Origin of the sequence: Nitratireductor alexandrii (assembly GCF_004000215.1) — a bacterium.
In the GTDB taxonomy this organism is placed as follows: Bacteria; Pseudomonadota; Alphaproteobacteria; order Rhizobiales; family Rhizobiaceae; genus Mangrovimarina; species Mangrovimarina alexandrii.
Window position 1 is genome coordinate 57,672 of record NZ_RBVY01000011.1, and the last position, 56,132, is coordinate 113,803.

Genomic DNA, 56,132 nt, shown 5'->3' on the forward strand with positions numbered 1-56,132 from the left:
TGCTCGATTGAGACGACCAGAAGGCCCTCCAGATCACCCGACATGGCAAGGCTCCCGTTTTGTTCGATGTGTCGGGCTTTCTGACACGGCGCGGGCCGAACCGGGATATAGGTTTAAACGGGCGCGACCATCGAAAAAACCTATGCCGTCGCGCGAATGAGAACATGGCCGTGGGCACGACCCGGCCGTCAGGGCGGCGGCTATTTGAGGTGTCTCAGGCGAAGTGGAAGCCGGTTCGCCGTTCAAAGTCGCTTTGGAAGATTGAATCACTGCCGGTCCGCGAATCCGTGAAAAAGCAAAAACGGCGTCCAAAGGCTGCGCGCGCTGCGGGCTCAGCCCGTGTCCCCGACAAGTTCGCCTTCCCAGATATCGCGCCGGACCATCTCGCGGGCGACATCGAGCGTAAGCGCCTCGACGGACGCGCATGCGCGGGTTTGTATCCGGGCCGGATTGCGGACCAGATAGACGGGGCGCGCGATGACGGGTCCCACGATCGGCGCCTTCAGCAGGCGGCCGGCTTCGACGAAGTCTTGACAGGCGGCCGGGGCGAAGATCGAGTAGCCGGAGCCGCGCGCGACCAGTTCCTTGATCTGCGTCATCGCGTCCAGCTCCGTCATGATGCACAGAGAGACGCCGCTTTCGGCCGCCGCGTCCTCGACGACGCTGCGCAGGCCGTGTGGCTCTCCGGGTAGGACGAGCTCGATTCTCTCGAGATCGCGCAAGCGCACCGGTGTTCCGGGCGCCGTCTTGAGCGGCCAGGCATCCGGCGCGGAAAAGAAATAAAGTCGCTCGTCGAGGACGTGCGTGGCGCTGAAATGGTCGACCCCGTTCAAGTCGTAGAGAAAGCCGATATCGACCGTCTCGTCGTCGATCCATGTCTTGATGAAGCCGCTCATCGCCTCGCTGACCCGGAGCCTGACGTCGGGAAGCTCGACGCGTATCGTTTCGGCCAGCGGCACCGACATCACCATCGACACCGAGGACGGCATGCCGAAACGCACATGGCCGCGTATATGGGTGGACAGTTCGCGCATCTCGAAGACGCAGCGCTCGAGCCTGCTGCAGATTTCCGTTGCGTGGCGCAGCAGCACCTCTCCTTCGGGCGTCAAAACGGATCCGCGCGACGAGCGTTCGACCAGCCTGACATCCAGCTCCCGCTCCATGTTGACCAGATGCTGGGACAGCGAGGGTTGCGCGATGCGCAGTCTTTGCGCCGCGGCCGACAGGGACCGGGCCTCGGCGATCGCCATGAAATATCGAAGCTGACGAATGTCCATCATGGCATGTCCGGGCTTGGCCGGGCGCGCGGACCTGCCCGCCCGTCTGCCGCGTCGATCGCAACGGAGAACCTTGCGGCGGGTGACGGCCGTTCAGCCACCGGTCGCGTTCCGGCCGGACCGGGGGGCCGGGCCGAGGCCACGGCATACCTCCCGCAATATTTCGAGGACGAGCTGATGGGATTCCGAATAGCGGCGATCGGCAAGCCATATCAGGCCCAGGCGCAATTGAACGTCGGGAACCGGGATGGGCAGGATGGTGACGACTCCCAGCCGCTCGAAATACTGCCCCAGGGAATTGGAAACGAAACCGATCGAGTCCGTATGCTGGATCGCTCCGACGACCACCATCGTGGAAACGGTCTCCACCCGCCGTGCCTCGATCGTCACGTCCTCGGCGGCGAGAAAGGCGTCGATCGGCAAGCGGGTGGTCGCCGAGGACGGGGGTAGGATTAGGGGAAACTGCGCCACGTCCTCCCACGATAGTCTTTTGACGCGTTCCAGGGGATGTCCCCTGCGGACGGCGACGGCGAGCGGATCCTCGATCAGGAGTTCGCTGCGAAATTCGGCCGACATCGGCGCGTTCGGCAGCAGGCCCAGAACGAAATCAGCATCCCCCGCGCGAAGCGACGGCAACAGGCGGTCCATCGTCCCTTCCGTGATGCGGATATTGGTGGAGGAGGCGATGCTTTCCAGCCGGGCGATGAATTGGGGAATGATCACGACGGAGGCGGTGGGCAGGACGCCGAGGGAGATGCGGCTGACGCGGTTCTCGGCGATCTCGCGGAGTTGGGTCTGCGCTTCGCTCAGTTGCCCGAGAATGTCGCGCGCGTGGCGGATCAGGCTCGCTCCCAGCATCGTCGGTTCCATGCCGCGGTTCGTGCGGTGGAACAGTTTGAGGCCGAGGCCGGCTTCGAGGCCCGACAGTGTCTTCGATACTGCAGGCTGGGTCACGTTGAGATAGGCCGCGACGCGCTTGACGTTGCGATAATCGTCCAGGGCCACGAGGATGCGCATGTGGCGGAAGTTCATGTGATCGCGAAAGAATCGCTCGATTGCCAGCATCTAAGGTCCTCCCAGTCCCCGGCCATACTGATATGAGAGATTCGTAATGTTATTCCGATTTTAATGTCAATTGACTTATCCCTATCGCTGTCGAAAAATCTCTCATCAATAGTGATGAGGGGGAGACGACATATGACTTTATCGATGGCACTTCGCGCAGGCCTGCTTGCTCCGATGATCGCGGTCGCGGGGCCGGCTCTTGCCGAGGCCGACTGGTATCCGCTTGCGGTGGACGCGACCGATCGCGACGGAAATACCGAGCGCGTCGATTATGTGCCGCTCAGCGCCTCCGAGACCGCAAGCCGCCCCTGGCAGCTTTGCGTGTCGGTTCCGCACATGAAGGATGCCTTCTTCGTCGCCGCCAATTACGGCATGGTGGAAGAGGCCAAGCTGCTGGGCGTCAACGTCCAGACGATGGATGCCGGCGGTTATACGCGGCTCGCCAATCAGATCAGCCAGATTGAGAACTGCGTCGCCGGCGGCGCGGATGCGGTGCTGATGGTGGCGATCGCCGCGGAGGGCGTGAACAATCTGCTCGCCACGCTCGAGCAGAAGGGCATTCCCGTCATCGACATCGTGAACGGTGTCGACAGCGACAAGGTCGCGGCGCGGGTGCTGACCAGCCCCTATGCCGAGGGGCTGCGCGCGGGCCAGTATCTGGCCGAAAAACATCCCGCCGGCGGCGAGCCGGCCAAGATCGCCTGGCTGCCCGGTCCGGCTGGCGCGGGTTTCGTCACCGCCTTCGACACCGGTTTCAAGAAGGGAATAGAGGGCAGCGCCGTCGAGATCGTCGAAACCAAGCACGGCGACGTCGGCAAGGAGGTTCAGGCGCGGCTGGTCGAAGACATTCTGCAGACCCATGACGACGTCGACTACATCGTTGGGACGGCTGTCATGGCCGAGGCGGCGGTTCCTCTCTTGAAGGCGAGAGGCATCGCCGACACGGTGAAGCTGGTCTCGGTTTATATGCTGCCCGGCGTGTACGAATATCTCAAGACGGGCGACATCGAGGCGGCCGGCGTGGCGCCGATCACGCTGACGGGCCGCATCATGCTGGACCAGGCCGTTCGCGTGCTGGAAGGCAAGCAGGAACATTTCAACATCGGGACCCTCGGCGCTGTCTACACCAAGGAGAGCGTCGACGAGATGAACCGCGATGAGGTGATGGCGCCGCGCGGCTACCGGCCCGTCTTCAATCTGTCCCAGTAACGGCATCCCGGAAGCGAGATTCGGGAGGCGTGGGAATGAGTATCGCGTTGCAGGAGCCGATTGCCCCGGCCGCCTCGGTTCAGGCGGGTCCCGCGGTGATTGGCGTCCGTGAAATCACGAGACGGTACGGGCGCAACGTCGCGCTCGCTCCGGTCACGCTCGATTTCCGGGCCGGCGAAGCGCATGTTCTGTTCGGCGAGAACGGCGCGGGCAAGTCGACGCTCATCTCGCTGCTGGCGGGCGCGAATGCGCCCAGCGGCGGCGAGATCGTCGTCCGCGGCAAGGTCGCCCGGTTCGGTTCCGTCGCCGAGGCCCGCGCCCACGGCGTGCGTGCGGTGTTCCAGGAGTTTTCGCTCATTCCGCACCAGACGGTGGCCGAGAACATCATCCTGGGGGAGGAGCCGACCAACCGTTTCGGCCTGCTGGCCAAGCAGGCCGCCGTCGAGGAAGCGCAGGCCCTGATCGACAGTCTGGGCTTCGACCTGAACCCCAGGTCGCGCGTCGTTTCGCTGACACGTGGCAAGCAGCAGATGGTGGAGATATGCAAGGCGCTGAGACGGCCGCCCGAACTGCTGATCCTCGATGAACCGACGGCATCGTTGTCGGAGCATGATGCGCAGGCGCTGCTCAAGCTGGTCCTGCGCCTGAAGGCCGAAGGCACCGCCATCATCTACGTCACCCACCGCATCCACGAAATACCGATCGTCGGCGATCGGGTCACGGTCCTGCGCGACGGCAGGCACATCGACACGGTTCCGGCGGATACGTGCGAAGACGACCTCATCGGGCTGATGACCGGCCGACAGATGGCGAAGATCTATCCGACGCCACGAGCCGATCTCGGCGCGGTGCGCCTGAGCCTCGATGCCGTTACCACTGTCCCGAGGCGAGGCCAGGTCCAGGTTCAGGATGCGGGGCTTGAGGTGCGAGCCGGCGAGATCGTGGGCGTTGCCGGGCTGGTGGGGTGCGGCAAGGGGGAGCTTGCACAAGCGTGTTTCGGCCTCCATCGCCTGCGCTCGGGGACGATAACCGTCGATGGCCGGCCCGTGAAACAGGGCGATCCTGCGGATGCGATCCGCAACGGGCTCTGGATGACGCCCTCGGACCGGCGCCATGACGGTTTGTCGATGGGACGCAGCGCCCGCGAGAACATATCGCTGTCATCCTACAGTTTCGGGCCTCTGCGCGGCCGCTGGATCAAGACCGACCAGGAGAACCGTCTCCTGACGGAGATCTCCCGGCTGGTCGATTTCGAACCCGCCAAGCTTGATGACCCCGTCGAGAGCCTGTCGGGCGGCAACCAGCAGAAGGTGCTGCTGGCCAAGGCCATGGTGCAAGACATTTCCGTCTACGTCTTCGACGAACCCACTGTCGGCGTGGACATCGGCGCGTGCCTGTCGATCTACAACGCGCTTTCCAAGCTGAGCGAGCGCGGCGCCGCCATCCTGATCGCGTCGTCGAACCTTCCCGAACTGATGGGCTTGGCGCATCGGATCAAGGTCATGAGCAATGGCCGCTTCGTCGCGGAATTCGCGCGGGACGAATACGACGAACACAAGATTCTGGAACAATTCTTTTGAAGGCGGGGTAGACGTGAACACTTTGGATGTACCGAACGACGCCGGCTCCCGTCCGGCAACAAGCGCTGCACTTGCCTGGCTCGTGCAGAACCGGCAATCCGCCACCTTGCCGGTCATGTTTCTGCTCGTTTTCGTGATCTTTTCGCTGCAGGCGCCGAACTTTCTGACCGTCGACAATCTGACAAACGTGGCGCGACAGTCGGTCTATCTGCTGATCGTGTCGCTCGGACAGTTCATCGTCATCGTCAATGGCGGGCTGGACCTGTCGGTCGGCAGCACCGTGTCTCTGACGTCTGTCGTGGGGGCGCTGGTGATGGCGGCGGTCTATGCCGCCTTTCCCGAATTCCAGCTTTTGGCGTTGCTGGCCGGTGTCGGCACCGCGGTGGCGATCGGCGTGGGGGCCGGCCTTGTCAACGGTCTGGGCATCAGCGTGCTGCGCATTCCTCCCTTCATGATGACGCTCGGCATGGGCTCGGTTTTGTTCGGCGTCACCCTTTTGGTTTCCGGCGGCATGCCGATCTACGGGCTCCCGCCGATGCTTGGAGAGTGGTTCGGGTTCGGCCGTGTGCTGGGATTCCCGATCGCCGCCGTCGTGGCGCTGGTTCTGGTGGCGCTCGTCTACGTGCTGATGGAGTGGACGCGTTTCGGCCGCCAGCTCTACGCGGCCGGGGGCAACGCGAAGGCCGCCGCCTTGTCGGGGGTGAACACGGTTCGCGTCACGATCGCCGCCTTCACGCTGGCAAGTCTGCTGGCGGCCCTGTCGGGGCTGTTGCTGACGGCCCGGCTTGGCACCGGCGAGGCCAATGTGGGCACCTCGCTGCCGCTTGAATCGATCGCGGCCTGCGTGATTTCGGGCGTTGCCCTGGCCGGTGGGCGCGGCCGCACGCTGGCCGTGCTCCTGGGAACGCTGCTTATCATGCTTGTGCAGAACGGGCTGAACCTTATGCAGGTTGGGGCCTATGCCCAAACGATGGCGACGGGCGCCATCCTGATATTCGCCATGGCTATCGCCAGACATTGAGCGAAGACCGCCACGGGCGAACCGGCGGTGCCGAGCAAAAAGATCGAAGGAGGACCGAATGAACGTGCAAGCCAGCCATATCCGAACCGAATTCCTGCCGATGACCGGCAAGGAGTATTTGGAAAGCCTGAATGACGGCCGGGAGGTTTGGATCTACGGCAAGAAGATCAAGAATATCGCCGAGCATCCGGCGTTTCGCAACGCCGCGCGCATGATCGCGCGCTTCTACGATGCCTTGCACGACGACAAGCGCCGGGACATCCTGACCTGTCCGACCGAGTGGGGTGGGCGTACGCATCGCTATTTCCGCGCTCCGAAATCCGTTGGCGAGCAGATTGCGGCGCGCGACGCCGTGGCCGAGACGCAGCGCATCTCCTATGGCTGGATGGGGCGCTCGCCCGACTACAAGGGCTCCTTTCTCGCCACGCTCGGCGCCAATTTCCAGTACTACAAGGGCTATGAAAACAACGCGCTGCGCTGGTACCGCAAGGCGCAGGAGCGCACCTGGTACATCAACCACGCGATCATGAATCCGCCGGTCGACCGCAACGCAAAAAGCGCCGACCAGTCGGATGTGTATGTGCGGGTCGAAAAGGAGACCGACGCGGGCCTGTATGTCAGCGGGGCCAAGGTCGTGGCGACGGCCTCCGCCCTGACCAACTACACTTTCGTGGCGCATGCCGGGCAGATTCCGATCAAGGACGCCGCGTTCACGCCGGTGTTCATCGTTCCTACAGGCGCGCCGGGCGTCAAGATGGTGTCCCGGGCTTCGAACGAACATCGCGCCGCCGTGCTGGGCAGCCCGTTCGACTATCCGCTTTCCAGCCGCATGGACGAGAACGACGCGATCCTCATCCTGGATAACGTCTTCGTGCCCTGGGAAGACGTCTTCATGTACGGCGATCCGGAGCTGTCCAACGACTTTGCCCCGGGTTCCGGTTTCAACTCGCGGGCGGCGATGCACGGCTGCACCCGGCTCGGGGTCAAGCTCGACTTCATCACCGGCGCGCTGAAGAAGGCGCTGGACATCAACGGCACCTCCGCCTTCCACGGGATCCAGTCGCGTCTGGGCGAGGTCATCGCGTGGCGCAACACGATGTGGGGCCTGAGCGATGCCATGGCCAAGTCCAACGTCGAGTGGAACGGGATGGTGCAGCCGGATTCGCGCTTCGGAACCGCGTATCGCACGATCAGCCAGATCGCCTATCCGGCGATCAAGAACATCATCGAGGCGAGCGTGGCGTCGGGCCTGATCTATCTCAACAGCCATGCCGACGACTTCAAGAGCGAGGAGCTCCGGCCGCATCTGGACCGCTATCTGCGCGGTACCGGGGGCGTCGAGGCGATTGAGCGCATCAAGCTCATGAAGCTGTTGTGGGACTGCGTCGGCACCGAATTCGGCGGCCGCAGCGAACTCTACGAGATCAACTATCTCGGGTCGAACGATCTGACGCGCCTGCAGAACTATTGGGAAAGCCTGAGCCTCGGCGAAATGGAGAAGATGACCTCGATGGTCGACGAGTGCATGTCCGAATACGACCTCGACGGCTGGACGGTGCCCGATCTGATCAACAACGACGATGTCAGCGTCCTGAAGTGAGTGCCGGGGGCGAAGCGCCCCGAACCCAAATCAAGAGGAGAGAAGCAATGCCCAGAGCAGTCGATCTGGCCTATGTGCGATACCAGGTCCCCGACCTCGACAAGATGCAGACCTTCATGGAGGATTTCGGTCTGATCACGGCCAAGCGGACGGACGACGTCCTGCTCATGCGTGGCGGCGGTGTGGCCCCGGTCGTGCACATTACCTACAAGGGCGACAAGAAGTTCCTCGGCGGCGCGCTCATCATGAGCAGCAAGGAGGATCTCGAGGAACTGGCCAAGCTCGAGGGCTCCGGACCGGTGGAAGAGATCACCGATCTGCCGGGCGGGGGCTGGCGTGTCCGCATGCAGCACCCCGACGGGCTGGAGATCGACGGCGTGTGGGGTCAGGAGCCGGTCGAACCGATCGAGCATCGTTCCTCCCACCACTTCAACTGGGGCGACCGCAAGGAACGCGTGAACCAGTCGCTGCGGCCGCAGCGCGAGCCCGGGCTTGCGCTGAAGCTGGGCCATTTCGTGCTGAAGGTGCGCGATCACGACCAGACGCTGGCCTGGATGCGGGAGCGTTTCGCGATGTTGGACAGCGACAAGATGATCGTTCCCAGCGTGAACAAGGCCGTCGGCACTTTTATCCGCTTCGATCTCGGCAGCGAACTCGTCGATCACCATTCGATCCTGATCAACGAGGCCTCGGAGGTCGGCTGCCACCACTGCGCCTTCGAAATGCAGGACTTCGACGCCGTCATGGGCGCGCACGACTACCTGGTCAGCAAGGGCTACCACCTCGATATCGGCGTGGGGCGCCATCTGATCGGCAGCCAGATCTTCGATTATTGGACGGACCCGTTCGGCAATCGCATCGAGCACTACACCGACGGCGACGCCAACACCGCCGAATACAAAGGCAAGGACTACTACCTCGACGACGAAGGGCCGACCAAGTCGCAATGGGGCATGGATCCGACGCCCGAATTCTTCCGCTGAACCGCGCGGTCGATCAATCCAGCAAGAAAAGGAGCTGAACATGACGGCACTAAAGGAAATGAAGATGTCGAATGACAACGCCACCCCTTTGAAGAAGCAGCGCTTTATCACCGACAAGGTCGCCGAGTACCCCGAGGGCCACTGGTCGAACACGATCAGCGTCGGCGACCATATCTTCCTGTCGGGGTTCACTTCGCGTGCGAACGATCTCAAGAAGATCCAGGGCGTCGGAAGCGCCTACGAGCAGGCGAAGGTGATTTTCCAGAAGATCAAGGACTGCCTGGAAGGCGCCGGATCGTCGATGGCCGACGTCGTGACCATGACGATCTACGTCACGAACATGGCCGACAACAAAGGCATCTGGGAAGCGCGCAAGGAGTTCTTCGAGGGCGATTTCCCGTGTTCCACGCTGGTGCAGGTCGCGGGACTGGCCGATCCGGACATCCTGCTCGAGATCACCGCGCAGGCCTATCGGGGCAGCGGCAGTGACTGAGGCGTCCGCATCGCGACAGAAGGGCGCCGGTAGCAATACCGGCGACTTCATGCCCTTCACCGGCCAGGAATATCTCGACAGTCTCAAGGACGGTCGCGAGGTCTGGATCTATGGCGAGCGGGTGAAGGACGTCACCACCCATCCGGCGTTCCGCAACGCGGCCCGGATGATCGCGCGGATGTACGACAAGCTGCACAATCCGGAATTTCGCGACGTTCTGACCGTGCCGACCGAATGGGGCGGCAGGACCCATCGCTTTTTCCGCGCGCCCAAGGATGCTGTGGAACAGCTTGCCCAGCGTGATGCGATTGCCGAATGGCAACGCACGTCTTGGGGCTGGATGGGACGTTCGCCCGACTACAAGGGCGCCTTCCTGGGCACGCTCGGCGCCAATGCCGACTTCTACAAAGGCTACGAAGCCAACGCGCTGCGCTGGTACCGCAAGGCGCAGGAACGGACCTGGTACGTAAACCACGCCATCATGCATCCGCCGGTAGATCGCGACCTGCCCACGGCGGACGGCTCCGACGTGTTCGTGAAAGTGGTGAAGGAAGACGATGCCGGCATCTATGTCTCCGGCGCCAAGGTCGTGGCGACGAATTCGGCCCTGACGCATTTCACCTTCGTGGCACATGTCGCCCAGGTGCCGATCGCGGATCCGAAATTCGCGCCGGTCTTCATGGTTCCGACCGGCGCTCCAGGCGTGAAGCTGCTGTGCCGTGTCTCGAACGAATACCGGGCCGCGGCGATGGGCTCGCCCTTCGACTATCCGCTGAGTTCGCGACTGGACGAGAATGACGCCATCCTGGTGCTCGACAATGTCTTCGTGCCCTGGGAGGACGTGTTCATGCATGGCGATCTCGAGGTCGCCAACCGGTTCAATACCGGCTCCGGCTTTCTCGAGCGCGCCTCCTTGCACGGCTGCACGCGGTTCGCCGTCAAGCTGGACTTCATCGTCGGCCTGTTGACCCGCGCGCTCGAAATCACCGGCGCCAAGGGGTTCCACGGGGTGCAGGCGCAACTGGGCGAGGTGATCGCCTGGCGCAACAATTTCTGGGCGCTTTCCGACGCGATGGCCAAGAGTGCGGCGCCCTGGAACGAGATGGTCCGCCCCGACAGCGGCTTTGCCGGCGCCTATCGCGTGCTCAACCAGCACGCCATGCCGAAAATCAAGAACATCATAGAACAGATCGTCGCTTCGGGTCTGATTTACCTGAATTCGCACACCGCCGATTTCAAGGCGCCGGAAATCCGCGGTTATCTGGATCGCTATCTCAGAGGGTCGGGCGGTGCCGACGCCGTCGAGCGTGTCAAGGTGATGAAGATGTTGTGGGACGCCATCGGCACCGAGTTCGGCGCCCGGCACGAGCTCTATGAGATCAACTATATCGGCAGCAACGACATCACCCGGCTGACCAATCTGTGGAACGCCCAGGCCAACCGAGACCTCGATCGGTTCAAGGCCTTCGCGCAGTCGGCGATGGACGAATACGACCTCGATGGATGGACGGTGCCGGATCTGCTCGACCCGCAAGACGTCAACCTGTTCGGCAAACGCTGAGCCCGAGGCATTTCGAAAGCAAGAAGGAGGCTGCTTTGGCCAAGGCGGAACATGTCCCTCAAGCTCCTGAAGCGCAGAACTTCTCGCAGCGCGATTTCCGCGCTGCGATGGGGCAGTTCGCCTCCGGTGTCGTCGTGATCTCGACAGGCCGGGACGCCGAAATCCACGCCATGACGGCCAATGCGTTCATGTCGGGATCGCTGGCGCCCGTTCTCGTCCTGGTCTCGGTCGCCAAGACGGCGCGCATGCACGGCCGGATTGTCAGCACCCGCCAGTATGGCGTCAGCGTCCTGTCGCAGAGCCAGCAATGGGTATCGAACCATTTTGCGGGCAAGGCGGTTCCGGACCGCGTCCCGGCCTTCGATCAACTCGCCGATATTCCGGTCGTGCACGGCGCGATGGTGCGGCTGGCGGCGGATTTGGCGCACGAGTACGACTGCGGCGACCACACGCTGTTCGTTGGCGAGGTGCGGGCGCTGGAACTGCACCACGACCACCAGAAGCCGCTGCTCTACTACGGCGGCAGCTACCGCAACGTGGCCCCCCCGGATTGGAGCGTCGAGTCGGTGCCGGAGATCCTCTGGCAGGATCAGGGCTTTAGCTATTGAGCCCGCGAATAGTGAAGCAGTGAGACGACCAAGCCGGTGCAGGACAGGATGAACAAAATCGTAAACGAGATGCCCGCTGGAACTGTGGTGACGCCGTCGCGACAGTTGAACCATAGCGGCATCGGCGCGCCGGTTCGGCGCCGCGAGGATCCGCGCCTGCTGACGGGAAAGGGGCGTTTCGCCGACAACATCACCATGACGCGGCAGCTGCGCGGCTACGTTCTGCGCTCGCCCGTGGCCCATGCCAAGATCAAGCGGATCGACGTCTCGCCCGCGCTGGACGTGCCCGGCTTGGTCGCCATCTTGACCGGCGAAGACTACGCGGCCGACGGTTGGGGAGACATTCCCTGCGTCAGCATCCCGCCGAACATAACGGGCGGAGGTTACCATGCCACGCCGTTCCCGCCACTGGCCACCGATCGCGTGCTTGCGGTCGGCACGGGGGTTGCCTTCATCGTCGCCGAAACCCTGGCGGCCGCGATCGACGTGGCCGAGCGCATCGAGGTCGAATACGACGAATTGCCGGTGGTGCCGACGCTCGAAGCGGCGCTGGCCGACAACGCGCCGCTCGTGTGGCCGCAGGCCAAGGGCAATCGTTGCTTCACGCACGAACTGGGCGATGCGGCGGCGGCCGATGCGGCGTTCGAGCGCGCCGAGCATGTCGTCCGCGCCAGGATCCGCAATCAGCGCGTGGCCGGCAATCCGATGGAGCCGCGCACCTGTATCGGCGCTTGGGATCCCGGCGACATGCGCTGGCAGCTCACCAGCTCCACCGCCAATCCGCACCGCATCAGGCTGATCCTGGCCGACCAGATCCTCGGCGTTCCCGCCCATCGCGTCCATGTCGTCGCCGGCGACGTCGGCGGCGGTTTCGGCACCAAGGGCGGCATCTATCCCGAGGAAATCCTGGTGCTGTGGGCGGCACAGCGCACCGGGCGTCCGGTCAAGTGGGTCAGCGACCGGTCGGAGGCCTTTCTGTCCGACTTCAACGGACGCGACCAGATCGCCGATGCCGAGTTCGCCTTCAACAAGGACGGCACGGTGCTGGGCGCCCGGATCGTCGTCAATCACAATCTCGGTTGCCAGCTCGGCCCGTCGACCGCGCATCCGCCGCTGGTCGGCACGCGGATGCTGTCGGGCGTCTACGCGATCCCGGCCATGCATGTGACGGTCAACGGCATCTTCACCAACAGCCGAACCCTGACGACCTATCGCGGTGCCGGGCGGCCCGAGGCGACCCTGGTCGTCGAGCGCATGATGGATCTGGCAGCCGAGGAATTGGGGCTGGCTCCCGACGAGATCAGACGCCGCAACTTCATCAGGCCGAACCAGATGCCCTACACGACCTGCATCGGCGAGACCTACGATTGCGGCGAGTTCGAAGCCATCATGGATGAAGCGCTTCGGCTTGCCGACTGGGAGGATTTCGCGGCGCGCCGCGCGGACAGCGAAGCCCGGGGGCGGCTGCGCGGGCGCGGACTGGCGGTATATATCGAGGTCTGCGCCACGATCAGCGAACGCATGGAGGTCCGCTTCGACAGCGCGGGCGGGGTGACCATCCTTGCCGGCACGTTCAGCTACGGCCAGGGCCACGAAACCAGCTTCGTGCAGATGGCGCATGAATGGCTCGGCGTTCCGATCGAAAAGATCCGTCTGCTGCAGGGCGATACCGACAAGATCGCGACGGGCCGCGGCAGTTTCGGCTCGCGCAGCATGACCGTGGGCGGCTCCGCGCTCAAGCAGGCTTGCGAAAGCGTGATCGACAAGGGTACCCGGCTGGCCGCGATCATGCTTGAGGTCGATCCGGCTGAGATCGTGTTCGAGAGTGGCCTTTATCTGTGGAAGGCGGGCGATCAGCGCTCCGTGACGATCGACGAGGTGGCGAAGGCCAGCTTTGCCTGGAAGGGCGTGACCACCTATGCGTCCGGAGCGCTGAAATCGATCCCGGCGGATCTGTGGTCCGGGCTCGAAGGCATCGGCCATTTCTCGGCAAATCCGCAGAACTATCCCAATGGCTGCTACATCGCCGAGGTCGAGGTCGAGCCGGAGACCGGACAGGTTCACCTTGTCGGCGTGACCGCGGTCGACGATGTCGGCAATGTGGTCAATCCCCTTCTTTTGGAAGGGCAGATCATGGGCGCCATCGCGCAGGCTGCGGGCCAGGCCCTGAAGGAGAAGGTGGTGCACGATGAGACCGGCCAGCTTCTGACGGGTGCATACACCGACTACGCCATGCCCCAGGCCGGAGATTTCCCGCGCTTCAAGCTGGGCCTGCGGTCCGTCCCCACGGCGACGAATCCGCTGGGGGTCAAGGGCGGCGCTGAAGCCGGCACCGTCGGCTTGCCGCCCGCCATCGTGTCGGCCGTCGTCGATGCCCTGCGTCCCTACGGGGTGCGCGACCTAAAGATGCCGCTGACGCCGATGTCGGTCTGGGAGGCGATGAACCCCGAAGGAGAAGAGGAATGACGCTTTATTCCGTGTATCGGATCGACCGCAGCGACGGTCGTGCCGCGGAGGTCCGGGCGGCGACGCGGCCGGCGCATCGCGAATACATGAGCCGGTTCGCCGATCGCGTTCGTTGCGGCGGCCCGCTGCTCGACGAAAACGGGGACGCCTGCGGCGGGCTGATGCTGATCGAAGCCGATTCCGAGGCCCAGGTGCGGGAAATCCTCGCAAACGACCCGTTCGAAATCGCCGGATTGTCGGAGCGCATCGAGGTGCTGGCCTTCCGCTGGCAGACCAATCGTCCTTCCGAAATGCCTCCGCTTTGACCCGCGAAACGGCGATGCCCGCGATATCAGAAGATCGGATAGTGACATGCAATTGACTGGAAGCCAGGACATCGAAGCCCCGCGCGAACGCGTATGGGACGGGCTGTTGGACCCCCGATTCTTGAAGGCTGCGATTCCCGGCTGCGAGTCCTTTACCCTCGACGACGACGGCGCCTATTCGGCGGTCGTTCTGGCTTCGCTCGGCCCGGTGCGCGCCCGTTTCCGCGGGCGGCTGTGGCAGGAGGACCTGCATCCGCCGGCACGTTGCACCCTGCGCTTCGAGGGCGAAGGCGGCATTGCCGGCTTTGCCAAGGGCAGTGCGCAGGTCGTGCTTGAAGACATCGACGGCGACACGGCGCGCACCCGTCTCAGCTATAGCGCGGATGTGGCGATGGGCGGCCGGCTGGCGCAGATCGGATCGAGGCTGATCGACGCGACGGCCAAGCGCATGGCGGGGCAGTTTTTCGACAAGTTCGAAGCGCTGCTGAAGGACCCGTCGGCCCTGGCGGAGGGATCGGGGGAGGCCGCGGCCCCTGCTGCTTCCGGTGGCCAGGAGGCGTTCGGGTCTGACCGCGAGCCAGCGGCGGCCGTGCCTGGAAAAGCGGCGCTGGTCGCGGCCGCGCCCGCCGTTTCGCCGGCCGGCCAGTTCACGTTGCAGATGCCTGGCTGGGCCTGGGCCTTCACGGTTGCCGTCCTTGCCGCGGCCGCCGCCTGGCTTGGCACGCACTGAGAGGCGACGGTCATGAACGAAGTCACGATCACCGTTAACGGGGTTCCCGAAACCCATCAGGTCGAGCCGCGCATGTTGCTCGTCCATTTCCTGCGCGAACTCTGCGGGCTGACCGGCACCAATGTCGGGTGCGACACCACGCAATGCGGATGCTGCACCGTTCACCTGGACGGGCGGGCGGTCAAATCCTGCACGCTCCTGGCCGTGCAGGCGGACGGTTCGGAGGTGGCCACGATCGAGGGGCTGGGAACCTCCGACAGGCTGCATCCCATGCAGGAATCGTTCAGGGAGCATCATGCGCTGCAGTGCGGCTACTGCACGTCCGGCATGGTGATGCAGGGGATCGACGTCGTGCGCAGCGGCATCGGCCATGACGAAAGGGCGGTCCGCGAGGCCCTGGAGGGCAATCTGTGCCGCTGCACCGGATATCAGAACATCGTCGATGCGATCATGGACGTTGCCCGCAACGCACCGGACTCATGCGGCGACGGTAGCGTGCGATGAACCTTCCCGATTTCAAATACGAACGCCCGCAAAACCTGGACGCGGCTCTCGAGCTTCTGCGCGGCAACCCGCAAGCGCGCGTGCTGGCGGGAGGCCAGACGCTGATCCCCGCCCTCAAGCAGCGGTTGGACCGGCCGAGCGTGCTGATCGACCTGCGCGCGATCGCGGAGCTGCGCGGGATCGAGGTCTCCTCCACCCATGTGAGCGTGGGCGCGATGACGCGCCATGCCGAAATCGCCGCCCATGCCGATATCGGCATGGCGATCCCCGCGCTGCGGCATCTGGCTTCGGGCATCGCCCATCCGCAGGTGCGCAACATGGGAACCATCGGCGGTTCGATCGCAAACAATGATCCGGCGGCGGACTATCCCGCCGCCGTCGTCGGCCTCGACGCGACGGTTGAGACCACGAAGCGGCGCATCCCCGCCGACGCCTTCTTCACCGGATTGTTCGAGACGGCGCTCGAGCCGGAAGAGCTCGTCTTGCGGGTGCATTTCCGGGTGCCGCGCCGCGCGGGCTATCACAAGATCGCCAACCAGGCATCGGGCTACGTCACGGTGGGGTGTTTCATCGCCGCGTTTGACGGGCAGATCAGGGTTGCCGTCAACGGCGCCGGCCCTTGCGTGTTCCGGCAGGCGGATTTCGAGGCCGCGCTGCGCGCAAACTGGTCACCGGACGCGATCAGGGACCTCAAACAGGATCCCGCGACCATGAACGAGGACATGCATGCCAGCAAGCGCTACCGCGCGCATCTGGTCGCAGTGGCCGCCGCCCGCGCGCTGAACATGGCGGCCGGCGGATTGGAAATGGAGAAAGCCTGATGAAGTTGATGTCTTACGTGACGCCGTCCCGAGCCAGTTTCGGAGTGGCGGACGGCGAGCGGGTGTTCGATCTTGGTTGCCGGCTCGGTGGCGATCTGGTCGCGTTGCTGCGCGACGGGGGGCTGGAACGTGCCGCCGCTGCCGTCAAGGGCGCGAGCGCCGACTTTCATCTGGACGATTTGTGCTTTTTGCCGGTCGTGCCCAATCCGGGCAAGATCGTCTGCGTCGGGCTGAACTACAAGGCCCACCGCGCCGAGGGCAACCACGACACCGAAAAGCCGGCCGCGCCGTCGCTGTTTCTGCGTACCGCGGAATCGCAGACCGGCCATGGGCGCGCGCTCGTGATCCCGCGCGAAAGCGATCAGTTCGACTTCGAGGCGGAGATGGCCGTGGTGATCGGCAGGGCCGGCAGGCGCATCCCCCGGGCCAGGGCGCTGGAGCACGTGGCGGGCATATCCTGCTACAATGACGGGTCGGTCCGCGACTGGCAATTGGCCGTCAACCAGTGGACCGCCGGCAAGAACTTCCCCGCGACCGGCTCGTTCGGCCCATGGATGGTGACCGCCGACGAGATCGCGCCCGATAGCAGCCTGGCCTTGAAATGCCGCCTGAACGGCCAGGTCATGCAGGACACGACCACCGATCTGATGATGTTCGACCTCGCCGAGCAGATCGAACACGTCTCGACCTTCATGACACTCAATCCCGGCGACGTGATCGTCACCGGCACGCCGGGCGGCGTCGGGCTTCGCCGGGATCCGCCAGTCTGGATGAAGCATGGCGACACGGTCGAAGTCGAACTCGAAGGCGTCGGCATCCTGCGCAATACGGTCGTCAAGGAGCCCGCAGCGTGACGCAGACCGCGCCCATTTCCGACGCCCTGCGCCGGACGCTCGAGACATGCGATCCCGCCAGCTTGGCCAATGCGCTCCTGAAACGGGGGCTGCGCAACAGCTTCATGGTCGGCCTGTCGCCGGTGGCGGAGAACCAGCCGCGACTCGTCGGGCCAGCCTTCACCTTGCGCTTCATTCCCGCGCGCGAGGATCTGGACACGATGGCGCTCTACGCCACCGAGGAGAGCCTGCACCGGCGCGCTATCGAAGAATGTCCTCCGGGTGCGGTCCTGGTCATGTCGACCGGGGGCGACCGGCGCGCATCGTGCATGGGCGACATGATGGCGCTCCGCCTCAAGACGCGCGGCGTCGCCGGGGTGGTGACCGATGGCGGCTATCGCGACAGCCCCGGTGTGGCGGAGACCGGCCTGCCGTGTTTTCAGGCGGGGCCGTCGGGACCGGCCACGCCGATCGCGTTGAGTCCGGTGGCGTTCAACGATCCGATCGGCTGCGCGGGCGTGCCGGTCTATGCCGGCGACATCGTCGTCGCCGACAAGAGCGGGGTCGTGGTGCTGCCGCGCCATCTGGCCCAGGAGGTCGCCGACGAGGTCGCCGCCGCCGGCGATTACGAAACGTTCGTCGCCGCGCATATACGGCGCGGCCGCTCGATATTCGGCCTGTTCCCGGCCACGCCCGACAGCCGGAAGGAATACGAAGCCTGGGTGGCCGCCGGCCGCCCCAACCTGGAGGAAGATGCATGAACGCGGAACAAAAGGCTGCGTTGGCGCAGTCGCTCGAAGTGTTGATCGACCGCGACGCGCTGGATGCGGACAAGTGGCTGGACTTCCCCGATTACGGTCTGCGCCAGTATTTTCTTTGGAAGAACCCGGAAACCGGCGCCTCGATCGCGATCCTGGAGTTCGACAAGGGAGGGCATATTCCCGTCAAGCACATCCATGCCTCGAACCAGTTCATGTACTGCCTTGAGGGCGACTACGAATATACCGATGTCGGGCTGCGGCTGAAACCCGGCAGCTTCTACATGAACCCGAAGGACAACCCGCACGGGCCGACGCTGGCGCACGAGAAAAGCGTCCTGATCGAGATCTATGACGGGCCGCATTATTACGAAAAGCCGGTGTTCCACACCGATGAGACCATCGGGGATTTTCTGCACAAGGGCGACTGAACGCCCGCCGCGCCCAGCAAGGGGCGATGAAGTGCCGCGGCGCCGTTTTCCTTGGCGCGAACGGCCTCGCTTCAACCACCGGGGCACCCTGATGAGACTCGTCCGATCCTTTCAAGAACTTGCCGACGGCGACCGGCGCGCCTGCGCCGCGATCGGCAATTTCGATGGCGTGCACTTCGGTCATCGCGCCATCATCGACACGGCACGCAAGCAGGCCCTGCGACACGGCGGCCCGCTGGGAGTGGTGACCTTCGAGCCGCATCCGCGGGCGTTTTTTTCGCCCCATGCTGCGCCGTTTCGGCTTACCGATTGCCGGACCAGGGCCGAGCGCCTTGAAAGGCTCGGTGTCGACTGCCTGTTTGAACTGGCGTTCGACCGCGAGATGGCCGGCCTGTCGCCGGAAGACTTCGCGCGCCTGGTTATCTGCGACGGGCTCGATCTTCGGCATGTGGTGGTCGGTGAAAATTTCCGCTTCGGCAAGGCCCGTGCCGGCACCACGGACACCTTGCTTGAACTGGGTCGCGCGCTCGGCTTTGGCGTCACGGTCTTACCGCTGCTGCGCGCTTCGACACAGCAGATCTCCTCCACCGCGATACGCAACGCGCTGCTGGCCGGCCAGCCGCGCGTCGCCGCGCGCGGCATGGGCGAGTTCCATCGCATCGCCGGAAGGCTGCGCCATGTCCAAAGCAACCGATTCAGGCTGACGGCGATGGAAGGAGGCCGCGTGCGCACCGACCTCATGGAGCCGCGGGCGGGCCTCTACTCCGTCGGAATCCAGCGTGAGGGCGGCGCGCGCCTGGCCGGCACCGCTGCAATCGGCCATCGCCTGCCGCCCTACGACAAGCCGCTGGAAATCGACCTGCGGGTCTTCGGCGGCGATGCCTCGCTTCACGTGGAGGAGGCCTGCGTGGTCCTGCTGGACTATCACGGCTGCCCGGTCTGACGGGGCGGAAACGACGGACCGGCCTGCCGCCTGGCGCAGCCCGGCCACCCAACAATCGGGGAGAGACGAGCGACACCATGACGAACAGCGACGCGACGCAAGCCATCGACGGTGCTCTCACCGGCCTCAGGGTGATCGAGATGGGCAGTTTCATCGCCGGGCCCTTCTGCGGTCAGGTCCTGGCCGACCTCGGCGCCGAGGTCATCAAGATCGAACCGCCGAGGCGTGGCGATGCCATGCGGCAATGGGGCGTGGAAACGCTCAATGGCCGCAGCCTGTGGTGGCCGGTCATCGCCCGCAACAAGAAATCGCTCACTCTCGACCTTCGCGAGAACGCGGGGCGCGAGATCGCGCGCAAGCTGATCGGCCAGGCGGACGTTCTGGTCGAAAACTTCCGTCCGGGCACGCTCGAGAAGTGGGATCTGGCTCCCGCGCGCCTGATGGGGGCCAATCCCAAACTCGTCATCGGCCGGGTGTCGGGTTTCGGCCAGACCGGGCCCTATTCGAACCGCACCGGTTTCGGGGCGATCGCCGAGGCGATGTCGGGCGTCCGCGCTCTGTGCGGCTTTCCCGATCGGCCGCCGCCGCGCATGGGCCTGTCGGTGGGCGACAGCGTGGCCGGGCTTTTCACCTGTATCGGCATCCTCTCGGCGCTTCACGGCCGCGCCCTTACCGGCAAGGGGCAGGTGGTGGATGTCGGCATTACCGATGCAATGCTTGCCATGTGCGAGAGCGTGCTGTCGGAGCATGGCGCGACCGGGGCCGTGCGCGAACGCGCGGGCACCGGCCTGCCGCGGATCGCGCCGTCGAACCTCTATCCGACCGTGGACGGCAAGTGGCTGCTGATCGCCGCCAATGGCGATGCGATTTTCGAACGGCTGACCCAGGCCATGGCACGCCCGGAACTGGCCGGGGACCCGCGCTTTGCCGATCATCGCAGCCGCGGCCAGCATCAGGCCTTGCTCGACGACATCGTCGCGGAATGGACGAAAACCCTGACTAGGGATGCGCTTTTGGCCCGCCTGAACGATTACGGCGTGCCGGCGGGACCGATCAACGACGCGGCCGACGTGTGCGCGGACCCGCATTTTCGTGAGCGCGGCGCCGTCATCGAAGTGGCGAGCGAGACCTATGGGCCGGTTGTGATGCAGGGCGTTGTGCCGCGGCTGTCGGCCAATCCGGGACGCGTGCGCTGGGTGGGGCCCGAGCTTGGCGAGCACAATGTCGAGATACTCACGCAAGCGCTCGGCCTTTCCCCGAACGAGGTCGAGGCTCTGGGCAAGCGCGGCGTGGTTTGAGCCATGGTCATCCATTCAGACGACAACCGGGCCGGTTCGCCCTTGCGCCGCGCGCAGTCCGTGTCGATCACCGAGGTCGGTCCGCGCGACGGCCTGCAGAACGAGACCCGGCTGATGCCGAGCGACGAAAAGACGGAGCTGATCGAGCGGCTGGCGGGTGCCGGCTGCACCGAAATCGAGATCACCTCGTTCACGCATCCCAAATGGATTCCGGCGCTGGCGGATGCCGAGGAGGTGGCGCGGGCTACCGGACGACTGGGCATTACGCGTTTCGGGCTGGTGCCGAACCGCCGCGGCCTCGAACGGGCACTGGCGGCAGGCGTGGAAGGCGTGACGCTGGTGATGTCGGCCAGCGAGGGGCACAATCGCGCCAATCTGAACCGTTCGGTCCAGGCGTCATTGAACGATTTGTCGGCGCTTCACGAGGAGGCCCGGGCTGCGGGGCTCGTGACCAGGGTGTCGCTGTCGGTCGTGTTCGGCTGCCCGTTCGACGGTGCCGCGGATCTCGACAAGGTCGTCCGGCTGGCCACGCGGCTTGCCAAAGCCGGCGCCGACAGGATCGGGCTGTGCGACACGGTGGGCATGGCGAACCCGTTGCAGGTCGAGGCTTTTTGCCGGCGCTTGATGGAGGAGCTGCCCGAGGTCGATTTCGAGCTGCATCTGCATGACACGCGCGGCTTGGCCCTGGCGAACGCCTATGCCGGATGGCGGGTGGGGATTCGGCGGTTCGACGGGGCGGTCGGCGGGCTGGGAGGCTGCCCGTTCGCGCCCGGCGCGAGCGGCAATGTGGCGACCGAAGCCCTGGATGCGATGTTCGCCGCCATGGGCGTCGACACGGGACTGTCTGCGCAGGCGCTAGGCCCTATCGGCGCCGATCTGGTCCGATGGCGCGATTGCGCGCCGCCGCAAGGCCTCGACGCGAGCGCCTGAAGTCCCTGTCGCCCGCGCCGTCACAGCACCCCCTTGTTGGCGGCGCGCAGGGCCGACAGCAAGCCTGGGTCCTGATAGCGGCGCAGGGAAAAGCCGTCCGCATAATCGGGAAGCGCGCTGCCGGCCATCCAGGCGGCGCAGAGTTCGCCGGCCGCGCAGGCCGCCATCGTCCCGAATCCCGACAGAGCGCAGTTCATGAACGCGCCGTCCGGCCCCATCGGGCCGATCAGCGGCCAGTTCTCGCCGGTCATGGTGTACCAGCCGCCATAATGATGCATGCTGCGCGGCAGCCGGCCATAATAGGCCTTGAGCGCCGGGGACAGGCGCGCCGCGCCACGCAGCACGATTTCGGGGAAATTGTCGTGACGCTGCTGTTCCCAGGTGGCCTGGGCCGGGGTCTCGTTATAGGCCCAGCCGAGCTTGACCCATTTGCCGCCGTCGCCGCCGTCGGGGCGGCAATGGATCGCGCCGGGCATGGGGTGTGCCAGCCAGGCAAAATCCGGATCCTCCAGCAGCATCGCCCGTTCTTCTTCGGACCAGTCGATCGTCTGGGCATCGAGATCGATCGAAAACGGGAGCGTGCGCGGCACGGCGCCCAGATGGTCCTCGAATGCGACCTTTTGCTGGAACGTGCTGTGGACGGGCAGGTCCACGCCCAGCATGGCGGCGATCTTGTCGGCGAACGGACCGGCCGCGTTCACGATCCTGTCGGCCTCGAGATGCCGGATCCCGTCCGGCGTCGCGACCTCGACGCGGAATCCGTCTCCGGTCGCGATGTCGCGCACTTCGCCGAGCAGGCGCTCGGCGCCGGCCTCGCGCAAATAGTCGAGCATGTACATGCCGAGCTGCTGGCCGCTGATGTCGCCGCCGCGGCGGATGTGAATGACGGTCTCGACCTGCGGGTCGTAGCTCGGGAAGCGGTCGCGAATGAGCGCGCGGTTTTGCAGGATGTCGACGCCGTCGGGAACGCCTTGCCAGTCGGGCTTGTCGAACGATGCGTAGGTCGGGGCGACGTCCTTGGTGTGATAGCGCACCAGGCGGCCGGCCTCGTCGCCGAGCCCGTCGTGCAACTGCGCGACGATCGCGTCGATGTCGCTGCCGCGCGTGGCCAGGGCGTAGCCGCGCCTGTTCATGTTGATCCGGTTGCCGCTGTCGCGGGCGATGTCTTCCATCAGGTCGATGCTGCGATTGGTGAAGGCCACCATTGCGGGGTGCGGCCACCAGTTGCGATAGTTCTCGCCCGACTGGGCCGATGTGAACGCCATCGGCTGATCCCGGTCCACCAGCACGACCTTCGGCTGGTTCCGGGACCGGGCGAGATAATAGGCCGTCGCAATGCCGATAATGCCGGTTCCGATCACGATCGTTGTGGGCGAGGACATGGCTGACGGCTCCTGCTGTGCAATTCGGGACGCGCGAGACGATCTTTGCGCCGGCGTTCGTATTCTCCATTGACAAAATAGTATACGATTTGCAAGAATCAAATCCGAAATGGCAAACGTAACCCACCCTCAGGCCGGAGCCAAACGCGCGACCAGCGCCTCGGATCCGATTTACGCGGACATCAAGGCGCGGATCCTTTCCGGCCGACTGCCTCCGGCGACGCCGCTGCGCCAGGACGAAATCGCGCGCAGCCATGGCGTCAGCAAAATTCCCGTGCGCGAGGCGTTGCGCCGCCTGGAAGTCGAAAACCTGGTCGTGTTTGAAAAGAACAAGGGGGCCACCGTCCGCTTCTACACCGAAACGGAGATCCTCCAGCTTCTCGACATCCGCATCGCGCTTGAATGCCGGGCGCTGGAACTGGCGGTGCCGAACATGATCGCCGCCGATTTTCGCGAGACGCAGGCGCTGCTGCGGGACTACGCGCAGAAGGTCGAGGTGAGCGAGTGGAGCCGGCTCAACGTGCAGTTCCATCAAATGCTCTACGAGCCATGCGGCAATCGGCAGTTGCTGGCGATGATCGACGATCTCCAGCAGAAGCTGGGCCAGTATTTGCGGCTGCTCGTCACCGAGGCCACCGGCCTCGAGCGGCCGATGCGCGAGCACCAGGACATACTCTCCGCCTGCATGGCGGGCGACGTGGACGCCGCCGTCGCGGCGCTGCGCGCGCATATCGAGGCGACCAAGAAAGAAGTCGCGGCCTTCTTGAGAAGAGGTGCCTGAAAAAAATGCAAACCGGATCAAGCAATCGGCAAGAGGAAGCCAGATGAATATAGTTTTTAAGATCGCACTTGCTGCCGGCGTAGCCGCGCTCACGGCCTCTGGAGCGGCCGCGCAGGAACGCCAGTTCGTCAATATCGGCACGGCTGGTATCGGCGGCGGCTATTATCCCACCGGCGGTTTCATCTGCAATGTGCTCAACAAGAGCCGTGAGGCGCAGGGCCACAATATACGCTGCACGGTCGAATCTACGGGCGGGTCGGTGGCCAATCTGCGTTCGATGGCGGCAGGCGACCTGAATGTCGCCATCGTCCAGTCGGACTGGCAATACCATGCCTTTAACGGCTCCTCCGTCTTCGACGCCAATGGCGCGAACGAGGATCTGCGCTTCTTGTTTTCTCTGCATATCGACACGTCCCATCTCGTCGGACGGGCGGATATGGAGTTGGAAAATTTCTCCGACCTGAAAGACAAGATCGTCAATATCGGCAATGCCGGCTCCGGTCAGGAGGCGAGCATGGTCGCGGCGCTGGCGCGTTACGGCACCGATCCGGATTCCTATTTCGGTCAGGCCACGCGGCTGACGTCGCGCGAACAGGCACAGGCGCTGTGCGACGGCAAGATCGACGCCTTTTTCTACACCACCGGTATAACGGCTTCGTCGATCACCGAGGCGACCAACACCTGCGACACCACGGTCATCAACTGGTACGACGACACGATCGCGGCGATGATCGGGGAACTGCCCTATTTCTCGAAATCCGTGATCCCGGCGGGCACCTATAAGGGCCAGGACAAGGAGGTGACGACCTGGGGGCTTACCGCGACCCTGATTGCGACGGCCGATACCGACGAGGAGGTCGTCTACAATCTGGTCAAGGCGGTGTTCGACAATTTCGAAGACTTCAAGGCCCAGTCGACGCTCTATGCCCATGTGAACCGTGACGGCGCGGTCGCAAATGGCCGCTCGGTCCCCTACCACCCGGGCGCCGAACGATATTTCCGCGAAGTCGGCCTGCTGAAATAACAAGGGCGGCAGATCAGGAAGAAGACGAACGGGTGCTCTCAGTGGCACCCGTTCTCGTCAGCGCGGGAGACATCGGATGAACGCGAAGACCCAGCAGGACGATCTTGACGACCTGATTGCGGAAAACGACACCGGTGCGCGCGCCCCGTCCGGCACTGCGCGCGCGATCCTGTTCGTGGTCGCGCTGTTCTGGCCGCTCTATCAGCTTTACGTGGCCTCTCCTCTGCCCTTCGTCACCGGGATCGGCCTGATCGACGACAGTCAGCAGCGCGCACTGCATCTGGCTTTCGCGCTTTTTCTGGGGTTTCTGACCTTTCCCGCCTTTCGCTATTCGTCGCGGACCAGAATTCCCGCGCATGACTGGCTTTTGGCCGCGCTCGCGGCCGGATGCTGCCTCTACATTTTGCTCTTTTACCGCGACGTGGTCCAAAATGCCGGCGGTGTGCGCACCACCGCCGAAACGACCGTATCGATACTCGGCATTCTCCTGGTGCTGGAGGTTACCCGCCGGGTGCTCGGCCTGTCGCTGGTCATCGTGGCCGCGGTGTTTTCGGTCTATGTTTTCCTGGGGCCGCTGCTTCCCGACCTGATCTCGCATCGCGGGTTTTCCCTGAACCGCTACGTGGATCATATGTGGCTGACGACCGAGGGTGTCTTCGGTCTGCCGCTCGGGGTGTCGAACAGCTTCATCTTTCTGTTCGTCCTGTTCGGCGCCCTGCTCGACAAGGGCGGCGCCGGCAATTTCTTCATCAAGCTGGCCTTCTCGATGCTCGGCCATTTGCGCGGAGGGCCGGCGAAGGCCGCCATCGTCTCGTCCGGCCTCACCGGGCTGATCTCCGGCTCGGCCATCGCCAATGTCGTAACCACCGGCACCTTCACCATTCCCCTTATGAAACGGATCGGCTTTTCGCGCGAAAAGGCCGGCGCGATCGAGGTCTCGGCTTCGATTAACGGGCAAATCATGCCGCCGGTGATGGGGGCGGCCGCGTTTTTGATGACCGAGTTCGTCGGCATCACCTATTACGAGGTCGTCGTGCACGCGTTCGTGCCCGCGATCGTCAGCTATATCGGCCTGTTCTACATCGTGCATCTCGAGGCGGTGAAGGCCAACATGCCGGTGCTGGCCAGGGTCCGCGAAAGCTCGCTGCTGCGCCAGATCTGGAGCTTCCTGTTCGGGTTCGGCCTGGTGGCGCTGGTCGCCGGGCTGGTTTACGTGACCGCCAACGGGATCGAGCTTTTCGCCGGCGACTACGCCACGCCCGTCGCCGGCCTGGTGATGGCCGCGCTTTACCTCTGGCTGCTCAAGGTCGCGTCCGGATATCCGCAGTTGGAGATCGACGATCCGAACGCGCCGCTGGTGACGATCCCCGAGCTGAAACCGACGCTGATGGCGGGGCTGCACTTCGTGCTGCCGATCGGTGTTTTAGTGTGGTGCTTGATGGTCGAACGCCTGTCGCCGGGGCTCGCCGTCTCCTGGGCGATTGTCGTGATGGTGGCGATCATGCTGACGCAAAAGCCGATCACGGCCTATTTCCGCGGCCGGAAAAGCGAGGCGTTGGGCCCGTGCCTGCGGGAAGGCGGGGCGGACCTCGTCGAGGGTCTGATCTCGGGATCGCGCAACATGGTGGGCATCGCGGTGGCGATGGGCGCGGCCGGCATCATCGTCGGGGTCGTCTCGCTGACCGGCCTCGGCCTGTTGATGACGGAAATCATCAACGCGGTTTCCGGCGGCAACGTCATGATCATGCTGCTGTTCACGGCCATAATGTGCGTGGTTCTGGGCATGGGGCTGCCGACGACGGCAAACTATATCGTGGTCGCCAGCGTCATGGCGCAGCCCCTGGTCACGCTCGCGGCCCAGAACGGGGTGGTGATCCCGCTGTTTGCGGTGCATCTGTTCGTCTTCTATTTCGGCCTGATGTCCGGCACCACGCCGCCCGTTGCCGTCGACAGTTTCGCCGGCGCGGCCGTGGCCCGCTCGGACCCGATGAAGACCAGCGTGCAGGCCTTCTACTACAGCCTTCGCACCGCCATCCTGCCATTCATCTTCGTCTTCAACCCGCAATTGCTCTTGATGAATATCGCAAGCTGGTGGGGCGCCGTGCTGGTCATCGTTTCGTCGACGATCGCCATGTGCGCGTTCGGCGCGGCCACCCAGGGTTATTTTCTCGTCAAGAGCCGGCTTTGGGAGAGCGCCGTGTTGCTGGTGGTCGCCTTGTCGCTTCTGCGGCCGGGCTTCTGGCTGGACCTGGTGCAACCGCCCTTCGAGGCGGCCGAGCCGGCCTCGATCCACGAGATCGTCGCCGACGCCGAAGACGACGCCCAGCTGCGTCTGCTGATGGAAGGGGAGAATTTCAGCGGCGACATGATCCAGCGCGTGATCGCGATTCCGCTCGGCCGGGCCGGCGAATCCGGCCAGGATCGCCTGCGTGAGGCGACTGGCATGGAGATGCGCATCGGCGATGACGGGGTTTATGTCGACAATGTCGACTTCAACAGTCCCGCGCAGCAATGGGGCGTCGATTTCGGCTGGAAGGTGCTGGAGGTGGAGCGCCCGTCCGCCCGCGTGGCGAAAGAATGGTTCTACGGCCCCGCCTATGCCGTGCTCGGGCTAATCGTGCTCCTGCAAATGGGGCGGCGGAACAAACGCAAGGCGTTGCCCGATGTTTGACAATATCCTCGTCCCGGTCGACCTCGACCATCCGCGCGTCAACGACAAGGCCATGAAATCGGCTCGGCAGATCGCTCTCGATTACGACGCCGTTCTGCATGTGTTGAACGTCGTTGCGCCGCTGGACAGTTTCGCCTCGACCTTTTTTCCGAAGGATTTTTCGAAAAGGCTGACCGAGGCGGCACGGGCGCGTTTGCACGATTATACCGGGCAGGCCGGCCTTGAAGGCCTGCAGGTGCATCACATCGTGGCCCATGGCGCGATCTACGATCAGATCCGGTCAATGGCCGAGACGGTGAACGCGGATCTGATCGTGATGGCCTCGCACCGTCCCGAGCTCGGCGACTATCTGCTCGGACCCAATGCGGCCAGGGTTGTGCGACACGCGACATGTTCGGTCATGGTCGTGCGCGAGTAGCCGGCCTGGCGCCGCGAAGGGAAGAATTCGAAACTGTCGAGACAAATGTGATGAAAACGAACGTTGCAATCATCGGCGGCGGAGCGATCGGCGCGGCCGCGGCCTATTTTTTGAAGACGCTCTCGCCCGCGCTCGACGTCACGGTGATCGAGCGCGACCCGGGTTATGGACAGGCATCGACGCCGCGTGCTTCGGGAGGTGTGCGGCGGCTGTTTTCCTTGCCTGAAAACATCGCGCTTTCGAACTACTCGATCCCGTTTTACGAAAACTTTCCCGAGACGATGGCGACCGAGAACGGCCCGGCCGAGATCGGCTTCAAGAAGCAGGGATATATCTTCATCGTGCCGCCGGCCGAAATCGACGTGCTCAAGGCCAATTACGATACCGAGCTCGGCCTCGGCTGCAATGTGGTCTGGCTGGAGCCCGGCGAGATCAAGGCGCGCTTTCCATCGATGTATGTGGGGGATCTGGGCGCGGCGGTGCTGTCGCCCGACGACGGCTGGCTCGATCCGTATGCGGTGCTCATGGGCTTGCGCAAGAAGGCGCAGGCGCTGGGCGCGGTTTTTCTGGCCGAGACCGTGACGGGAATGGAGCGCGGGGCGGCGACGGTGACGGCGGCGCTGACCGACAAGGGCTCGCGCATCAAGGCCGACCATTTCGTCAACGCCGCGGGCGCGTGGGCCAAGGATATCTGCGCCATGCTGGATTTTGCGGTGCCGATCGAACCTCTGCGCCGGTTCGAGCACTATTTCGAATGCGAGGACGAGATCGAGGCGCTGCCTTATCTCAAAGACCCTGAACGGCTTGCCTTCCGGCCGGAGGGCAGGGGCTACTCCGGTGGCGTGCCGACGCTCGAGGAACCGCGCGGCTATAATTTCGAGGCCGACCACGGCTATTTCGAGCATGTCGTCTGGCCGGCTCTGGCGCACCGCTTTCCGAAATTCGAGCGGACGAAATGCAAGGCCACCCTGCCGGGGCTTTATGACCAGAACGATTTCGACGGCAACGCCATCATCGGCCCCGGCGCCGATGGTCTGGGCAATTTTCACATGGCGGCCGGCTTTTCCGGCCACGGGCTGATGCACGCGCCGGGCTGCGGGCGGGCGATCGCCGAACTGATTGTCAAAGGCGGCTACGAGACGATCGACCTGACGCGGTTCGGATGGCAGCGCGTCGCGGACGGAAAACCGTTGCCGGAGCGCGGCATCATCTAGACCGCCTGCAATACGGTGGGCCCGAAGCTGGCCGCGCCGGGCCGAAGGGCAAACGGCCTCACTCCGCTTGTCCTTGACGACGCGCGACGCCCCGCTCCGGCGCGGTTCAGCACATCTGCCTTATCAACCGCGATAAGAGCAGATCGCATTGGCCAAGATCGGAAAGCGGCAAGAATTCGTCCGGCTTGTGGGCCTGCTCGATCGAGCCCGGGCCGCACAGGACCGTATCGATTCCTTGGCCCTGAAACAGGCCCGCTTCCGTCGCATAGCCCACGCATCTGACCTCGCGGTCTCCAGTCAGCGCGCGCACCAGCCGTTCGGCGCTCGAGTTCGTATCGACGGCCAGGGGCGGGATGTCGAAATCGGTCGTCGTGCGTATCGACGAGCGCGGGCCGACGGCCCGCATCTCGGGCAGGATGACGTCCTCGACCCAGTGCGTGAACGTATCGACGATTTTTTGCGACTTGGTTCCCGGCAGGGTTCGGATATCCCAGCAGAATGCGCAATGGCGGGCGATGATCGATGGCGCCAGCCCGCCCTGAACCATGCCGACATGGATGGTCGTGTAAGGCGGCACGAACGCCTGCTGCAGCAGGCCCGGCCGCTTTTGCGCCTCGGCCATCTCGGCCAGGCGCGCGATCAGCCGGCCGGCAGTCATGACGGCGGAGACGCCGATGTCGGTGCGGATAGGGGATGGCATATTGGTGCTCATACAGGTCGCAGGCCCGGTCAACGGCGTAGTCGAAACCGGCCCAGTCCCCGAAACGGCGCGGGTCCCAGGCCGCCATGTCCCACTCGGTTTCGCCTTCGCTGATCCACTCCGCGATCGCCTTGCCCGCCGCCGCGGAATGGGTGATGCCGACAGGAAAGCCGCACGCGTGAAAGACGTTCGGCAAGCCGTAGGCGGGACCGCATAGCGGGGCGCCGTCGGGACTGTAGGGAATCGGCCCGTTGACGAAGCGCCTGACGCCAGCCTGCCGCAGCAACGGGATGTGCTCCAGCGCGGCTTCGAGCACCTCCATCATGTCGTCGACACTGTCTGGAAAAAGCTGATTGGCAAAACAGTCGGGCATGCCGTCCAGCCACGCGGCACGGCCGGCGTGCCCGTAGGAGCCCATCAACAGCCCGTTGCGCTCGCGGCGCAGGTAGAACATGGAGTCGGGATCGCGCACCAGCGGAAAATTCGCCGGGTCGGCTTCCAGTTCCGCCAGCGCCTCGGTGACGAGATATTGGTGCTCGAGCGTGACGATCGGCAGCGATTGGCCGACCATCTGCCCGACCCGTCGCCCATAATAGCCGGCGGCATTGACCACCACCTGGCAAACCACATCGCCCCTGTCGCTTGCAACCAGCCAGTCGCCCGAGGGGCGCCGGGTGATCGCGCGCACGGTGGTGAAGCGGGCGATGGCGGCGCCCAGATCGCGCGCGCCCTTGGCCAGGGCCTGGGTCAACTGACTGGGATCGGCATCCCCTTCGTAAGGATCGTAAAGACCGCCGATGACGCGCGTGCCGGCCGTGTAATAGGGATGCATCGCCTCCATCTCGCACGGTGTCAGCATGCGCAGATCATAGCCAAGCGTATCGGCAATACCGACGAGGTGGCGGTAGAAGTCGACCCTTTCCTGGGTTTGGGCGGTCCAGAAGGCTCCGGTATGGCGATAGGTGATCGGGGCGTCGACGGCCTGTGCCAGATCCTTGTAGAGCCGCCAGGCATAGTTTCCCGCACGCATGCCGCCCTGGCTGTTGGCATAGGTCGGGATGTTGCCGGCGGCGTGCCAGGTCGAGCCGCTGGTCAGTTCGTTCTTCTCGATCAGCAGCGTGTCGCTGACGCCGGCCTTGGCCAGGTGATAGAGGATCGACATGCCGACCGCACCACCACCTATGACGACGACATGGGCATGGGTTTTCATTGATCAAATCAGCGTATTTTCGAAGAAAACGAGGCGGATACCGAAGGTCGCGGGGACAGTAGGAACAGTTTCGGCCGCGTCCAAACACATAAAGAACGGGATTTGGTGAAAGAAATTCAATCGGCCGGCCTTGCCGGACAAGACGCGCCGCCCGTCGACGCGAACGCCTCGCCCCCGGCCTTCCCCCGCTGGATTTTCCGAACCGGTCGGGAGGGATCGTTGCCGCATTCGCCTTTCTCGGGTCTCGCCCGGGCCGTGACGCCCCTTCGAAACGATCCGACCCGGTCTTGGAAAACGGTCGAGACACGAACGGTTTGATCGAGCGCAAGGCGCGGGGATCGCCGGTCGGAATAAGCTCCAAAACATGCAGTCTGCGGATTGCCTCTTTCATGCGGCACGGAACAGGTCAGGGTTGGTTGGGACAAGGTTGGCTGGAACAGGGACACACGATCCGATCCACCTGGGGATCAGGCGGGGGCTGGACATCCGCTTGCCTGGCAAGCCGCGCCAGCTCGTGCGCGAGGCGGCCGGCGCGGTCGCCTCGGTCGCGGTCTCCGGCCACGACCTTCCCGGGGTAAGACCTGATTTCGCGGTCGGGCCCGGCGACAGGGTCCGCGCCGGTCAGACGGTCTTCGTCGATCGAAAGCGGCCCGAGATCGCCTTTGCCGCACCGGCCGCCGGCATCGTCACGGCGATCAATTACGGCCGGCGGCGCGCGCTCGATTCGCTGGTGATCCGGCGCGACGGCGACGAGGCGGAAAGCCACGACGTGCCGTCGAACCCCGCCGAGGCGGGGGATATGCGCGGCCTTCTTCTGCGCAGCGGGCTGTGGCCCTCCTTCCTGGCGCGTCCCTTCGGCCACATTCCCGACCCCGACGCGCGCGCCGACGCGATCTTCGTGACCGCATTGGACAGCAATCCGCTGGCGGCGGATCCGCGCGTGGCGATTGGGCTGCACGCGGACGCCTTCCAGCGCGGTCTCGCCGTGCTGCCGCTGCTGACCCGCGGACCCGTTTACGTGTGCCGCGCGCCGGGTCCGTCGCTATGCGGCGATGGGGACGGACGCATCCGCGACGTCGCGGTGTCGGGCCGGCATCCGGCGGGGCTGGCGGGCACCCATATCCATCACCTCGCTCCGGTGGCGCATGGCGGGACGGTCTGGCAGATCGGCTACCAGCATGTGATCGCCATCGGCCATCTGTTGGCGACCGGACGGTTGCCGGGCGAGCGTGTCGTGGCGATCGCCGGCGCGGGCGTGCGCGATCCCTCGCTGGTGCGGCTGCCTGTGGGCGCTTCGCTGGACGAGGCGCTCGACGGCGAACTGATCGAGGGCGCGGTGCGGGTCATTTCCGGCCCGGCGCTGTCCGGTCGCGAGGCGGCCTATCTCGGCTGCTATCACAACCAGGTCACCGTGCTTGCGCACGAGGCGGAGGGGCGGGGCAGGCACGGGCTGCTTGCCCGGCTGGGCGGGCTGTTCGCGGGCGCCCCGGACAGGGCGATCATACCGCGCGAGGCCTTCGAGCGCGCTATGCCGCTCGACATATTGCCGGTGCCGCTGCTGCGCGCGCTCTCGATCGGCGATGTCGAGACGGCCCGCGATCTGGGGTGTCTCGACTTGGTGGAGGAGGATCTCGCGCTGCTTTCGCATCTGTGCACCACCGGCACGGATTACGGCGCCTTGCTGCGCGAGGTGCTTGACCAGATCGAGGCGGAAGGCTGATGGACGCGCGGATCGACTTCCCTCAGACCGCGCTGGCTGCCGGGCGGGGCGGACATCTTCCACGCCGCTGGACCGGCGACCGGGCAACGAGCGTCTTTTCGCTGGCGCTGGCCTTTCCGCTTGCCGCGGCGGCCTATGAGACGGCGGGCGCGATCCTGCCGCTGATCGCCGGTGCGCTTGCCGTCGCGCTCGGCTGGACCCTGTTGTTTACGCGGCTGCGCGGCCGGCAGATGAACTGGCACGCCGTGCCGACCGCGATCGTCTTCTGCCTGATGGTGCCGTCCGGGCTTCCCGCCTGGCAGGCGCTGCTGGCGCTGAGTTTCGGCGTGGTGATCGGCGAGCAGATATTCGGCGGGCGCGGCTATTCCTTTTTGCACCCGGCCGTCGCCGCCCTTGCCTTCGTGTTCTTCTCGTTCCCGGCATCAGGCGCCGAACAGGGCGATACGTTGCTCGTCGCCGCCGCCGTGCTGCCGGGGGCGCTTCTTCTTCTGGCGTCGGGGCTGATTTCCTGGCGCATCCTGGTGTCCGTGGCGATCGGCTTTTCAAGCTGGGCGATGTTGAAGGGGCTCGGCATGCCGGGCGCGTTGTTGACGTCGAGCCTCGCACTCGGCGCGGTCTATCTCGTGTGCGAGCCGGCAAGCGCGGCGGCCACCAACCCCGGACGCTGGGCCCACGGGCTGCTGGTGGGCGTGCTGATCGTCATCCTCGGCGAAGCCGGGCAGGGCGTCGGCTCCACCGCCGCCATCGTGTTTTCAGCCCTTCTCGGCAGCGTGTTCGCGCCGCTGATCGACCGCATCGCCGTCCGCATCAACATCACTCGCAGGAAGCGCAGGCCATGGCAGACCTGAACCCTCTCAGCTGGTGGCGGCGATTCCTCGCGCTGCCCAACGACAGCAGCGCCAAGACCTTCCTGGTGGCCTTTCTGGTCGCGTCCGTTTCGGCCGTCGCCGTGGCTGTCACCGCCGTCAGCCTCAAGCCGCGGCAGATGGAGAATGTCGAGCGCGCCCGCCAGCAGCGCATGGCCGAGATGCTGGCTTCCGTGCCGGGGATGGCCGATATTCTCGGCGAGGTCGACGCCGACACGCTGGAGACGCGTATTGTCGACCTGACGGCCGGTATCTATGAGGACGATGTCGATCCGGCCTCCTTCGTCGCGGCGGCGGCAGCGACCGACCCCGCGCGCTCGGTCGCGCTGTCGAAGGAGCAGGACATTGCCGGCATCGGCCGGCGGCCCGACCTTGCGCCGGTCCACATCGTGCGCCGGGACGAGGAGACGCTGCTCGTCGTGCTGCCGGCCTACGGCACCGGCTACCAGTCGACCATCCGCGCCTATCTGGCGCTTGAAGGCGATCTCAACACGATCGCGGCCATCTCGATCTACGAGCAGGGCGAGACGCCCGGGCTGGGCAGCCGCATCACCGACACCGAATGGCAGGCCCAGTGGGCCGGCAAGAAGGTCGCCGACGAGGCCGGCGAGATGCGCATAGGCGTCGTGCGCGACGCGTCCGGCAACGCCTACGAGGTCGACGGCATCACCGGCGCGACGCGCTCCTCGCTCGGCGTTTCCAATCTCGTCCGATTCTGGCTCGGCGCGGACGGGTTCGGCCCGTTCCTCGACAATCTGCGCGAGGGGAGGCTGCCGCGATGAGGCGCGCCGGCTTGCGTACAGTTCTGTTTCCGATCCTCGACGGCAACCCGATCACCGTGCAGATTCTCGGCATCTGCTCGGCGCTCGCCGTCACCACGTCGCTGGCGACCTCGCTGACCATGAGCGCGGCCCTGACCTTCACGGCCGTCGCCGCGAGCTTCCTGATCAGCCTGATGCGCAACCATATAGCGTCCTCGATCCGGCTGATCGTGCAGGTGACCGTCATCGCCTCGCTGGTCATCGTCGTCGATCAGCTTCTCAGGGCCTATGCCTACGGCATGAGCCAGCGCCTCTCGATCTTCGTGGGGCTGATCATCACCAATTGCCTCGTGCTCGGCCGCGCCGAAGGTTTTGCGATGCGCAATCCGCCGCTCGCCGCCGCGCTCGACGGTCTCGGCAACGGTCTCGGCTACAGCCTGATCCTGGTCGTGGTCGGCACAATCCGCGAGCTTTTCGGAACCGGCATGCTGCTCGGCTTTTCCGTTCTGCCCACCGTGGAGGCTGGCGGCTGGTTCCAGCCGCTCGGCCTGATGCTGCTGGCACCGAGCGCGTTTTTCATCATCGGTTTCCTGATCTGGGCGCTGCGTACCTGGAAACCCGAGCAGGCCGAGGAGCCGGAGTTTCGACTGCGCACCGGCGATCAGCGGAGGCGGGCATGATCGAGCTTTTCCAGCGCGCCCTGCTTGAGGACAATCTCGCGCTCGCCTTCTTCCTGGGCATGTGCACGTTCCTGGCCGTGTCGAACCGGTTCGAAACGGCGCTGGGCGTTGGCGTGGCGCTGGCGGTCGTGCAGACGATCACCGTGCCGGCAAACTATCTGGTACAGACATTCCTGCTCTCGGAAGGCGCCTGGACTTGGGCCGGCCTGCCCGAGGTCGACCTGTCCTTTCTGCGTTTCATGGTCTTCATCGGCGTGATCGCGGCGGTGGTCCAGATTCTCGAAATGGTGCTTTATCGCTACGCGCCGGCGCTTTACGGCGCGCTCGGCATCTTCCTGCCGCTGCTGACGGTCCAGTGCGCCATCCTTGGCGGCAGCCTGTTCATGGTGGAACGGCGTTACGATTTCGCCGAAAGCGTCGTCTACGGGCTGGGCAGCGGATTGGGCTGGGCGCTGGCGATCGTCGCCTTCGCCGCGATCCGCGAGCGGCTGCGCTATGCCGACATTCCCGCCGGGCTGCAGGGTCTCGGCTCGGCCTTCATCGTCGCCGGGCTGATGTCGATGGGCTTTTCGGCCTTTGCCGGGGTGCGGCTGCCATGAACGAAATCGTCCTCGGCGCGGTCCTGTTCGTTGCGGTCGTGCTGATCCTGTCTTCGATCGTGGTCGCCGCGCGGGCGCTGCTGTTGCCGAGTGTCGGCGTCGCGGTGCGCGTGAACGGGGAAAAGACCCTGCACGGCCGGGCGGGTATGAAACTGCTGGAAATCCTGACGGATGGCGGCGTGCCGGTGCCCGCCGCCTGTGGCGGCAAGGGCACGTGCGGCCAGTGCCGGGTCACGGTCGAGCAGGGCGCGGGCGCGCCCGCGCCCACGGAGGCGGCCAAGCTCACCCGTCGCGAGATGCGCGAAGGGGTGCGCCTGGCCTGCCAGGTGAGCGTGCGCAACGACCTCGACGTCGGCGTCGCCGACGAGATCATGGGCGTGGAAAGCTGGGTTTGCCGGGTGTTGTCGACGCGGATGCTGTCGCCGCTGATCCGCGAAATCGTGCTCGAGCTGCCATCCGGGAAAAGGCTCGATTTTCGCGCCGGCGCCTTCGTGCAGGTGACCGCCCCGGCCCATGATCTGCGCTTCGCCGAGCTGGACGTCGCGCCCGCCTATCGTGAGACATGGGAACGGCTCGGGCTGCGCGCGCTCGTCTCGCACAGCGCCGGCTCCACCTCGCGCGCCTATTCGATTGCGAACCGGCCGCAGGATACCGGCCGCATCGTCCTGTTGATCCGGCTCGCCCTGCCGCCGCCCACGGTCGATGGTGCCGCGCCGGGGATCGTGTCGTCGTGGCTGTTTGACCGCAAGCCCGCAGACGAAATCGCCGTGGCCGGGCCCTATGGCGATTTCGCCGCGCGCCAGACCGATCGCGAGATGGTGTTCGTCGGCGGCGGTGTCGGCATGGCGCCTTTGAGGGCGATGATTTTCGATCAGCTCCAGCGCCTCGGCACAAAGCGACGAATGAGTTTTTGGTACGGTGCGCGCAGCCGCGCGGACCTCTTCTATCAGGACGAGTTCGACGCCCTACAGGCCGACCATGCCAATTTTTCCTGGACGCCGGCGCTTTCGGAACCGGCCGCCGGCGACGCGTGGAAGGGCGCCACCGGCTTCATCCACGACGTCGTGCTGAGCGACCATCTGGCCGACCATCCGGCTCCCGAGGATTGCGAATATTATCTCTGCGGCCCGCCGCTGATGATCAAGGCGGTGCTGGCCATGCTGGACGAGATCGGTGTCGATCCCGACAGCATCTTCTTCGACGATTTCGGAGTCTGACCATGAAACTGTCCCGACGCGATCTGATGCTTTTTGCAGGCGGTGCGGTGCTGGCCGGGGCCCTGCCGGCCGAGGCGGCGGAGGCCGGGCAGCGTGTCCTGCGTGGCCCGGCTTTCGGCGCGTCCTGGACCCTCGTGGCGGCGGTGCCCTTGGACGCGGGGGCGATCCGAAGCGCTTTCGCGGCGGTCATCGCCTCGGTGGACGGCGCCATGTCGCCGTTTCGCGCCGACAGCGAGCTGTCGCGTTTCAACCGCGCGGCCACGACCGGCTGGCAGGCGCTGTCGGCGGCGAGCTGCGCGGTGGCGGCGGAGGGGCTGCGCGTAGCGGCCCTGACGGACGGCGCCTTCAACCCGACGCTCGGCCCGCTGGTCGGCCGCTACGGCTTCGGCCCGATCCGTCAGGGCCGGGCCGGCCGGCCCAGCGAGATCGAGGTGGCCGACGGCGCGGCGCGCAAGGCGCGGCCGGACCTGTCGCTCGATCTGTGCGGCATCGCCAAGGGCCATGCGCTCGACCGCATGGTCGCCGTGTGCCGCGCGCGCGGCATGACCGATTTCGTGCTGGAACTCGGCGGCGAGGTTTTCGCCATCGGCCGCCACCCGTCGGGCCGGCGCTGGCGGATCGGCATCGAACGGCCGCTGCCGCAAGGCGGCCTTCAGCGCGCGGTCGCGCTCGACGGCATGTCTTTGGCCACGTCCGGCGATGCGGTCAATGGCTATGCCTATGGCGGACGGCGCTACGGCCACATCATCGATCCGGCGACGGGCGCGCCGGCGCGTTCCGCTCTCGCCTCGGTCACGGTGGCGGCGGAAACGGCGATGACGGCGGATGCGTTGGCCACGGCGCTTTACGGGATGGGCGCGCGGCGGGGCCCCGAATTCGCCCGGCGCGCGGCGATCGAGGCGCTGTTCGTCATGGACGATGCGCGCGAGGTCGCCACCGCCGGCTTCCAGGCGCGGCTGCTTTGAGCGGAGGCGGGCATGCAGACATTTCTTCTCACGCTTTTCCTGATCCTGCTGTCCATCGGCGGGTTGGCGCTCGGGCTGCTGTTCGGGCGCGCTCCGATCCGCGGTTCGTGCGGCGGGCTTTCGGGCGGCGACGGCGCGGATTGTGCGGCCTGCGGCTGCAAGACGAGGCGCACGCCATGAAAGCCAGGCCGAAGATCGCCGACTATATGGCCACGCAACTGGTGACGCTGACCCCGGGGATGGAAATCAACAAGGCGATGAAAATCCTGCTCGACGCGCGGCTTTCCGGCGCGCCCGTGGTCGACGACAAGGGCCAACTGATCGGCATGCTGTCCAAGAAGGACTGTCTCAAGGCCGCGCTCAGCTCGCATTATTATCGGGAGTGGGGCGGCGTGGTTGGAGACTATATGGCCACCCAGGTCGAGACCCTCGAGGCCGAGATGGAACTTGTACAGGCGGCCGAACGCTTCCTTGCGAGCCATTTCCGCCGCTTTCCCGTGCTGCGCGACGGTCGTCTCGCCGGTCAGATCAGCCGCAGCGACGTGCTGCGGGGATTGATCGAGACCTGGTGAGGAGCGGCGTGCGGAGGTCGATCGCGCCACCGCAGCGGCGCGACCGGCAGAGGCCGGAGGCTCATTGCGCGACGTAGCCGCCGTCCACCGGGACGTTTGCCCCGGTCATGAAGGAGGCGCGTGGAGAGCAGAGCCACACGATCAGTTCCGCCACCTCTTCGGGCCGGCCGATCCGCCCGATCGGATGCATGGGGTCCATCATTTCCGCCGATGTCTGCGCGCCGTCGGTCGACTGCTCGGCGAGCGAGTCCAGCATGCGGGTGTCGATGCCTCCCGGGCAGATCGAATTGACGCGTATTCCGTGCTTGCCGTATTCCAACGCCGCGTTCTTCGTCAGGCCGTTGACGGCGTGCTTGGAGGCGACGTAGGGCGCGAGGCCGGGAAAGCCGACCAGGCCGGCGACGGAGGCCAGATTGACGATGGCGCCGCCGCCATTCGACGCCATCTGCGCCAGTTCGGCCTTCAGGCACAAGAAGACGCCCTTGGCGTTGATCGTCAGAACGCGGTCGAAATCCGCCTCATCCTGTTCGGCCAGCGGCGCGATCTTGCCCTCGATACCCGCATTGTTGCAGGCGCAGTCCAGACGGCCATAGGTCTCCACCGTTTTGGCGATCAGCGCGGAGACGTCGGCGGCGGACGAGATATCGGCTTTGACGAAAATCGCCTCGCCGCCGTCCTTGCGGATCAGTTCGACGGTTTCCGCGCCGCCCGTTTCGTTTACGTCCGACACCACCACCTTGGCGCCTTCCGCCGCAAACCTGACCGCGGTCGCCTGGCCGATGCCGGCGCCCGAACCCGTAACCAGCGCAATCTTTCCTGAAACAAGTCCCATCTCGTGCTACTCCGGATCTCTTCCTTGACGGTTTTCCAGAAGAACGGATTTGGCGCGGGCGCGCCTTGACGGGGATCAAGCCGAGGCTTGTTTCGTCGGCAAAACGGCGCTGGGGCCGCAGGCGGCGACTATGCCCGACCACCCCTGGCGGGTAGCGCGAACGCCTGCCTGCCGAGCCGGCGGCGCGAACCGCGCGATCGGGTTTTGCGCCTCCAGGCGTGGTCATGGCGCCGATGGGCTGGCATAGGGCGGTGGCGGATGATCGCCGGCCCGGTCCGGCGGTCTCGATCCGGAGGTTCCCAAACAAGGGCCTGGCGCGGCCGATCCATCCTTTGCGCCAGGTCAATGCGGTGTCAGCCTCGCGCGGGCACAAACCCGAAACTGCAGGAGACAGGAAAAGATGATCAGAGTTCTCGCCGCCCTCGGCGTCGTGCTGGCGGCCATGTCGCAGGCCCGGGCTGACGAGCGGCCGGTCGCGGACGGTCGCGCGCTGATCGAGGCCAATTGCGCGCAGTGCCATGCGACTGGGTCGACCGACGCCAGCCCTCATCCGGACGCGCCGCCATTGCGCACGCTTTCCCAGCGCTATCCGATCGAATCGCTCGAGGAAGCGCTGGCCGAGGGCCTGTCGACCGGTCATCCCGATATGCCGGAATTCGTCGCCGCTCCCGAACAGATCGGCGCCATCATCGCCTATATCAAAAGCCTCAATCCTTAGGCTCCCGGCCGCGCGTCGTCAGACGCCGCGAGCCAGGCGGCCGCCGTTTGAGACAGATCAAGGCGATGGCCCTGCGCGGGCGCGATAGTGCGCGGGCTGGAAAGGACGCTCATGAGACTCGAAGCCTTCGTTCCCCTCGTTACCTATCCGGAAGCCAACGCGGATGCGTTTGCCGAGCATGCGGTGCGTGTGGGCGCCGCGATCGATGCGGGTCTGCACGCACTGGCCATCGAGGCCGATATTCCCGACACGGCCAACGTGCTTTCGAAATGGCTGCTCGACACGCCCGCCCTGATCCGGCAGGCGGAGGCGGCAAGCCGACAGCGCGGCGCGCACCTGCTGGGATTGCTGCGCGACGAGGCCGCGCGGATCGGCGTTGAGGTCGCCACCGAGACCGTTGCGGCACCGCTGGCGATGCTGGCCGACACCGCCGCCAGGAAAGCGCGGTATTTCAACATGAGCCTGATCGGCTGGGAGGCGGGCAACGCGACCTCGCGCGCGACCGCCGAGGCCGTCGTGTTCGGCTCGGGCCGGCCGACCATCCTGTTGCCGGAACTCTCCGACATTTCTCATTTCGACCACGTCGCCATCGCCTGGGACGGCGGTCGCGTGGCCGCGCGCGCGGTGGCGGACGCAAGCGTGTTCCTGAAACGGGCGTCGCGGATTTCGGTCGTCACCGTTCTGGACGAAAAGCCGCTGGAGGAAAAGGATGCCGGCGAGCGGCTGGCGGGCGTGTTTCGCGCACGAGGCCTGAATGCCGAGGCGGTGCCCGTCCATGCCGAGGATTGCCCGATCGCCGAGACGCTTCAGCAGACGGCGATCGAGGCGCGGGCCAAGCTCCTGGTGATGGGCGGCTACGGCCATTCGCGCATTCGCGATTTCGTGCTCGGCGGGGCGACGCAAGGGGTGTTGAGCGATCTGTTGATGCCCGTCCTGCTTTCCCACTGAACCTGCCCGCAGATAAAGGTCGGGCCGGCTAGGCAGTTTCGAGCGCGGCCGGGGACGGGCGCGCGGGTGATCGGCCGGCGTTCAAAGGCCCAGTTCGTAATTGCCCGTCTTGTCGTGCAGGAGTTGCGCGATCTTTCGCAGGCCCTTTTGGAGTCGCGCTTCGTCGATTTCGTGGCTCAGGCAGATCCGCACGGCGTCGGGCGCGCCGGCGGCTTCGGCGGCGAAGCTGCGGGCCTCACTCACCAGGACGCCGTGTTGCGCGCAGCGCGCGCGAAACGCATCGGCGCGCCACCCCTCGGGCAACGGCATCCAGACATGAAGGCCGTGCGGGTCGGAAACCAGGCCGCTGTCGCCCAGCAGGGCGCGCGCCAGCGCCTGCCGCTGCTCGGCGACCTGTCTCTGGCGGGCGGCAAGTTCGGCCGCAGTGCCATCGACGATCAGGCGTGCGGCTATTTCCAGCGTCAGGGGCGGCGTCATCCAGACGCTCACATTGACCGCGTGGCGCAGGCCGGGCAGCAGATGTTCGGCTGCGCGCGCGAAGCCGACCCGCAGACCGGGCGCAACCGTTTTCGAGAGACTGGTGACGTAGACCGTGTGGTCGGGTGCGTGTGTCGCGAGCGGCGCCGGGCGGTCGGCCTTGAGCGGTCCGAACACGTCGTCTTCGATGAGGATCACGCCGTGGCGGCCGGCAATATCGGCGATCGCCCGGCGCCGCTCGTGCGAAAGCGTGACGGTCGTTGGGGCCTGCAAGGTGGGGGTCAGGTAGAAGGCCTTGGGATGCGCATGGCGGCAGAGGTCTTCAAACGCCTCGGGGATCGCACCTTCCCGGTCCATCGCGACACTGGCGGCATGCAGGCCCAGACGCGCTGCCATGGCGCGCACCGGCATGTAGGTGAGGGCTTCGGTCAGCAGCAGATCGCCCGGCTGCAGGACGGCCATCAATGTGCACAAAACGGCATGCTGTCCGCCTGCGGTCGCGACGATTTCGTCCGGTCCGGCGCTCACGCCGCAATGATCCAGCCACGCCTGTCCGGCCCGGATATGGAACGCGAGGTCGTCGTCGGCCTGGTAGTCCAGCAGCGCCGGCAGTCGCGAACCGTGCGCTATCTCCTCAACAACACGCCGGACATGCGGTTCGGCAAACCCCTGTAGCGGCAGGTTGCGGGACAGGTCGATCGGTCCGCTTCGCGTCCGGTGCAGGCTATTTGCCGTCTCGCCGTCCTTCCGGCCGTCGGGCGACCTGACAAACGTGCCGCGCCCGACCTCGCCGCGAAGCAGCGCCCTGCGCACGGCTTCCGCATAGGCGCGGGCGGTCGTGTTGGCCGAGACGGCGAGCCTGTAGGCGAGCTCGCGATGCGGTGGAAGGCGGGCGCCGGCCGCCAGCTTGCCGGAGGCGATGTCCTCGGCCATGGCGGCCACGATTTGAAGATATTTGGGTCCGGTGCGGCCGTCGAGATCTGGAATCCAAATTGCCATCAGCGCAATGTTTCGATTGAATCAATGCAATATTGAGTTCAATTTTTGGCATCGTCAATGCAATTTGCATGGATAGGTCGATGGGAATTTCTACGCCGTCCGCCGGCAAGGGCATCGCGCTCTCGCTGGTCAGCCTGGGCCTTCTCGGCGTGATGCCGATCATTTCCAATCTCGGCTCGGCCGCGACCGGTGCTCTTGCCTTCGCCTTCGCCCTTTCGGTGTGGCAGGTGGTGTTTGCCCTGCCGGTATTCGGGATCGAGCTCAAGCGGGGCACACGCGGCATTTTCGCGGCCGGGCTGTCGCGGCGCGAACGCAGGCGCATGGGGGCGGTGGCGGTGTTCACAGGCTCTTTGTTCGGCCTGTCGACCTATCTCTACGTTCTTGGCGTCGACAGAGCCGGCGCCGCCAACGCGGCCATCGCCATCCAGGCCTATCCGCTGTTTTCCATCGCGTGGGAAAGCCTGTTTTTGGGGCGACGCAAGACGGCCGCCGAGCTCGCGCTGACGGCTGTGTTGATCGGATCGCTTTATTTTCTCGGCACGGGCGGCACGTTCACGATAGCGGGCATGTCGCCCTGGTTCCTGGTTTGCCTGGGTGTGCCGCTGTTGTGGAGCATCGCGCACGTCATCATCAAGGAGGAGCTCAACACGACGCCGATCACGCCGGCCCAGGTGACCTTTTTCCGGGTCGCGATCTCCACCGTGTTCCTGGCGGTCGTGCTGACGGTGGCGCTGCCGTTTGGACTGCTCAGGGGAATCGAGGCGGTGATGCGCCCGATCTCGGCGGTGATGGGGCTGGTCTATTTCCTGGAACTGATCGTCTGGTTCTATGCCGTGCGCCATATTGCCGTGTCGCTGGCCAGCTCGATCACCGCACCATGGCCGGCCTTGACCATGGTGCTGGCGGTGCCTTTTTTGGGAGATACGATCGCGGCGTACCAGATCGTCGCGTTGGCGGTCGTCGTCGCCTGTATCTACGGGCTGACGCTGGCCGGTCTTCGACAGGACAAGGTCCGCAGGATTACGGCCGCGACGGATGCCTAGCCATAGACGGCGACCGGTTCGCCGAGGCTGTCGAAATCCGGTTCCACGCCCAGGCCCGGCGCGTCGGGCGCGTATAGCCTGCCGTTCCGCGTGGGCGGCAGCGGCGTTCCGGTGCGCTCGTTGTTGTAATTGTGCAGGTCGGTGGTGTTGATCAGGAATTCCTGCGGCGTCGAGGCGGCGAAGTGAGCGAGCGCGGCGGTGGTGATCTCGCCGCCCCAGCTGTCCTCGGCGACGACGGGGATACGGTTGTCGATCAGCAGGTCGCGCATGCGCCGCGCCTTCGACAGGCCGCCCTGTTTGGAGATCTTCAGGCACACCACCTCGGCTGCGCGGTCGCGAATGACCCGCTGGACCATGTCGATCGTGGTGACGCACTCGTCGAGCTTCATCGGCAGGTCGATGCGGCGGCGCACCTGCAGACACTCCTCGTAGGTCTGGCAGGGCTGCTCCATCGTGTAGTCGAGATCGCGCGTGGCGCGCGCCACGCGGATCGCCTCGTCGACGCGCCAGCCCTGGTTGGCGTCGGCGAAGGCCTTTTCGCCCGGCAGCAGGTTCGGCACCGTGGCGCGGATGCGCTCGATATCCTCGACCCAGTCGGCGCCGACCTTGACCTGGAACTGGCGGTAGCCGGTTTCGCGCAGCGCATTCATCTCGGCCACCATCTGATCGGGCGCGTTCTGGGGAGCGACCTTGTAGAGCGGCGCGCCGTCGGTATGCCGGCCGCCGAGCAGCATCCACACCGGCTGGCCGGTCGCCTTGCCGAGAATGTCCCAGCACGCCGCGTCGAACGGCGCCTTGGCGTAGCCGTGGCCGCGAATGGTGTTGTCCATGAGGCGCTCGATCACGGATAGTTGGCGCGGATCCTGACCGAGCAGCGCCGGCGCGAGCAGCCGCGCGGCGGCTTCCGTGCCGTGGCCGAAGGCTTCCATATAATTGTCGCCGCAGGGGCAGAACTCGCCGGCGCCCGACAGGCCGGCATCGGTGTCGACGACGACGACGGTCGACGCGGCGACGGTGATCGCGTTGCCGCGTCCCCAGCGGTAGATACCGCCGACATAGGTGAGGTCCTTGCGATAGACGCGGATGCGCGTGATCTTCATGGTGTTGTGCCTTTTCCAAAAAGACAGGGGGACTATCCGAGGGCGCGGGTTTGGGCGGTCGCCGTTGCCGCGCCGTCCGTGGCCGGCGCTATGCCTTCAAACGCAGATTGCCGGGATCGTAGGCGGGCTGCGCAAGCACGGTGGCGGCGCGCCGTTCGCCGAGCAGCGAGACGGTCAAAGCCGTGCCCGGCGTCGCCATGTCGGCCGCGACGAAGGCAAGCGCCAGGCTGCGGCCGACGCTTGGTCCGTAGCCGCCCGAGCTCACCGCGCCGACCCGCGCCGCGCCGCAGAACACCGCCTCGCCGCCGAGGACGTCGGCGTCGCCGGTGTCGATCTCGAGATAGGCGATGCGCGCGCCGTCCGTCCGCTCCATGCGCTCCATCAGCGCCTCGCGGCCGACGAACGGCTTGTCGAGCTTCACCAGCCGCATCATGTCGACCTCCACCGGCGAGACGTCATTGGCGAGTTCGTGGCCGCCGCGATAGGCCTTTTCGAGACGCAGCAGATCCAGGGCCTTGGCCCCGAAGGGGGCGATGGCGAAGGTCTCGCCCGCCGCCCACAGGGTGCTCCACAACCGGCCGAGCGCGTCGTTCGGCGCGTGTAGCTCCCAGGCCAGTTCGCCGGCGAAGGACAGCCGAAGCGCGATGACGGGAATCCCAGCGACGTCGATCTCTCGCGCGCGCAGCCAGGGGAAGGCGGCGTTGGACAGGTCGGCGCCGCTCACGCGGGCCAGAACGTCGCGTGCCCGCGGGCCGGCGAGCGTGAGGATGCCGATCTCGTCGGACCGGTTGACGATGGTCACCGCCTCGTTGCCGCGCTGGTGGACGGTCAGCCAGTCCCAGACCCGCCGTTCGGAGGGGGCGCCGGTCACGAACCAGAAGCGCTCCGGTCCGAGCCGGGCGACTGTCGCCTCGCCCTCGAAAGTGCCGCGCCGGTTAAGGATCGCCGTCAGGCAGGTGCCGCCGACGGCCTTCGGCATCCGGTTGGCGCAGATCCGGTTCAGGAACGCTTCGGCCTCGGTGCCGGTCAGCTCGAACTTGGCGAAGGCCGAAAAATCGCCGAGCGCGACGCCCTCGCGCACCGCCAGCGCTTCCTTGTTGACCGTGTCGAAGGCGGCGGTGCGGCGCCAGCCGGCCGGTTCCCGGGGCGCGTAGAGGCGCGGCCGCTCCCAGCCGCCGGCCTCCTCGTAGACGGCGCCCAGTGCGTTCGTATGTGCGTGGGCGCCCGACAGGCGGATGTCGCGCCCCTCCCGGCGCTGGATCTGCGGGAACGGCATGGCCTGGCGCAGCGTGTAGTCCTCGGTTGCGCGCCGGCGGGCATAGCCGGCGTCGCTCCAGGCGCCGAAGCGGCGCGGATCGAAGGCGCGGGTGGAAATCTCGGCGCTGCCGTGCACGATCCATTGCGCCAGGGCGCGGCCGGCGCCCGGCCCCCAGGCGATGCCGACGGTCGCGCCGCAGGCGAGCCAGTAATTGGCGAGGCCGGGGGCGGGGCCGAGCAGCATGGCGCCGTCGGGCGTGTAGGTGATGCCGCCGTTGACGATGCGCTTGATGCCGATATCGGACAGGGACGGACAGCGCTCGAAACAGCGCTCGAGCCAGGGCAGGATGCCGTCGAGATTGGGCTCGAAGAGCTCGTTTTCGGAATCCCAGGGACAGCCGTCCAGCCAGGCGGTCTGCGGCGCCTGCTTGTCGTAGAGGCCGATCAGCGCCGATTTCTGCTCGCGCCGGATATAGCCGCAGAAATAGTCGTCGCGGGTGACCGGAATCTCGTGGCCCATGGCGGCGAACGCGGGCACGTCGTCGGTCATCGCGTAATGATGCTGCATGGTGGTGATCGGCAGGTCGAGGCCCGAGAAGGCGCCGATCTGCCTGGCGTGGTAGCCGCCGGCGTTGACCACATGCTCGCACACGATGCGATGGCCCTGGTCGGTCAGAACCTCCCATTCGCCCGAGGCCAGGCGGGTGACGCCGGTGACGCGGCAGCGGCGCACGATCTCGGCGCCCATCATGCGGGCGCCCTTGGCCATCGCGAAGCAGGTGCCGGCGGGGTCGACATGGCCGTCGTCGGGCGTGTAGAGCCCGGCCAACACGCCCGCCGCCTTGGTGTCGTACAGGGGATTGAGGCGCGCGACCTCGTCCGGCGAGACGATCTCGGCCACCTGGCCGCGCGCCACGACCGTGTCGCGTATGTGCCGGATCCAGTCGAGATGGTCCGGCGAGGTCGCCACGCGCAGCGAGCCGCATCCGTGCCAGCTCACCGACTGCTCGGTCTCGGCCTCGATCGACTTGTAGAAATCGACCGCGTAATCGTGGATGGAGCCGAGCGCGTGGCCGGCGACCATGCGGCTCACCAGCCCGGCCGCGTGCCAGGTCGCGCCCGAGGTCAGTTCCGCCTTTTCCAGCAGCAGGCAGTCCGTCCAGCCTTCGCGGGCCAGATGATAGAGCACACCCGTGCCCATGTTTCCGCCGCCGATAACCACAACGCGGGCATGTTTGCGCATTCGTCCTGTTCCATCTTTTGCGAGGGGAGCTCCGGGCGGCGGGGACTTGGACCGTTCTTGGGAGCGGCGATCCTAGCGCCTGAGCGAGATCGGCGTGTTGGCCCACACCACGACCGCGGTCACCTGGCCGGGATTTCGATAGCGGTGCGGAATCTTCGAGGGGAAGGAAAAACTGTCGCCGGGGCGCAGCACAAAAACTTCGTCGCCGAGGGTGAGTTCGATCTCGCCCTCCAGCACCAGGCCCGCCTCTTCGCCCTGATGGGCGTAAAGATCGTCGCCGGTCGAGCCGCCGGGTTCGTAGCGCGAGATGCCCATCGCCAGCTCGCCGTCGAGATTGGCCGACAAAAGGTGATCCTGAAAGCCCATATAGTCCGTCGACGCGACGCCCGAATAGGTCAGGCGCCGGCGGCGGCCGGCGCGCACGACATAGGGGCGCTCATTTGCCGCCACCGGTCCCTCGGTTTCGAAGAACCAGCCGATAGGCACGCCCAAAACCTCGGCGATGTCCTGCAGCGCGGTGATCGACGGCCGCGCCAGACCGCGCTCGATCTTGCTGAGAAAGCTCAGCGACTTGCCGCTTTTCTCCGCGAGCTGCTTCAGGCTGAGCCCGTGCGCCTTGCGCAGGCTCCTAAGCTCGCCGCCGAGGTGTTCGGCAGGCGTTTTTTGCCTTTTTGATGTCTGTTTTTTGCTTATCATGAAAACATTGACATCATAATTTTCATATGGTGTCAATATGGCTGTTATTTTTGAAACGAGGCGAATGTCATGCAGCATTCCGAAGTGACGGCCAGGGTCAGAACCCTGTTGGGAGAGGAGGGGCTTGCGCAGGCCTTCGCGCCGATCGAGGAGGCGTCGGGCCTGCCGAACGCGGCCTACTGGTCGGAGGAATGGCTCGCCCTGGAACAGGAGCGTGTGTTTCGCCGCTCCTGGGTGTTTGCCGGCGCGGAGGCCGAACTCGCCGAACCCGGCGCGATGAAACCGATCGAGATCGGCGGCGCGCCGCTGGTGGTGGTGCGCGGCCGGGACGGTATCGTGCGCGCCTTCCACAATGTTTGCCGGCACCGTGGCGCCCGGCTGGTCACCGAGCCGTGTCGCAAGTCCACCCTGACCTGTCCCTACCATGCGTGGAATTACGGGCTCGACGGCAAGCTGCGCGCCCGGCCGCATTTTCTCGGACCCGACCAGGTCGATCGGTTCGACAATGGCGGCGGCGACAAGCTCGATCTGGTGGCGGTGCGTACCGAGGTCTGGAACGGCTGCATCTTCGTCAACGTGTCGGGCGACGCGCAGCCGCTCGCCGACTGGCTGGCGCCGCTGCTGCGGCGCACCGGCTCCTACGATTTCTCGGCGATCCGCTGGGCCGGGAAGCTGGAATTCGAGGTGCGGGCCAACTGGAAGCTGGTCTACGAGAACTACATGGAGGGGTATCACGTCTTTGCCGTGCATCCGCGCCTGATCAAGTTCGCGCCGATGAACATCCGCTGGTCGGGCGAGTGGCAGGACCATGTCTTCTACAACGACTACGTCTTTCCGCAGGTTGAGGAAGGGCGCGGGGACGGGCTGCCGCATTATCCCGGCCTGCCGCCGGCGGACGCGCAGCGGGGCCTGTGGTTCCTGTGTTTTCCCCACTTCGCCGCCGAGGTCTATCCCGACCAATTCACCCTGCTGGTCTCCTATCCGGTCGCGCCCGACCTGACGCGCGAGGAGCTGCATGTGTTTCTCGTCGGGGAGGCGGCGACGGCGGAAACCTTCCGAGAACCGCGCACGGCGCTGATGAAGATGTGGGACGATCTCAACCGCGAGGATATCGGCGTGCTCGAGCTGCTGCAGCAGGGACGGCGGTCGCCCGCTTATGACGGCGGTCGGCTTTCGCCGCACTGGGAAGGGCCGACCCATCAGTTCGGCCGCCGCATCGTCGAGAAAGTCATGGCGCCATAACAACCTGGAAAGGGCTCGGCGGCAGCCCGTCGCGGCCGCCGGGCCGCGCCTGGGTCAGTCCAAAAGACAGTCTTCGAGAGGGTAGGTCGACAACAGCTCGTAGCCGTCTTCGACCAGCAGCACCTGCTGTTCCAGCTTGACGCCGTCGCGCTCGCCGAGCGCGCCGACATAACTTTCCACGCACACCACCATGCCGACCTCCAGCGTGCCGTCATAATGCGACGGCGTGCCGAACACCGGATTGACGCGCGGATACTCGTCCGCCATGCCGACGCCGTGGATCAGGCAGGTATAGGCGTTGGCGTGATATTCCTCCGGCAGCACCAGCGCCTGCTGTTGAAACTCAAAGAGCGTGAGGCCCGGGCGCAGCAGGGCGAGATTGTGGTCGATCTCGTCGACGGCGAGGCGGTAGAGCTGCTTCTGCCTCCTGGTCGGTTTGGCCGGCCCGCAATGAAAGGTGCGCGAGATGTCGGCGAAATAGCCGAACGGGCCGATCATGTCGGTGTCGAAGCCGACAAGGTCGCCGGACTCCACCTGCCGCTGGGTCGCCTCCTGCAGCCAGGGATTGATCCGCGGTCCGGACGCCAGCATGCGACCGTCGTGCCAGTCGCCGTTATTGGCGAGATTGGTGTAGTTGAGCAGGCCCCAGAGCTGCAGTTCGGTGACGCCGGGACGAAGCGCCTGCTTCATCTTGGCGATGCCTAGTTCGGCCACCCCGATCGCCCAGCGCATGCAGGCGATCTCGTCAGCCGACTTGATGACCCGTGCCGCCTCCGAGACGGTGACGCCGTCGATCACCTCGAGCCCGCGCTGCAGCAGGGCCTGGGTGATGCTCGGGTTGACATATTCCACCGCCACGCGCCGGTTGTCGGTGCCGATCTCGGCCAGATAACGCACCACGTCGTCGGCGAACAGCCGCGCCGCCTCGCTCAGCTCGTGGCCGCCGTCGAAGAAGTTGAGCGGGCGTGCCGGGCGCGTTTCGTCGACTATCGGCGGCGTGCCGTAGACGCCGTGGATCACCAACGGTCCCTCGACCGGCACGAACAGATAGGTGGTCGGCACATGCGACTGGAACAGCCCGTAGGTGCGATAGTCGACCGCGTAACGCAGGCTGATTGGGCTCACCAGCACGCAAAGTGCCGCGCCGGTCTCGCGCAGGGCGCCGCGCAGGCGCCCGAGGCGATAGGCATAGAGCCGTTCCATGTCGATGTCGGGCATGTCGCGATAGGTCCTGAGATCGCTCCACAGGTCGGCCGCGACGAGTTCGTCAGGGGAAGCCATGACACGCTATCCACTTCGTTGGATGATGAAAAAACGCGGCCGGCGTCCAAAACTGCTTTCAGACGCCGGCCGCCGAAGCGGGCCGGAAAAACCTGTCCACGACCGCTATGGCGCTCGGTCGAAACGCCCTCGCGGTCCAGCGCTCGGCATGGCGCGTGCCGACCCGAAAACCGGCACCCGGTTTTCGGGATCGAGCGCTAGTCGGCGAACCAGGCGCGCTCGGCCAGGCGCGAGCCGAACATGGTGCGGACCAAGTCGGGTTCGACGCCGGCCACCCGGTCGCTGTAGCCGTCCAGCGCGGCCGGGAAGGCAAAGATGCAGTTGCCGCCTTCGTCGTGGCTCAGCGCCTGCATTTCCTGGTACATCCCGCGCCGCTTTTCGGCGTCGAGTTCGGTCTGCGCCGCCTTCAGGAGCTGGTTGAAGCGCTCGCCGCACCAGCGCGATTCGTTCCAAGGCGCGTCGCATTGGAAGGCGAGCGAGAACATCATGCCCGGAGTCGGGCGTACCCCCCAATAGGTCATGAAATAGGGGCGCTTCATCCACACATTCGACCAGTAGCCGTCGTCGGGTTCGCGCTTTACGTTGAGGTTGATGCCGGCCGCGCGGGCCTGCTCGCGCATCAGCACGGCCGAATCGACCGCGCCCGCAAAGGCGGAATTGGCGGCGCTCAGTTCCAGGTCGAGCGAGCTCAGCCCGGCTTGCTTGAGATGCCATTTGGCCTTTTCGGGGTCGTACTGGCGCTGGGCCAGGTCTTTGTTGAAGAACGGATCGTTGCTGGCGATCGGATGGTCGTTGCCGACTTCGCCGAAGCCGGAGAAGGCGCTGGCGACCAGCGCCTCGCGGTCGATGGCGTATTTGACCGCCTGACGCACGTCGTTGTCGTCGAACGGACCTTCGCGCACGTCCATGCAGCTTGCCACGTAGGTGCTGCCGATCGTCTCGACGAGCTTGAGATTGGGCTGGCGCTGGATCAGGTTGACGATCTTCGGCTCGATCCGGTCTGCCGCGTCGACGGCGCCGGTGGTCAGCGCGTTGGCGCGCGCGGTGGCGTCGTTGATGAAGGTGAACTCGATGCCGTCGAACCAGGCGCGGTCGGGCTTCCAGTAGTTCGGGTTGCGGCGCGCCGACAAGGTCACGCCGGGCTGGAAGCGTTCCAGGATATAGGGCCCGGAGCCGATGAAGGTCGTCCAGTCGTTGAAGCCCTCGGGAATGATCTGCAAATGGAAATCGGCGAGGATGACCGGAACGTCGGCATCGCCGGTCGCGTGCTCGACCACCACCACGTGGTCGCCGTCGGCGCGCACGTCGGAAATCCCCTCCAGCAGCCCCTTGGCGGCGGACTTCGAATCGTCCGTCATGTGCCTCTTGAGCGAATAGACCACGTCGGCTGCGGTGAGCTTCTTGCCGTTGGTGAACTCCACGTCCTTGCGCAGCACGAAGGTCCAGGTCTTGGCGCCGTTGCTGCCCTCCCAGCTTTCGGCCAGTTCGGGCATCGGGCTCTTGTCCGGCGCGAGCTCGACCAGATTGTTGCCGAACATCCAGCCATAGGCGTATTGCGGATCGGAGAAATAGGTCATCGGATCGAGACTGTCGCTCGTGCCGCCCTGCGAATAGCCCACGCGCAGGATTCCGCCTCGCTTTGGCGTCGCGGCCGCGGCGCGACCGGCAAGGCCCGGAAGGCCAATCGACGCAATGGCCGCCGCGCCGCCGCCCAGAAGGGCGCGCCGCGACAGGTTCCACGATTTCGACGGATCACGATTCATTCGAACTCTCCCTTTCGCCCCTCGTGCGGGCCGTCGCCGCCAGGGGCGGTCGGCAGCGACGCGTTCTCCCGGCACCGCGCGCCCGGCCCCGACCGCTCCTCGTTCGCGGCCTTTTTCGGGGACTGGCGCTGGTGTGCGTTTTGTTCATTGACGAGCGTACGATTGTTTTATTAACCTGTCTATAGAAAAACGATTGTATCATTCGGACAACCGGAAGCTCGATGGGGAACATACTGACGCTGGTCTTGAAGCGCCTGGCTTTGGGTGTGTTCGTGCTGTGGATCGTCTCGCTGATCATTTTTCTCGGCGTGTCGATGCTGCCGGGCGACGTGGCCACCGAAATCCTCGGCCGCTCGGCCCTGCCGGAGACGGTGGCGGCGTTCCGGCGCGAGCTTGGGCTCGATCTGCCTTTGCACGTGCGCTATCTCGACTGGCTCTCGGGGCTTTTGAGCGGCGATCTCGGCAATTCGCTCGCCAACGGGCGCGCCATATCCGAACTGATGGGCGAGCGGCTGGGCAACACCGTCTTTCTGGCCGCGGTCGCGGCCTGCGTCGCGGTGCCGGTCTCGCTGATGCTCGGCCTGTTGACGGCGCTCTATCGCGGCAGCCTGTTCGACCGTCTCACCAATCTGGTGACGCTGACCTGGATGTCGTTCCCCGAGTTCTTCGTCGCCTATATCCTGATCATGTTTCTGTCGGTGCAGCTCGGCTGGTTCCCGAGCCTGTCGACGATGCGGCCGGGCAACGGTTTCGGCGAGGCGCTGCACCTGGCCGCGCTGCCGGCGCTGACGCTGACGCTGGTGGTCGCCGCACACATGATGCGCATGACCCGGGCCGCGATCATCAGCGTTCTGGCGAGCCCCTATATCGAGATGGCGCGGCTGAAGGGGGCGACGCGCTACAGCCTGATCGTCCGCCACGCCCTGCCCAACGCGCTGGCGCCGATCATCAACGTCGTGGCCGTCGACCTTGCCTATCTGATCGTCGGCGTCGTCGTCGTGGAGGTGGTGTTCGTCTATCCCGGCCTCGGGCAGCTGATGGTGGATTCGGTCCAGCGCCGCGACGTGCCGGTGGTGCAGGCATGCAGCCTGATCTTCGCGGCCACCTATGTGATGCTCAACCTGATCGCCGACATTCTGTCGATCCTGACCAATCCGAGGCTTTTGTATCCGCGATGAGCGATCCTTCCAGACCCTACGAGGCCGCGTCGCCGCCGGACAGCGGCAATGCCGGTCAACCGGCCGCCGGCGGCCTGCGCGCCGCAGCCGGCGCGTTCGCCAAGAGCCTCGGCGCGGCGCCGTGGAGCGCCTGGTTCGGTTTGGCCGTGATCGCGGTCTACGTGATCGTGGCCGTGTTCGCGCCGTTGATCGCGCCCTATGGCGAAAGCGAGGTCGTCGGCGCGCAGTTCAGCCCGTGGTCGAACGCGTTCCCGCTCGGGACCGACAATCTCGGACGCGACACCTTCACGCGGCTGATCTACGGCGCACGCAACACGGTCGGCATCGCGTTTGTGACCACCTGTTTGGCCTTCATCATCGGCGGCGGGGCCGGGCTGCTGGCGGCCACCGTCGGACGCTGGCTCGATCAGTTTCTCGCCCGCGCCGTCGACGTGCTGATGGCGATCCCGCAATTGATTTTCGCGATGCTGCTTCTGACCATCTTCGGCACCTCGGTGCCGACCCTGATCGTCATCATCGCCGTGCTCGATTCCACGCGCGTGTTCCGGCTGGCGCGGGCGGCGGGCATGAACGTCGTGGTGATGGATTTCGTCGAAGTTGCGCGGCTGCGCGGCGAGGGGCTGGGCTGGGTCGTGCGCCGGGAGATCCTGCCCAACATCCTGCCGCCGCTGATCGCCGAGTTCGGCATGCGGTTCTGCTTCGTGTTCCTCTTGATCAGCTCGCTGTCCTTCCTGGGGATCGGCATCCAGCCGCCGACGGCCGACTGGGGCTCGATGGTGCGCGACAACGCCATCCTGATCACCTATGGCGACATCACGCCGCTTCTGCCGGCCGCGGCGATCGCGCTTCTGACCGTCGGCGTCAACTTCGTCGTCGACTGGTTCCTGCATGAAACGAGCGGGCTGCATGATGAATCGTGAAAACATGTCCGACCCGCGGGACGACGTGGTGCTGGAAATGCGCGGGCTGCGCATCGAGGGCCAGAACGACGCCGGCTGGGTGGAGATCGTCAAGGGGATCGACCTCACGCTGAAGCGCGGCGAGGTGCTCGGCCTGATCGGGGAATCGGGCGCCGGCAAGTCCACGATCGGCCTGGCAGCGCTCGGCTACGCGCGGCCGGGTTGTCGCATCAGCGGCGGCGTCAGCCTGTTCGACGGCGCAGATCTCAACGTGCTGAGCGAAGACGAGCTGCGCCGGTTGCGCGGCGTGCGCATCGCCTATGTGGCGCAGTCGGCGGCCGCGTCGTTCAACCCGGCCCATCGCATCATCGACCAGTTCGTCGAGGTGGCGACCCTGCACGGCGCCTGCGATGCCGCGACGGCGCGCCAGGAAGCTGTCGCGCTCTACCGCAAGCTGCGCCTGCCGGATCCCGAGACGATCGGCGACCGTTTCCCGCACCAGGTTTCGGGCGGCCAGCTCCAGCGCGCCATGGTGGCGATGGCGATGGCCTGCCGGCCCGACCTGATCGTCTTCGACGAACCGACGACGGCGCTCGACGTCACCACCCAGATCGAGGTGCTCGCCGCCATCAAGGACGTCGTGCGGGACTTTAATACCGCCGCGATCTACATCACCCACGATCTCGCGGTGGTGGCGCAGCTCGCCGACCGCATCATGGTGTTGCGCTATGGCGAGCTGGTCGAGGAGGGCGAGACGCGGCGCGTGCTCGAACGCCCGAACGCCGCCTATACGCGCGAGCTGTTGGCATCGGGCGCGGCGCGCCGGGTCGGCTCGCATGTCGGCCGGGCGATCCTCGAGATCGGCGACGTCAGCGCCGCCTATGGCGCGAGCAAGGTGCTGCACGATGTCAGCCTGTCGGTGGCCGAAGGCACCACGGTGGCGATCGTCGGCGAATCGGGATCGGGCAAGTCGACGCTGGCGCGCGTGGTGACGGGCCTGTTGCCCTGCACCGGGGGAACGGTCCGCTTCGACGGCGAAGAGTTGAAGCCGACGCTGCGCGAGCGCAGCAGCGTGCTGCGCCGGCGCATACAGCTCGTCCACCAGACCCCCGACACCTCGCTGAACCCGCGCCAGCGGGTGGACGAGATTCTGGGGCGGCCGCTTACCTTCTTCCACGGCATGACCGGCGCCGCGCGCAAGGAGCGGATGGTCGAACTGCTCGACCAGATCGAGCTCGGCGAGGCCTTTCTGCAGCGCTATCCGGGCGAGTTGTCGGGCGGGCAGAAACAGCGCCTGTGCATCGCCCGCGCCCTCGCCGCCGAGCCGGACCTGATCATCTGCGACGAGGTGACCTCGGCCCTCGACCAGCTCGTCGCACGCGGCATCCTCAAGCTGTTGATGCGGCTGCAGGAGGAGTTGCGGGTCTCCTATCTGTTCATCACCCACGACATCGCCACCGTCAGGGCGATCGCAGACGAGGTCGTCGTCATGCATCAGGGGCGAGTGGTGGAGCAGGGACCGAAGGAGGAAATCTTCGTGCCGCCCCATCACGCCTATACCGAATTGCTGCTGGCCTCGGTCCCGCAAATGGACCCGGACTGGCTCGACACAATCCGCCAGACGCGCATGGCGCCGGCACAGTCATAAGCCGCGGCACCTCCCCCGGTTGACAGGCAGCCCGCTCATGCGCCACGTCGGTGGGTGAGACCGTTCGGGGGCGCGGCGTTTCGACGGCGCGACCCTGAGGGCCCACACGGGCACTGCCCTGAGCCGCGAAGTGGAGGACATGGATGCTTCTCGTGTTGGGCCGCGTGTGGGCATTGCTGTTCGGCATGACCCTGATCATGACAGGCAACGGCCTGCATGCGACCCTGCTGGCGGTGCGCGGCGGAATCGAGGGGTTCTCCTCGGCCGAATTGTCGGTGGTCATGTCGGCCTATTTCGTCGGCTTCCTGTCGGGTGCGCGCATGGCGCCGCGGCTAATCCGCCGTGTCGGGCATGTGCGCGTCTTCGCCGCCTTCGCCTCGTTCATGTCGGCCACGCTGATCGCCTTCCCGCTGGTCGCGGAACCGTGGGCGTGGGTTCTGCTGCGGGTATTGTTCGGCTTCTTCATGTCGGGGGTCTACGTGACCGCCGAGAGCTGGCTCAACAACGATTCGCCGAACGACCTGCGCGGCAAGATCCTTTCCGCCTACATGCTGGCGCAGATGGCGGGCATGGTCGCGGCGCAATGGCTGCTCACAACGGCCGATACCGCCG

At 65.6% G+C, this 56,132-nt stretch carries 53 protein-coding genes and 1 pseudogene (2 of these 54 cut by a window edge); 41 read left to right on the forward strand and 13 right to left on the reverse strand.

Going from position 1 to position 56,132, the window contains the following annotated elements:
- The 3 genes from EP380_RS20785 to EP380_RS20795 all read right to left on the reverse strand — a co-directional run.
- A protein-coding gene (locus EP380_RS20785; protein ID WP_127600489.1) for a CaiB/BaiF CoA transferase family protein crosses the window boundary here: on the reverse strand, positions 1–44 show its 5' portion. It extends 1,117 nt beyond the left edge of the window; the window shows 44 of its 1,161 coding nt (coding positions 1–44); the start codon lies at positions 42–44; its stop codon lies beyond the left edge, outside the window.
- A 288-nt stretch (positions 45–332) separates the two neighbouring features.
- Positions 333–1,280 (reverse strand): LysR family transcriptional regulator, encoded by a 948-nt coding sequence (locus EP380_RS20790; RefSeq protein WP_238719959.1) that lies wholly within the window; start codon positions 1,278–1,280, stop codon positions 333–335.
- Positions 1,281–1,370: 90 nt separating this feature from the next.
- Positions 1,371–2,342 (reverse strand): LysR family transcriptional regulator, encoded by a 972-nt coding sequence (locus EP380_RS20795; RefSeq protein ID WP_106573116.1) that lies wholly within the window; start codon positions 2,340–2,342, stop codon positions 1,371–1,373.
- Positions 2,343–2,486: 144 nt separating this feature from the next.
- Between EP380_RS20795 and torT the strand changes: the two genes are divergently transcribed.
- The 19 genes from torT (at position 2,487) to EP380_RS20890 (ending at position 21,416) form a co-directional block, all read left to right on the forward strand.
- Positions 2,487–3,551, forward strand: coding sequence for a TMAO reductase system periplasmic protein TorT (gene torT, locus EP380_RS20800; protein WP_127600491.1), 1,065 nt, complete (start codon positions 2,487–2,489; stop codon positions 3,549–3,551).
- Positions 3,552–3,586: 35 nt separating this feature from the next.
- A complete protein-coding gene (locus EP380_RS20805; RefSeq protein WP_106573114.1) occupies positions 3,587–5,131 on the forward strand; it encodes a sugar ABC transporter ATP-binding protein in 1,545 nt (514 codons plus the stop codon).
- Positions 5,132–5,144: 13 nt separating this feature from the next.
- On the forward strand, positions 5,145–6,152 hold the full coding sequence (locus EP380_RS20810) for an ABC transporter permease (protein ID WP_158264432.1): 1,008 nt from the start codon (positions 5,145–5,147) through the stop codon (positions 6,150–6,152).
- 58 nt (positions 6,153–6,210) lie between these two features.
- Positions 6,211–7,752: a 4-hydroxyphenylacetate 3-hydroxylase N-terminal domain-containing protein gene (locus EP380_RS20815; protein ID WP_238719960.1), complete on the forward strand. Its 1,542-nt coding sequence runs from the start codon at positions 6,211–6,213 to the stop codon at positions 7,750–7,752.
- A 47-nt stretch (positions 7,753–7,799) separates the two neighbouring features.
- The gene (locus tag EP380_RS20820; protein WP_106573112.1) at positions 7,800–8,735 is read left to right on the forward strand and encodes a VOC family protein; all 936 of its coding nucleotides are present in this window, start codon (positions 7,800–7,802) and stop codon (positions 8,733–8,735) included.
- 40 nt (positions 8,736–8,775) lie between these two features.
- Entirely contained in the window at positions 8,776–9,228 is a 453-nt protein-coding gene (locus tag EP380_RS20825) for a RidA family protein (RefSeq protein ID WP_238719961.1), read from the forward strand.
- Positions 9,229–9,277: 49 nt separating this feature from the next.
- The gene (locus EP380_RS20830) at positions 9,278–10,789 is read left to right on the forward strand and encodes a 4-hydroxyphenylacetate 3-hydroxylase N-terminal domain-containing protein (RefSeq protein WP_127600565.1); all 1,512 of its coding nucleotides are present in this window, start codon (positions 9,278–9,280) and stop codon (positions 10,787–10,789) included.
- A 35-nt stretch (positions 10,790–10,824) separates the two neighbouring features.
- Positions 10,825–11,397, forward strand: a complete 573-nt coding sequence (locus tag EP380_RS20835) for a flavin reductase family protein (RefSeq protein WP_238719963.1) — start codon at positions 10,825–10,827, stop codon at positions 11,395–11,397.
- 48 nt (positions 11,398–11,445) lie between these two features.
- On the forward strand, positions 11,446–13,863 hold the full coding sequence (locus EP380_RS20840; protein ID WP_127600495.1) for a xanthine dehydrogenase family protein molybdopterin-binding subunit: 2,418 nt from the start codon (positions 11,446–11,448) through the stop codon (positions 13,861–13,863).
- On the forward strand, positions 13,860–14,168 hold the full coding sequence (locus EP380_RS20845; RefSeq protein ID WP_127600496.1) for a YciI family protein: 309 nt from the start codon (positions 13,860–13,862) through the stop codon (positions 14,166–14,168). Before EP380_RS20840 ends, EP380_RS20845 begins: the two co-directional genes overlap by 4 nt.
- A gap of 46 nt (positions 14,169–14,214) precedes the next feature.
- A complete protein-coding gene (locus tag EP380_RS20850) occupies positions 14,215–14,898 on the forward strand; it encodes an SRPBCC family protein (RefSeq protein ID WP_127600498.1) in 684 nt (227 codons plus the stop codon).
- Positions 14,899–14,910: 12 nt separating this feature from the next.
- Entirely contained in the window at positions 14,911–15,402 is a 492-nt protein-coding gene (locus EP380_RS20855) for a (2Fe-2S)-binding protein (RefSeq protein ID WP_106573105.1), read from the forward strand.
- On the forward strand, positions 15,399–16,223 hold the full coding sequence (locus tag EP380_RS20860) for an FAD binding domain-containing protein (RefSeq protein ID WP_106573104.1): 825 nt from the start codon (positions 15,399–15,401) through the stop codon (positions 16,221–16,223). Before EP380_RS20855 ends, EP380_RS20860 begins: the two co-directional genes overlap by 4 nt.
- Complete coding sequence (locus EP380_RS20865; RefSeq protein WP_127600500.1) at positions 16,223–17,077, forward strand: fumarylacetoacetate hydrolase family protein; 855 nt, start codon at positions 16,223–16,225, stop codon at positions 17,075–17,077. The genes EP380_RS20860 and EP380_RS20865 overlap by 1 nt, the downstream gene beginning before the upstream one ends.
- Positions 17,074–17,817, forward strand: coding sequence for a ribonuclease activity regulator RraA (locus EP380_RS20870; RefSeq protein WP_199190530.1), 744 nt, complete (start codon positions 17,074–17,076; stop codon positions 17,815–17,817). The genes EP380_RS20865 and EP380_RS20870 overlap by 4 nt, the downstream gene beginning before the upstream one ends.
- Entirely contained in the window at positions 17,814–18,245 is a 432-nt protein-coding gene (locus EP380_RS20875; protein ID WP_127600502.1) for a cupin domain-containing protein, read from the forward strand. The genes EP380_RS20870 and EP380_RS20875 overlap by 4 nt, the downstream gene beginning before the upstream one ends.
- 31 nt (positions 18,246–18,276) lie before the next feature.
- Positions 18,277–19,188, forward strand: coding sequence for an FAD synthetase family protein (locus tag EP380_RS20880; RefSeq protein ID WP_164749936.1), 912 nt, complete (start codon positions 18,277–18,279; stop codon positions 19,186–19,188).
- A 77-nt stretch (positions 19,189–19,265) separates the two neighbouring features.
- On the forward strand, positions 19,266–20,486 hold the full coding sequence (locus tag EP380_RS20885) for a CaiB/BaiF CoA transferase family protein (protein WP_127600505.1): 1,221 nt from the start codon (positions 19,266–19,268) through the stop codon (positions 20,484–20,486).
- A 3-nt stretch (positions 20,487–20,489) separates the two neighbouring features.
- Entirely contained in the window at positions 20,490–21,416 is a 927-nt protein-coding gene (locus tag EP380_RS20890; protein WP_127600507.1) for a hydroxymethylglutaryl-CoA lyase, read from the forward strand.
- A gap of 20 nt (positions 21,417–21,436) precedes the next feature.
- Here EP380_RS20890 and EP380_RS20895 read toward each other — a convergent pair whose 3' ends face one another.
- On the reverse strand, positions 21,437–22,798 hold the full coding sequence (locus EP380_RS20895; protein WP_127600509.1) for an NAD(P)/FAD-dependent oxidoreductase: 1,362 nt from the start codon (positions 22,796–22,798) through the stop codon (positions 21,437–21,439).
- 109 nt (positions 22,799–22,907) lie between these two features.
- Here EP380_RS20895 and EP380_RS20900 point away from each other — a divergent pair, with 109 nt between their 5' ends.
- The 5 genes from EP380_RS20900 (at position 22,908) to EP380_RS20920 (ending at position 28,906) form a co-directional block, all read left to right on the forward strand.
- On the forward strand, positions 22,908–23,579 hold the full coding sequence (locus tag EP380_RS20900) for a GntR family transcriptional regulator (RefSeq protein ID WP_127600511.1): 672 nt from the start codon (positions 22,908–22,910) through the stop codon (positions 23,577–23,579).
- A gap of 43 nt (positions 23,580–23,622) precedes the next feature.
- Positions 23,623–24,603, forward strand: coding sequence for a TAXI family TRAP transporter solute-binding subunit (locus tag EP380_RS20905; protein WP_127600513.1), 981 nt, complete (start codon positions 23,623–23,625; stop codon positions 24,601–24,603).
- Positions 24,604–24,679: 76 nt separating this feature from the next.
- A complete protein-coding gene (locus tag EP380_RS20910; protein ID WP_127600515.1) occupies positions 24,680–27,274 on the forward strand; it encodes a TRAP transporter permease in 2,595 nt (864 codons plus the stop codon).
- Positions 27,267–27,692: a universal stress protein gene (locus tag EP380_RS20915; protein WP_106573094.1), complete on the forward strand. Its 426-nt coding sequence runs from the start codon at positions 27,267–27,269 to the stop codon at positions 27,690–27,692. Before EP380_RS20910 ends, EP380_RS20915 begins: the two co-directional genes overlap by 8 nt.
- A gap of 50 nt (positions 27,693–27,742) precedes the next feature.
- Positions 27,743–28,906 carry an NAD(P)/FAD-dependent oxidoreductase gene (locus EP380_RS20920; protein WP_127600517.1) on the forward strand — a complete coding sequence of 388 codons (1,164 nt, stop codon included), beginning with the start codon at positions 27,743–27,745 and terminating at the stop codon, positions 28,904–28,906.
- 106 nt (positions 28,907–29,012) lie between these two features.
- Here EP380_RS20920 and EP380_RS24055 read toward each other — a convergent pair whose 3' ends face one another.
- A complete protein-coding gene (locus tag EP380_RS24055; RefSeq protein WP_420845890.1) occupies positions 29,013–29,618 on the reverse strand; it encodes a M20/M25/M40 family metallo-hydrolase in 606 nt (201 codons plus the stop codon).
- Positions 29,578–30,816: pseudogene (locus EP380_RS24060) on the reverse strand (FAD-dependent oxidoreductase); the annotation flags it as partial. The gene EP380_RS24055 and the pseudogene EP380_RS24060, both read right to left, overlap by 41 nt.
- Before the next feature lie 364 nt (positions 30,817–31,180).
- Here EP380_RS24060 and EP380_RS20930 point away from each other — a divergent pair.
- Genes EP380_RS20930 through EP380_RS20965 form a run of 9 tightly spaced genes read left to right on the forward strand, consistent with a single transcriptional unit; the run spans position 31,181 to position 38,196 of the window.
- Complete coding sequence (locus tag EP380_RS20930; protein ID WP_127600521.1) at positions 31,181–32,536, forward strand: NADH:ubiquinone reductase (Na(+)-transporting) subunit A; 1,356 nt, start codon at positions 31,181–31,183, stop codon at positions 32,534–32,536.
- On the forward strand, positions 32,536–33,384 hold the full coding sequence (locus EP380_RS20935; RefSeq protein WP_106573078.1) for an RnfABCDGE type electron transport complex subunit D: 849 nt from the start codon (positions 32,536–32,538) through the stop codon (positions 33,382–33,384). Before EP380_RS20930 ends, EP380_RS20935 begins: the two co-directional genes overlap by 1 nt.
- Positions 33,372–34,184 (forward strand): NADH:ubiquinone reductase (Na(+)-transporting) subunit C, encoded by an 813-nt coding sequence (nqrC, locus tag EP380_RS20940; RefSeq protein ID WP_127600523.1) that lies wholly within the window; start codon positions 33,372–33,374, stop codon positions 34,182–34,184. The genes EP380_RS20935 and nqrC overlap by 13 nt, the downstream gene beginning before the upstream one ends.
- An 11-nt stretch (positions 34,185–34,195) precedes the next feature.
- Positions 34,196–34,843 (forward strand): NADH:ubiquinone reductase (Na(+)-transporting) subunit D, encoded by a 648-nt coding sequence (locus tag EP380_RS20945; protein WP_420845886.1) that lies wholly within the window; start codon positions 34,196–34,198, stop codon positions 34,841–34,843.
- Positions 34,840–35,442, forward strand: coding sequence for an NADH:ubiquinone reductase (Na(+)-transporting) subunit E (gene nqrE / locus EP380_RS20950; protein WP_106573075.1), 603 nt, complete (start codon positions 34,840–34,842; stop codon positions 35,440–35,442). The genes EP380_RS20945 and nqrE overlap by 4 nt, the downstream gene beginning before the upstream one ends.
- Positions 35,439–36,659 (forward strand): NADH:ubiquinone reductase (Na(+)-transporting) subunit F, encoded by a 1,221-nt coding sequence (gene nqrF, locus EP380_RS20955; protein WP_127600525.1) that lies wholly within the window; start codon positions 35,439–35,441, stop codon positions 36,657–36,659. The genes nqrE and nqrF overlap by 4 nt, the downstream gene beginning before the upstream one ends.
- Positions 36,660–36,661: 2 nt before the next feature.
- Positions 36,662–37,624, forward strand: a complete 963-nt coding sequence (locus EP380_RS20960) for an FAD:protein FMN transferase (protein ID WP_127600527.1) — start codon at positions 36,662–36,664, stop codon at positions 37,622–37,624.
- Between the two features lie 12 nt (positions 37,625–37,636).
- Positions 37,637–37,804: a hypothetical protein gene (locus tag EP380_RS23645; RefSeq protein WP_164749937.1), complete on the forward strand. Its 168-nt coding sequence runs from the start codon at positions 37,637–37,639 to the stop codon at positions 37,802–37,804.
- The gene (locus EP380_RS20965; protein ID WP_106573072.1) at positions 37,801–38,196 is read left to right on the forward strand and encodes a CBS domain-containing protein; all 396 of its coding nucleotides are present in this window, start codon (positions 37,801–37,803) and stop codon (positions 38,194–38,196) included. The genes EP380_RS23645 and EP380_RS20965 overlap by 4 nt, the downstream gene beginning before the upstream one ends.
- Before the next feature lie 61 nt (positions 38,197–38,257).
- On the opposite strand, the gene EP380_RS20970 is transcribed toward EP380_RS20965, so the two are convergent.
- On the reverse strand, positions 38,258–39,028 hold the full coding sequence (locus EP380_RS20970) for an SDR family oxidoreductase (RefSeq protein WP_106573071.1): 771 nt from the start codon (positions 39,026–39,028) through the stop codon (positions 38,258–38,260).
- Between the two features lie 442 nt (positions 39,029–39,470).
- On the opposite strand from EP380_RS20970, the gene EP380_RS20975 reads away from it, so the two are divergent.
- Positions 39,471–39,746, forward strand: a complete 276-nt coding sequence (locus EP380_RS20975; RefSeq protein ID WP_238719969.1) for a c-type cytochrome — start codon at positions 39,471–39,473, stop codon at positions 39,744–39,746.
- Positions 39,747–39,857: 111 nt separating this feature from the next.
- Positions 39,858–40,694, forward strand: a complete 837-nt coding sequence (locus tag EP380_RS20980) for a universal stress protein (RefSeq protein ID WP_127600530.1) — start codon at positions 39,858–39,860, stop codon at positions 40,692–40,694.
- An 81-nt stretch (positions 40,695–40,775) separates the two neighbouring features.
- On the opposite strand, the gene EP380_RS20985 is transcribed toward EP380_RS20980, so the two are convergent.
- On the reverse strand, positions 40,776–42,170 hold the full coding sequence (locus EP380_RS20985) for an aminotransferase-like domain-containing protein (protein WP_127600532.1): 1,395 nt from the start codon (positions 42,168–42,170) through the stop codon (positions 40,776–40,778).
- A gap of 80 nt (positions 42,171–42,250) precedes the next feature.
- Here EP380_RS20985 and EP380_RS20990 point away from each other — a divergent pair, with 80 nt between their 5' ends.
- The gene (locus tag EP380_RS20990) at positions 42,251–43,213 is read left to right on the forward strand and encodes a DMT family transporter (protein WP_127600534.1); all 963 of its coding nucleotides are present in this window, start codon (positions 42,251–42,253) and stop codon (positions 43,211–43,213) included.
- Here the strand turns inward: EP380_RS20990 and EP380_RS20995 are convergent.
- From EP380_RS20995 to EP380_RS21005, 3 genes are all read right to left on the reverse strand, one after another.
- Positions 43,210–44,313: a mandelate racemase/muconate lactonizing enzyme family protein gene (locus tag EP380_RS20995; RefSeq protein ID WP_127600536.1), complete on the reverse strand. Its 1,104-nt coding sequence runs from the start codon at positions 44,311–44,313 to the stop codon at positions 43,210–43,212. The two genes, EP380_RS20990 and EP380_RS20995, sit on opposite strands and share 4 nt — an antisense overlap.
- A gap of 88 nt (positions 44,314–44,401) precedes the next feature.
- Complete coding sequence (locus tag EP380_RS21000) at positions 44,402–46,813, reverse strand: FAD-dependent oxidoreductase (RefSeq protein ID WP_127600538.1); 2,412 nt, start codon at positions 46,811–46,813, stop codon at positions 44,402–44,404.
- Positions 46,814–46,885: 72 nt separating this feature from the next.
- Positions 46,886–47,509, reverse strand: coding sequence for a cupin domain-containing protein (locus tag EP380_RS21005; protein ID WP_106573064.1), 624 nt, complete (start codon positions 47,507–47,509; stop codon positions 46,886–46,888).
- Between the two features lie 69 nt (positions 47,510–47,578).
- Between EP380_RS21005 and EP380_RS21010 the strand changes: the two genes are divergently transcribed.
- Positions 47,579–48,751, forward strand: coding sequence for an aromatic ring-hydroxylating oxygenase subunit alpha (locus EP380_RS21010; protein WP_127600540.1), 1,173 nt, complete (start codon positions 47,579–47,581; stop codon positions 48,749–48,751).
- 54 nt (positions 48,752–48,805) lie between these two features.
- Here the strand turns inward: EP380_RS21010 and EP380_RS21015 are convergent, their stop codons facing one another.
- Both EP380_RS21015 and EP380_RS21020 read right to left on the reverse strand, forming a co-directional pair.
- Positions 48,806–50,032, reverse strand: coding sequence for a M24 family metallopeptidase (locus tag EP380_RS21015; RefSeq protein ID WP_127600542.1), 1,227 nt, complete (start codon positions 50,030–50,032; stop codon positions 48,806–48,808).
- 197 nt (positions 50,033–50,229) lie between these two features.
- Entirely contained in the window at positions 50,230–51,795 is a 1,566-nt protein-coding gene (locus tag EP380_RS21020) for an ABC transporter substrate-binding protein (protein ID WP_127600544.1), read from the reverse strand.
- Positions 51,796–52,016: 221 nt separating this feature from the next.
- Here EP380_RS21020 and EP380_RS21025 point away from each other — a divergent pair, with 221 nt between their 5' ends.
- From EP380_RS21025 to EP380_RS21040, 4 genes are all read left to right on the forward strand, one after another.
- On the forward strand, positions 52,017–52,973 hold the full coding sequence (locus EP380_RS21025) for an ABC transporter permease (protein WP_106573060.1): 957 nt from the start codon (positions 52,017–52,019) through the stop codon (positions 52,971–52,973).
- Positions 52,970–53,893: an ABC transporter permease gene (locus EP380_RS21030; RefSeq protein ID WP_127600545.1), complete on the forward strand. Its 924-nt coding sequence runs from the start codon at positions 52,970–52,972 to the stop codon at positions 53,891–53,893. Before EP380_RS21025 ends, EP380_RS21030 begins: the two co-directional genes overlap by 4 nt.
- Positions 53,883–55,520 (forward strand): ABC transporter ATP-binding protein, encoded by a 1,638-nt coding sequence (locus EP380_RS21035; protein ID WP_420845891.1) that lies wholly within the window; start codon positions 53,883–53,885, stop codon positions 55,518–55,520. Before EP380_RS21030 ends, EP380_RS21035 begins: the two co-directional genes overlap by 11 nt.
- A 143-nt stretch (positions 55,521–55,663) precedes the next feature.
- Positions 55,664–56,132, forward strand: the 5' portion of a protein-coding gene (locus tag EP380_RS21040) for an MFS transporter (RefSeq protein WP_127600547.1). The gene runs 812 nt beyond the window's last position; the window shows 469 of its 1,281 coding nt (coding positions 1–469); the start codon lies at positions 55,664–55,666; its stop codon lies off the right edge, out of view.

What these genes read in the sequence shown, in the direction of transcription:
- EP380_RS20790 (WP_238719959.1), bottom strand. Translation starts at nt 1,280, where the DNA reads ATGATGGACATTCGTCAGCTTCGATATTTCATGGCGATCGCCGAGGCC.
- EP380_RS20795 (WP_106573116.1), bottom strand. Translation starts at nt 2,342, where the DNA reads ATGCTGGCAATCGAGCGATTCTTTCGCGATCACATGAACTTCCGCCAC.
- torT (WP_127600491.1), top strand. Translation starts at nt 2,487, where the DNA reads ATGGCACTTCGCGCAGGCCTGCTTGCTCCGATGATCGCGGTCGCGGGG.
- EP380_RS20805 (WP_106573114.1), top strand. Translation starts at nt 3,587, where the DNA reads ATGAGTATCGCGTTGCAGGAGCCGATTGCCCCGGCCGCCTCGGTTCAG.
- EP380_RS20815 (WP_238719960.1), top strand. Translation starts at nt 6,211, where the DNA reads ATGAACGTGCAAGCCAGCCATATCCGAACCGAATTCCTGCCGATGACC.
- EP380_RS20820 (WP_106573112.1), top strand. Translation starts at nt 7,800, where the DNA reads ATGCCCAGAGCAGTCGATCTGGCCTATGTGCGATACCAGGTCCCCGAC.
- EP380_RS20825 (WP_238719961.1), top strand. Translation starts at nt 8,776, where the DNA reads ATGACGGCACTAAAGGAAATGAAGATGTCGAATGACAACGCCACCCCT.
- EP380_RS20830 (WP_127600565.1), top strand. Translation starts at nt 9,278, where the DNA reads ATGCCCTTCACCGGCCAGGAATATCTCGACAGTCTCAAGGACGGTCGC.
- EP380_RS20840 (WP_127600495.1), top strand. Translation starts at nt 11,446, where the DNA reads ATGAACAAAATCGTAAACGAGATGCCCGCTGGAACTGTGGTGACGCCG.
- EP380_RS20845 (WP_127600496.1), top strand. Translation starts at nt 13,860, where the DNA reads ATGACGCTTTATTCCGTGTATCGGATCGACCGCAGCGACGGTCGTGCC.
- EP380_RS20850 (WP_127600498.1), top strand. Translation starts at nt 14,215, where the DNA reads ATGCAATTGACTGGAAGCCAGGACATCGAAGCCCCGCGCGAACGCGTA.
- EP380_RS20855 (WP_106573105.1), top strand. Translation starts at nt 14,911, where the DNA reads ATGAACGAAGTCACGATCACCGTTAACGGGGTTCCCGAAACCCATCAG.
- EP380_RS20860 (WP_106573104.1), top strand. Translation starts at nt 15,399, where the DNA reads ATGAACCTTCCCGATTTCAAATACGAACGCCCGCAAAACCTGGACGCG.
- EP380_RS20865 (WP_127600500.1), top strand. Translation starts at nt 16,223, where the DNA reads ATGAAGTTGATGTCTTACGTGACGCCGTCCCGAGCCAGTTTCGGAGTG.
- EP380_RS20875 (WP_127600502.1), top strand. Translation starts at nt 17,814, where the DNA reads ATGAACGCGGAACAAAAGGCTGCGTTGGCGCAGTCGCTCGAAGTGTTG.
- EP380_RS20885 (WP_127600505.1), top strand. Translation starts at nt 19,266, where the DNA reads ATGACGAACAGCGACGCGACGCAAGCCATCGACGGTGCTCTCACCGGC.
- EP380_RS20890 (WP_127600507.1), top strand. Translation starts at nt 20,490, where the DNA reads ATGGTCATCCATTCAGACGACAACCGGGCCGGTTCGCCCTTGCGCCGC.
- EP380_RS20895 (WP_127600509.1), bottom strand. Translation starts at nt 22,798, where the DNA reads ATGTCCTCGCCCACAACGATCGTGATCGGAACCGGCATTATCGGCATT.
- EP380_RS20900 (WP_127600511.1), top strand. Translation starts at nt 22,908, where the DNA reads ATGGCAAACGTAACCCACCCTCAGGCCGGAGCCAAACGCGCGACCAGC.
- EP380_RS20905 (WP_127600513.1), top strand. Translation starts at nt 23,623, where the DNA reads ATGAATATAGTTTTTAAGATCGCACTTGCTGCCGGCGTAGCCGCGCTC.
- EP380_RS20910 (WP_127600515.1), top strand. Translation starts at nt 24,680, where the DNA reads ATGAACGCGAAGACCCAGCAGGACGATCTTGACGACCTGATTGCGGAA.
- EP380_RS20915 (WP_106573094.1), top strand. Translation starts at nt 27,267, where the DNA reads ATGTTTGACAATATCCTCGTCCCGGTCGACCTCGACCATCCGCGCGTC.
- EP380_RS20920 (WP_127600517.1), top strand. Translation starts at nt 27,743, where the DNA reads ATGAAAACGAACGTTGCAATCATCGGCGGCGGAGCGATCGGCGCGGCC.
- EP380_RS24055 (WP_420845890.1), bottom strand. Translation starts at nt 29,618, where the DNA reads ATGAGCACCAATATGCCATCCCCTATCCGCACCGACATCGGCGTCTCC.
- EP380_RS20930 (WP_127600521.1), top strand. Translation starts at nt 31,181, where the DNA reads ATGCAGTCTGCGGATTGCCTCTTTCATGCGGCACGGAACAGGTCAGGG.
- EP380_RS20935 (WP_106573078.1), top strand. Translation starts at nt 32,536, where the DNA reads ATGGACGCGCGGATCGACTTCCCTCAGACCGCGCTGGCTGCCGGGCGG.
- nqrC (WP_127600523.1), top strand. Translation starts at nt 33,372, where the DNA reads ATGGCAGACCTGAACCCTCTCAGCTGGTGGCGGCGATTCCTCGCGCTG.
- nqrE (WP_106573075.1), top strand. Translation starts at nt 34,840, where the DNA reads ATGATCGAGCTTTTCCAGCGCGCCCTGCTTGAGGACAATCTCGCGCTC.
- nqrF (WP_127600525.1), top strand. Translation starts at nt 35,439, where the DNA reads ATGAACGAAATCGTCCTCGGCGCGGTCCTGTTCGTTGCGGTCGTGCTG.
- EP380_RS20960 (WP_127600527.1), top strand. Translation starts at nt 36,662, where the DNA reads ATGAAACTGTCCCGACGCGATCTGATGCTTTTTGCAGGCGGTGCGGTG.
- EP380_RS23645 (WP_164749937.1), top strand. Translation starts at nt 37,637, where the DNA reads ATGCAGACATTTCTTCTCACGCTTTTCCTGATCCTGCTGTCCATCGGC.
- EP380_RS20965 (WP_106573072.1), top strand. Translation starts at nt 37,801, where the DNA reads ATGAAAGCCAGGCCGAAGATCGCCGACTATATGGCCACGCAACTGGTG.
- EP380_RS20970 (WP_106573071.1), bottom strand. Translation starts at nt 39,028, where the DNA reads ATGGGACTTGTTTCAGGAAAGATTGCGCTGGTTACGGGTTCGGGCGCC.
- EP380_RS20975 (WP_238719969.1), top strand. Translation starts at nt 39,471, where the DNA reads ATGTCGCAGGCCCGGGCTGACGAGCGGCCGGTCGCGGACGGTCGCGCG.
- EP380_RS20980 (WP_127600530.1), top strand. Translation starts at nt 39,858, where the DNA reads ATGAGACTCGAAGCCTTCGTTCCCCTCGTTACCTATCCGGAAGCCAAC.
- EP380_RS20985 (WP_127600532.1), bottom strand. Translation starts at nt 42,170, where the DNA reads ATGGCAATTTGGATTCCAGATCTCGACGGCCGCACCGGACCCAAATAT.
- EP380_RS20990 (WP_127600534.1), top strand. Translation starts at nt 42,251, where the DNA reads ATGGGAATTTCTACGCCGTCCGCCGGCAAGGGCATCGCGCTCTCGCTG.
- EP380_RS20995 (WP_127600536.1), bottom strand. Translation starts at nt 44,313, where the DNA reads ATGAAGATCACGCGCATCCGCGTCTATCGCAAGGACCTCACCTATGTC.
- EP380_RS21000 (WP_127600538.1), bottom strand. Translation starts at nt 46,813, where the DNA reads ATGCGCAAACATGCCCGCGTTGTGGTTATCGGCGGCGGAAACATGGGC.
- EP380_RS21005 (WP_106573064.1), bottom strand. Translation starts at nt 47,509, where the DNA reads ATGATAAGCAAAAAACAGACATCAAAAAGGCAAAAAACGCCTGCCGAA.
- EP380_RS21010 (WP_127600540.1), top strand. Translation starts at nt 47,579, where the DNA reads ATGCAGCATTCCGAAGTGACGGCCAGGGTCAGAACCCTGTTGGGAGAG.
- EP380_RS21015 (WP_127600542.1), bottom strand. Translation starts at nt 50,032, where the DNA reads ATGGCTTCCCCTGACGAACTCGTCGCGGCCGACCTGTGGAGCGATCTC.
- EP380_RS21020 (WP_127600544.1), bottom strand. Translation starts at nt 51,795, where the DNA reads ATGAATCGTGATCCGTCGAAATCGTGGAACCTGTCGCGGCGCGCCCTT.
- EP380_RS21025 (WP_106573060.1), top strand. Translation starts at nt 52,017, where the DNA reads ATGGGGAACATACTGACGCTGGTCTTGAAGCGCCTGGCTTTGGGTGTG.
- EP380_RS21030 (WP_127600545.1), top strand. Translation starts at nt 52,970, where the DNA reads ATGAGCGATCCTTCCAGACCCTACGAGGCCGCGTCGCCGCCGGACAGC.
- EP380_RS21035 (WP_420845891.1), top strand. Translation starts at nt 53,883, where the DNA reads ATGAATCGTGAAAACATGTCCGACCCGCGGGACGACGTGGTGCTGGAA.